The sequence below is a fragment of the Stenotrophomonas maltophilia group sp. SKK55 genome (assembly GCF_057179845.1).
In genome coordinates this window covers 308,172-362,522 of sequence record NZ_JBXUHP010000018.1, presented here as the reverse complement: position 1 = coordinate 362,522, position 54,351 = coordinate 308,172, and the positions used below count along the sequence as shown (strand labels likewise).

Genomic DNA, 54,351 nt, shown 5'->3' with positions numbered 1-54,351 from the left:
TCACGCGGCACCTGCCGCACTTCGGCCAGGAACACGGCGCTCCAGTCCAGCATCGAGCCTTCGGCGAGGAACACCACGAAGGCCAGTACGCCGATGAACAGCACCACGCCATGCGGCAGTGCCAGCAAGGGGCCTTCGTGCAGGATCCGTTGCGGACGCCAATGCGGCGCCGACAGCATCGCAACCAGCAGCAGTGCCACCACCGAAACCAGCGCGGCCAGCCACAGCGGCGTGCCGAGGATCAGCAGCCCGGTCATGCAGCCAGCGCCGACGAATCCACCGATGCTGTAGAAGGCGTGGAAGCCGGACATCATCGCGCGCCCGGCATCGCGCTCGACCGCCACCGCCTGCATGTTCATCGCACAATCCAGTGCACCGACGCCGGCACCGAACACGAACAGCGCCGCGCCCAGCGACACCGGCGAGGGTGCCAGCACCAGCAAGGGCAGGGCGCACAGCATCATCGCGCAGGTGATCACCATCACCCGGCGGCAACCCAACCGCCCCGTCAGTGCACCTGCCAGCGGCATCGCCAGCAGCGAGCCGAGCCCGAGGCACAGCAGCACGGCGCCGAGGCTGGCGTCGGTCAGCCCGGCCTTGGCCTTGGCGTAAGGCACCATCGGCGCCCACGCGGCGGTGGCGAATCCAGGAATGAAGAAGGCGGCACGGGTGGCGTGCTGCTGGGCACGCGGAGATGAAGGCGTCATGCGAGAGCGGATCCGGATAAACACTGCCATGAAAGCGTTTCCAGTCGCATCGGGCAAGGGGCATTCGGGTCACCGAAGGCCGAATACGATTGCGGGCCGTCCATCAGGCGCAGCGGGCCCGGCGATGCCTTTCCGCATCGCCGGGCCACGTCTTCAGGACAGGGCGTGTTTACAGCGGCAGGTCGAACACCAGCACTTCGGCGTCGTTGCCGTTTTCCAGGGTCAGCTGGGCTTCGTCACTGACCTGCAGCGCATCACCGGCTTCCAGGGTGATGCCGTTGACCTGCAGCTGGCCACGCGCCACCTGCACATAGGCGCCACGACCGTTGCCGAGGGCGTGATGCAGCTTCTGGCTGCCATCAAGAATGGTGGCGAAGATGCGGGCATCCTGGTGGATGCGCAGCGAACCGTCGGCGCCGTCCGGCGAAGCGATCAGGCGCAGCTGGCCGCGCTTGCTGTCCGGCGAGAAGTGGGTCTCTTCGTACGACGGCACGATGTTCTCGGTGTCCGGGAAGATCCAGATCTGCAGGAAGTGCACGGTCTCGTCGGCCGAGTGGTTGAACTCGCTGTGGGTGACGCCGCTCCCGGCGCTCATGCGCTGCACGTCGCCGTAGCGCAGCACCGAACCGGTGCCCATCGAGTCCTTGTGTTCCAGTGCACCGCCCAGCACGTAGGAGATGATTTCCATGTTGCTGTGGCCGTGGGTGCCGAAGCCCTGGCCGCCGATCACCTTGTCTTCGTTGATCACCCGCAACGGGCCGAAGCTGACGTAACGGGGGTCGTAGTAGTTGGCGAAGGAGAAGGTATGGCGCGAGGACAGCCAGCCATGCTCGGCCAGGCCACGGGTAGCGCTCTTGCGGATCTGCAGCATGAGGGAATCTCCTTGTTCGATGGTTTCGATGGGGCGGGGTGGGCCAGTGACCGCTGTGTTTCCCCGTTGGAGAGAAGTATCCGCTTGCGTCCGAGGTTTGAAAAACGGATAGTTTTGACGACCATCATCGAAAAATTCGAATGCTCAAGCTCAGCCTCGATGCCCTGCAGATCCTGGATGCCATCGACCGCCGTGGCTCCTTTGCCGCCGCCGGCAAGGCCCTGCACAAGGTGCCCTCGACGATTTCCTATACCGTGGCCAAGCTGGAGGAGGATCTGGGCGTGCAGCTGTTCGACCGGGTCGGCCCACGTGCAGAGCTGACCGAGGCCGGGCGCGCGCTGCTGGACGAAGGCCGACACCTGCTGCGCGCGGCCCGCGAGCTGGAGCTGCGGGTGCGCCGGGTGGCGTCGGGTTGGGAGACCGAACTGACCCTGGCGGTGGACTCGGTGTTCCCGACCTGGCTGCTTGGGCCGGACATCGCCGCATTCCGTGAGGCCGAGGCACCAACCCGGTTGCGGTTGATCGGCGAGGCCCTGTCCGGCACCTGGGAGGCTCTGCTCGACCGCCGTGCCGACCTGTTGGTCGGCGCGCCGGGCGAAGGGCCCAGTGGTGGCGGCTATGTGGTCGAGCCGCTGGGCACGGTGGCGTTCGTGTTCGCGGTGGCACCCGATCATCCGTTGGCCAACGTGCAGGGCGTGCTGGGCCGTGAGCAGCTGGTCGAGCATTGCGCGATCGCCGTTTCCGATTCGGCGCGCAGGCTGCTGCCGCGCACGGTGGGCCTGTTGATGGGGCAGGAGATGCTGACCGTGCCAGACATGGCCAGCAAATTGAAGCTGCAGTGCGAAGGGGTGGGCTTCGGCTTCCTGCCCGAGCCATGCGCGCGCGCTGCTGTGGCGCGTGGCCAGCTGGTGATCCGTGAGGTGGAGGAACACAAGCCGGAGGAAACGTTCTGGCTGGCCTGGCGCACCGGTGAGGATGGCGCGGCACTGCGCTGGTGGCGCGAGCGTCTACGCAGGCCGGAGCTGATGGCGCAGTGGTGGCAGGCAATGGCCAGGGGGTAGGGGGTTGGCAGGGCTGCGCCCTGCACCCGCAGAGGCAACGGCCACAGCAAAAACCAAGCAACAGCAGAAGCTGGTTTCCTGAGGGTAGGCGGGGTGGGTCCGGTTGCGGGGGCCGCTGCAAGTCCCCCTCCGGGGCCCGGCCCAGCCGCTGGCGGCTGTGCGTTCGGGCGCTTGCGAAGCAATGCTTCGCAAGCAAAGCGCCCTCACCCATGTAAGCTCGGTCGCCGCATCCATGCGGCTCACGCCCCCGCAACCGGACCCACCCCGCCTTCGACAGTTTTCCGCGATCTGTCGGAACGGCGTACTGCTCTGGTAAGTGTCGACCTTGGTCGACACGATAGATCCATGCCATGCGTGGATGAATTCACTCGATATCTGACAGATGTGTCGACCAAGGTCGACACCTACCAACAGCCGCGTGAACCTGTCGAAGGTGGGGCGGTGTCGGAGTGCGGGGTGTCAGCCGCATGGATGCGGCTGCCAAGCCTACAGGGACGTACTTGCGGCGTCCCCGCACTCCGACACCGCCCCGCCAAAGCACGGAATGCCAGCTTTTGCTGTTGCCGTTGTCGTTGCCTTGGCTTGAAGCATCTGCAGGTGCAGGGCGCAGCCCTGCCGAAAAAACACACATAAAAAAACAGCAGGCCGAGGCCTGCTGTTTTGGTGTAATGGTGCGCCCGGAGAGATTCGAACTCCCGACCGCCTGGTTCGTAGCCAGGTACTCTATCCAACTGAGCTACGGGCGCCAATTACATAAACTTGTTGTGCCGACTGTGTATGGTGCGCCCGGAGAGATTCGAACTCCCGACCGCCTGGTTCGTAGCCAGGTACTCTATCCAACTGAGCTACGGGCGCGCGGTACACAATCAACTTACTGCCTAATTTTACTGCATTTTCAGCGGCGGATGCTGAAAACCTGTCGAGTGGTGCGCCCGGAGAGATTCGAACTCCCGACCGCCTGGTTCGTAGCCAGGTACTCTATCCAACTGAGCTACGGGCGCCCTGCGACAGGAGCGGAATTATGCGGATGTCGGCGCACACCGTCAACAGTTTTGTGAAAATTTTCATCCAACTGAATGAAAAAGCTGTTCGCCACGGCATCCGGTGCCTTCAGCCAGGCGAAATGATCGGCGCGCGTGCCCAGTTCCTGCGCGGACAGCACGCGCAGCTTCGCGTCCACATTCGGCAGCTTTGCCAGCAACGCCTGCATCGATCCGGTCGGAGCCAACCAGTCGTGTTCCATCAGTACGGCCTGTGCGCTGCCGTGCACGCGCGTCATCTGAGCGTCGAGGTCTTCACCCATGCCCGCGGCAGCGTAGTGGTTGTTCAGGCCGACGCGCGCCCAGTCGGCGATCAGTCCGCGTGCTTCGGTGCCACCGAAGCCGAGACGACGGCCATGCAGCACGCCCTGGCGCTGCGCGATCCACGGCAGGAAGCGGTAGACCAGTGGCAGCAGCCAGCCGCGCGGTGGCGGGAATCCACGCCAGAACGGTGAGCCGCTGGCCGCCAACCACAAGTGATGGAAGTGCAGAGGGTTGCGGCCGGCGTGCACGCAGGCCAGCTGCCCGCCCAGGCTGTGGCCACCGATGATCCAGGGCAGGGGGCCTGCTTCCTCGTCTGCGGCCGCCATGACCGCTTGGCTGGCCGGCAGATCCTGCTCGAGTACCTCGCGATAGCCCCAGTCCTGCGCGCGCGACGGGCGTAGTGAGCTGCTGCCGTTGCCGCGCCACTCATGCAGGTAGACCGCCACGCCCTTCGCTGCCAGCGCCTGTGCCAGCGGCAGGTAGTGGCGCGCGGCCACACCCAGCGCTGGCAGCCACAACAAGCGGGCGATGGGCTGTGCGGGCATGCAGGCCATCACTTCGTAGCGATGCCCGTCGTTGCACTGCACTGGAAGGAGGGCCGGCGTCAGGTTCATGCGTGCGGTGCCGCGCCGAAGTGGTCGAGCACCAGTACCTCGCTGCGGCCGGGGGCATAGCCCTGCTGCAGGCCGCGCGCAACGTAGTCGATGCCGGCTTCGCAGGCGTTGGCCAGGCTCAGGCCGTTGCACAGCTGTGCAGCGATGGCCGAGGCCAGCGTGCAGCCAGTGCCGTGTGCATCCAGCGGCAGGCGGGCGTGGATGAATTCTTCGCTGCTCACGCCGTCGAAGTAGCGGTCGATTACGCGGTTGCCTTCCTGCAGGTGGCCACCTTTCAGCAGCACCGCACCGGCACCCAGGTCGAGCAGGGCGGAGGCCACCTGTTCGGCGTCATCGCCGTTGCCGATCTTCCGTCCGGCCAGCAGCTCCGCTTCCGGCGTGTTCGGCGTGATCAGCGTGGCCAGCGGGATCAGCCGCTCACGCATGGCCTGCAGAGCGCTGTCTTCCAGCAGGCGCGCGCCGCTGGTGGCGACCATCACTGGGTCCAGCACTACGTGTGGCGGGCGATGGCGCTCCAACGCATCTGCGACGGCATTGATCACCTCGGTGTTGGCCAGCATGCCGAGCTTCACCGCATGGATGTCGAAGTCATCGAAGCAGGCATCCAGTTGTGCACGCAGGAAATCGATCGGCGGCACGTGCACGGCGATGACGCCACGGGTGTTCTGTGCGGTCAGTGCGGCGATCGCGGAGAGTCCGTGCACGCGATGTGCTGCAAAGGCCTTCAGGTCGGCCTGGATGCCTGCGCCACCGCCGGAGTCGGAGCCGGCGATGGTGAGGGCGGATACGGGAGTGGTCGGGCTCATCAGGCGATTGTGCCGTGGTCACCGCAAAGGCGGTAGCGTCACTGCCGGTAGATGGGGTCAGATCCCTTTTCCGCAGGAAAAGGGAACTGACCCCCGCAGCGCGGCCCTCAATGCCGCCAACGCGCCCACTGCTGGTACACCACATAGCCCAGGCCGGTCAGGCCGGTGAGCAGGGCGGGAGCAAGCAGGGCGTCGTACTGCCAGCGCACGAACAGCCAGGCGCCGATCACGCCGCCGGCGAGGAAGCCACTGATGATCAGGCCGCTGAGGGTCAGTCGTCGTACCTGCAGCGGCAGCCCGCGCAGCAGGTGGCCCAGGCCGATGCCGAGATCGGTGAACATGCCGCTGAGATGGGTGGTGCGTACCACCGCGCCGCTGAAGGTCGTAGCCATTGCATTCTGCAGGCCGCAGGCCATGGCGGCCGCCAGTGCGCCCCAGATCTGGTGCTTTTCAAACAGCGGAATGGCCACCAGCAAAAGAGCCGATTCCAGCGCCAGTGCCACGCCGTAGCGCCGGCCCAGCTGCAGGGTGCTGTCCTGGATCAGCAGGCCGCTGAGCATCGCGCCCAGCGAGAACGCGATCAGCAGGCCCCACAGGTGGCCGACCGCGCGCCAGTCGCCCTGGGCCAATGCCATGCCGAGCTGGCTGGTGCTGCCGGTCATGTGGCTGACCGCCTGATGCTCGAACCCGAGGAAGCCGACCACGTTGACCATGCCGGCCACGCACGAGAGTGCGACCGCGCCGATCCAGACCCAGGTGGGCAGGCGTATTCCCATCGGCGAGGCCCCTCAGGGCCCGCCGAAGCCGCCGTTGAACTGCAGCTCGCTGAAGGTGTTGCTGGCCGGGTCGAACACGGCGCCCCAGAACTGTGCGCCGCCATCGCAGACGCGGATCGCTTCGCGGGCCGGATTGATGCCGCTGTCGTCGGGCAGGTGGAAGGCGTTGATGTAGATCAGCCGCTTGCCGGCGCTTTCGATGCCGACGTACTGGCGGTCGAAGCCCAGCACCTTCGGGACCTGCGCTTCCAGCGACGACAGCTTCGCCTCCAGCTGGTCGACCTGCTGCCGGCTGGGCGCCCAGTAGCCCGACACCCGCCCGGCCTCGCGGCCGGGGCTGGGGCGCGAGCAGGTGTCGAGCACCTGCGCGGCGATGATCGGGCGGGTGACCACCCAGGACTGGCCGGTGCGCTCGGCGGTGGGCACGCTGGCCGGGCCGCGCGTGGTCGTACAGGCACCGAGCACGGCGGCGAGGGTGATCGCAGCCGTGGGCAACAACAGGCGCGTGCAGCGGTTCACAACACCTCCGAAGCGTAATCGGCCAGGCGCGAACGCTCGCCACGGCGCAGGGTGATGTGCGCACTATGCGGCCAGTTCTTGAAGCGGTCCACCGCGTAGGTCAGGCCCGAAGTGGTCTCGGTCAGGTACGGGGTGTCGATCTGCTCGACGTTGCCCAGGCAGACGATCTTGGTGCCGGGGCCGGCCCGGGTGATCAGCGTCTTCATCTGCTTGGGGGTGAGGTTCTGCGCCTCGTCCAGGATCAGGTAGCGCGACAGGAAGGTGCGGCCGCGCATGAAGTTCATCGAGCGGATCTTGATGCGGCTGGCCAGCAGGTCGTTGGTGGCCTGGCGGCCCCATGTGCCGCCTTCCTGGTTGTGCGTGAGCACTTCCAGGTTGTCGGTCAACGCGCCCATCCACGGCGTCATCTTCTCTTCCTCGGTACCGGGCAGGAAGCCGATGTCTTCGCCGACGCTGACCGTGGCGCGGGTCATGATGATCTCGCGGTAGCGCTGCTGGTCCATTGTCTGCGCCAGGCCGGCGGCCAGTGCCAGCAGGGTCTTGCCGGTGCCGGCGGTGCCCAGCAGCGTGACAAAGTCGATCTCCGGGTCCATCAGTGCGTTGAGGGCGAAGTTCTGCTCGCGGTTGCGTGCGCTGATGCCCCACACGGCGTGGCTGCCGTGGCGGAAATCATCGACCAGCGACAGCACCACCTTGCCATCGCCGACCACGCGGCTGACGCGCAGCTCGACTTCATCCTCGCCCGGCAGGTAGACGTACTGGTTCGGATACCACTCCTCGCCGTCCTGCGCCTGGATTTCGTAATGCGAGCGGCCCTTGTCGCTCCAGCTGCGCAGGTCGTCGCCGTGGCGTTTCCAGAAGTCTTCCGGCAGCTCGGTAGCGCCGGTGTAGAGCAGGCTGAAATCGTCCAGCGCGCGATCGTTCTCGTAGTCCTCGGACACGATGCCGGCGATGGCGGCCTTGATCCGCAGATTGATGTCCTTGGAGACGAACACCACCGGCAGGTCGGGGGTTTCTTCCTTCAGGGCCAGGATCGCGCCGAGGATGGCATTGTCCGGAATGACCTTGCCAAAGCTCTTGCCCGCGTCGAAATGGCTGGTCTGGAAGCGCAGCTTGCCGGCGCTCTGCTTGCCGCGCAGCTGCAGGCCGTTGGGGCGCTGCAGCGGAATGCCGTCGGCCAGGTTGTCCAGGCCGGATTCCTGTACCAGCTCGTTGAGGAAGCGGCTCACCTGGCGGGCGTTGCGGCTCGCTTCGGAGGTGCCCTTCTTGCCGTTGTCCAGCTCCTCGATCACCTGCATGGGCAGGTAGATGTCGTGCTCCTCGAATTTGAACAGCGCGGTCGGATCGTGCATCAGCACGTTGGTATCCAGCACGTAGATGCGCTTGCCTCGGGTCATCGTCGATTCCTGGTTACGGACAGGGAAAAACCACCACGGCCTGCTGCGGGGCAGGGTGATGGCAGACACAGTAGGCAGTGGGACTCACTTGGACTGGGAGGCCTTCAGTTCGGCGAGAACGGCATCGGCATGGCCGGCAACCTTGACCTTGCGCCAGGACTGCACGATGCGGCTGTCGGGGGAAATCAGGAAGGTGCTGCGTTCGATGCCACGTACCTGCTTGCCGTACATGTTCTTCATCCTGATCACGTCGAAGGCGGTGCACAGCGCTTCGTCGCCATCGCTGACCAGCGGGAAATTGAAGCCCTGCTTGGCACAGAAGTTGTCGTGCGACTTCACCGAGTCGCGCGAGACGCCCAGCACGACGGCGCCGGCTTTCCTGAACTTCGGCAGCAGGGCGTTGAAGTCGATGCCTTCGGTGGTGCAGCCCGGGGTGCTGTCCTTGGGATAGAAGTACAGCACCAGCCATTGGCCGGCATAGTCGCCGAGGGTGGCCTGGTCGCCGCCGGACAGGGCCAGCGGCAGGGAGAGGGTGGTGCTGTCCAGGGTGTCGCCGTTGTTCATGAGGTCCTTCTGTCGAGCCTGGGTTCTTGCCATTACAGCTACATGAAACGCCACGCGCCCGTGAGAGACGCGCGAAGAATCAGAACTTCATCGGATCCATGATCGCGTCCAGGTTCAGGTGGTCGCAGAACTCGAGGAAATCGTCGCGCAGCGCGGCGATATGCATGTTGGCCGGCACGCCGATGGTGACCTGTGCGCTGAACATTTCCGCGCCGGTCTGCATGGCGCGGTAGCGCGTGCTCTGCAGGTTCTCGATGGTGATGCCCTGGCGGTCGAAGAAGTCGGCCAGCTGGAACAGGATGCCCGGCTTGTCGGCGGCGATCACTTCGACGATGTACGGCAGCAGGTTGGACTGCGCCTGCTTGGCGGCGGTGCGGTACCAGACCAGCTTCAGGCCTTCCTCGCGCTCCAGCCGGGTCAGCATCGCCTCAAGCTTGGCCACCGAGTCCCAGGAGCCGGTGGCCAGGGCGGTGACCGAGACATCGCGGCCGACCGTGGCCAGGCGTGCATCCACCAGATTGCAGCCGCTGTCGGCGATGCGGCGGGTGACGGACAGCAGGGGGGACTCCGGATGCGTCGTATAGGCGTTGATCAGGAGGTGGTTTTCGCTCGGCGCGGGGCGCGGGGTGGTGTCGGTCAAGGCGATTCCGGGTAATGCATGCGTTAGTCTGAATGCCCGCCAGAGGCGGGGATCCACCGGTGTCCAGCATACTTGCCCGTGCTTTCGCGCCGCAAGTAACATTCAAGTCGCCCCCGGCCTTTCGTGGCGGGCGTTTTCCCTTCCCAGCCAAGAGCAGCACGTCCTTGTCCCTTTCCGGCCTCATCACCGCGCTGGCGACCCCGTTCCGGGCCGACGGCGCCCTCGATCCCGACGGTTGGCAGCGCCTGCTGCACCTGCAACTGGAAGGTGGCGTCCATGGTGTTGTCGTAGCCGGCTCTACCGGCGAAGCGGCAACCCTCACCGACGCCGAGTACGACCTGCTGCTGGCCAGCGCGGTCGAGCGCATCGGCGGCCGCATTCCGGTCATGGCCGGTACCGGTCTTTCGGGCACTGCCAAGACCATCGAACAGACCCGTCGTGCCGCCGCCCTCGGCGCCAGCCACGCGCTGGTGGTCACGCCGCCGTACGTGCGCCCCACCCAGGCCGGCCTGATCGCGCACTACCGTGCGGTGGCCGACCAGGGCGGGCTGCCGGTCGTGCTGTACAACGTGCCCGGCCGTACCGGTTGCGACATGCAGCCTGAGACCGTGGCCGAGCTGGCCAGCCACCCCAACATCGTCGGCATCAAGGAGGCGGTGGGTGACACCGGCCGGGTGCAGGCGCTGCTCGCTCTGCGCAGCCCACAGTTCGCCGTGCTCAGCGGTGACGACGGTACGGCCGCGCGTTCGATCCAGGCCGGTATCGACGGCCTGATCTCAGTGGGTTCCAACGTGCTTCCCGGTGCCTACCGCCGGATGTGCGAGCTGGCCGCCGCACACGACCACGAAGCCACCGCGTCGTGGGATGCGCGCCTGCATCCCTTCCATGATTTCTGCGGCGTCGAACCGAACCCGATCCCGGTCAAGGCGCTGCTGCGCCGCATCGGCATCGGTCACGACCTGCGCCTGCCACTGCTGCCGTTGTCGGCAGCGCATCATCCGGCTGCCGACCATCTTGCCGGCGACATCGCCGCCCTCGAAGCCCTTTCCAGCCACTGACCTTCCGTCTTGGTCTGACCCAGGAGATTCACATGCGTCAATCCGTTTCCACCGTCCGCGTGCTGTCCTATGCCCTGCTTGCTGTGGCGGTCGCTGCCGGCACCACCGGCTGCTTCAAGCGCGGCGCCAAGGGCGACTACGCCCTGGCCCCGGAAATGCGTCCGCTGGAAGTGCCGCCGGACCTGAACCTGCCCAATGCCACCACCGACAACAAGGTGCCGACGTTGGCCTCGGCCACCAAGCCGGCGGCGCCGGTTGCTGCGGCTCCGGCAGCCGGCAGCACCGGTTTCACCATTGCCGGTGGCAAGGATGAAGCCTTCGCCAAGGTCGGTACCGCGCTGGAAGGCGTGGAGGGCGTGACCATCGCCAGCCGCGCGCAGTTGCTGGGTTCGTACGACGTGGCCTACGAGGGCAGCAACTTCCTGGTCCGCGTAGTGGCCGTCGATGCCGGCGCCTACATCTCCGCGGTTGACCCGCGTGGCCTGCCGGCCACCGCCGAAGCGCCGGTGAAGCTGATCGCCGCACTGAAGGCGAAGCTCGCCCAGTAAGGGCTGGTCGGGTGGCTGCGGGCCTTGGTCCGCACCCGCCTTGGGTAGCGCCGGGCCATGCCCGGCGAGCTTGAAGCGCGGCCCAGGATCCGCCGGGCATGGCCCGGCGCTACCGGAAATGGAAAAGGGCGCCCAAGGCGCCCTTTTTCGTTGTCGCAGCAGGCGCTTCTCAGCGCTCCAGCAGCTTCAGCTTGTCCGGCTTGCCATCCCATTCGCCGGCGTCGGCGGGCGGGTCCTTGCGCACGGTCAGCACCGGCCACTCCTTCGCCAGCTCGGCGTTGAGGGCAACGAAGCCTTCCTGTCCGGCAGGAACATCGTCCTCCGGGAAGATCGCATTGACCGGGCACTCCGGCTCGCAGAGGGTGCAGTCGATGCACTCATCCGGGTCGATCACCAGGAAGTTCGGGCCTTCGTGGAAGCAATCCACGGGGCACACTTCCACGCAATCGGTGTGTTTGCACTTGATGCAGTTTTCGGTGACGACAAAGGGCATGGGCTTGGGGGTGGATCGATTCCTGAACCCGCCAATTCTAGAACAGGTTGGCCCCCGGTGTCGGCGCGGGGCGGAAAACGGGCGTCTGGCAGGCGCGACCGTGGGAGTGATTGGCGGCACGGCGGGGGCTGTGCGACGCTGCGGGGCACTCGGTCGCTCACCGTGGCCGGACTCCCTTCCCAGCAGGATCGTCCATGTCCCAAACCCAGCCCAGCACCGCGCCCCATGGCGGTGAGAACACTGCATTCATCGTCCTGATCAGCTGCGTGGCCACCCTTGGTGGATTCCTGTTCGGTTTCGACAGTGGTGTCATCAATGGCACGGTCGATGGCCTCCGCCAGGCCTTCAACTCCAGTGAGGCGGCGCTCGGTTTCGAAGTCGCCTCGATGCTGCTGGGCTGCGCGATCGGCGCCTTCCTGGCCGGGTGGCTGGGTGATCGCCTGGGGCGCCGCGGTGTCCTGATCGTGTCCGCGCTGATGTTCCTTGTCTCGGCGCTCGGTGCCGGCGCGGCCCACGCGTCCTGGCTGTTCATCGCCGCCCGCGTGCTGGGCGGTTTCGCGGTGGGCGCGGCCAGCGTGATGTCACCAGCCTACATCGCCGAAGTCGCCTCGGCGCGTTACCGCGGCCGGCTGGCCACGGTGCAGCAGATGGCGATCATCTGCGGTTTGTTTGCGGCCTTCCTCAGCAATTACCTGCTGGCGCGTGCCGCCGGCGCCTCGACCGAGCCCCTGTGGCTGGGCCATGAGGCCTGGCGCTGGATGTTCTGGATGCAGGCGCTGCCCTCGGGGCTGTTCCTGCTGTTGTTGCTGGTGATCCCGGAAAGCCCCCGTTTCCTGGTGTTGAAGGGGCGCCAGGGGCAGGCGAGGGCGGTGCTGGCGCGGCTGTACGGCGAGGCCGCGGCCACCGCAAAGCAGGCCGAGATCGAGGCGAGCCTGGCCCAGGACCAGCACAAGCCGCGCTTCGGCGACCTGCGCAACAAGGCCACCGGCAAGCTGCGCCCGATCCTCTGGGTGGGTATCGGCCTGGCCATGTTCCAGCAGCTGGTCGGCATCAACGTGGTGTTCTACTACGGCGCGGTGCTGTGGCAGGCGGTGGGTTTCTCGGAAAGCGACGCGCTGCTGATCAACGTGTTGTCCGGCGCGCTGAGCATCGGTGCCTGCCTGCTGACGGTGCTGCTGATCGACCGCATCGGGCGCAGGCCGCTGCTGTGGGTCGGCTCGGTCGGCATGTCGGTGGCGCTGGTGCTGATGGTGGTGGCGTTTGCCAGCGGCAGCCTTGTCGATGGGCGCCTGCAGCTGTCCGATGGCATGGGGCGGCTGGCGCTGGTGGCAGCCAACGTCTACGTGGTGTTCTTCAATATGTCCTGGGGCCCGGTGATGTGGGTGATGCTGGGCGAGATGTTCCCCAACCAGATCCGCGGCCCGGCGCTGGCGGTGGCGGGTGCGGCGCAATGGACCTCGAACTTCGCGATCACCGTGACGTTCCCGATGCTGCTGGCCGGCATCGGCCTGGCCGGCGCCTATGGCATCTACGCCGTCGCGGCGATCCTCTCGATCGTCTTCGTGGTCCGTTACGTGCGCGAGACCAAGGGCAAGGAGCTGGAGCAGATGGAAGGCTGACGGCCGGCCCGTGTTTCAGCGCCTCCTTTCTCCGTGGGGAGGCTGCAGGCCAGCCGATCCAGGACACGCCGTAAACCCATCCATGGGGCTCGATGGCGCCATCCATGGCGCCAACGGTCCTGGATCGGCTGGCCTGCAGCCTCTCGACACATTGCGGGTGGCGGACGCAGGTCTGCGCGTCGGGATTGAATTGGCTGCGGAGGAACGAGGCTGTTCGTGCCGCCGTCGCGGGAAACTGTCAGGAGGGGGTGGGTCACCCTTGACTGGACCGTTGGCGCCAGGGGTTGGGCGCATGCGCCCGACGGGTTGGGCAGGAGCCCAACCCTGGTCTTGCCGCGTGCGCAGGACAGCGCACGCGAGCAAGGCGCCATCGAGCACCATGGATGGGCTTTTGCGTGTCCAGGCCAGGGTGGCCCGCCCCCTCCCGCGCAGGGACAGGGAGGCGCTACTGCGACCAGGCCGACCGATGCCAATGCAAACCCCGGAAAACAGAAAAGCCCGCACGAGGCGGGCTTTTTCGGTTCCTGCTGCGGCGACTGGCGCTCCCTAGGGGACTCGAACCCCTGTTTTAGCCTTGAGAGGGCCACGTCCTAACCACTAGACGAAGGGAGCGTAACTGTGTCGCTGCCGAGGCAGGAGCGCTAGTATATGCACCTCGATGCCATTGGGCAATCCCGAAACTTCAACCGGAAGCGCCAACATCATTTCCCCTGCTACATCACCGTTCAGCCTGCGCGTCATCCCGCGCGACCAGCACACGATCTCCCGCAAGGACATCAGCCCGAACGCCCTGCGCGTGCTTTATCGCCTGCGCGATGCCGGCTTCGGCGCCTACCTTGTCGGCGGCGCGGTGCGTGACCTGCTGGTCAATGGCCAACCCAAGGATTTCGACGTGGCCACCGATGCCACGCCCGAACAGGTCAAGCAGCTGTTCCGCAACTGCCGCCTGATCGGTCGTCGGTTCCGCCTCGCCCACGTAGTGTTCGGCCGCGAAATCATCGAAGTCGCCACCTTCCGTGCCAACAGCGATGACGGCAGCGGCGACCGCGAGATGGAAAACGGCATGCTCGTGCGCGACAACGTGTACGGCACCATCGAAGACGACGCCATCCGCCGCGACTTCACCTGCAACGCCCTGTACTACGCCATCGAGGACTTCTCGGTGCGTGATTACACCGGCGGCTTCGAAGACGTCCAGGCGCGCCTGATGAAACTGATCGGCGATCCCGAGCAGCGTTATCGCGAAGACCCGGTGCGCATGCTGCGTGCGGTGCGCCTGGCGGCCAAGCTCGGCTTCCAGATCGAAGAGGGGACCGCCGCGCCCATCCCGCACTTGGCCGGCCTGCTCAACGAGGCCGCGCCGGCGCGCCTGTTCGAGGAAGTGCTCAAGCTGTTCCTGTCCGGGCACGGCGTGGCCAGCTTCGAAGGCCTTGAGCGTTACGGCCTGCTGGACGTGCTGTTCCCGGAGAGCGCCAAGGCGCTGAAGTCCAACCGCACCGGCGCGCTGCGCCGCATGCTGGTCGAAGGCCTGGCCAACACCGATGCGCGCGTGGCCAACGACGAGCCGGTCTCGCCGGCGTTCCTGTTCGCGTTGCTGCTGTGGCCGGCGTTCTGCCGCGCACAGGCGACCCTGCTCAAGCAGGGGGTGGCAGCGGAAGAGGCGCAACGCCGCGCCGCCGACCGGGTCACCGTGCAGCAGCTCAGCACCATCGCGCTGCCGCGCCGCTTCTCGCTGCCGATGCAGGAGATCTGGCTGCTGCAGTCGCGCTTCAGCTCGCGCCAGCGCAAGCGCGTGTTCCGTACCCTGACCCACCCGCGCTTCCGCGCCGCGTTCGATTTCCTCAGCCTGCGCCAGGTCGCTTCGTCCGAGCATGCAGTGGATGTCGAGTTCTGGCGCGAAGCACAGGCGCAGTCCGGTCGCGAGCTGGAGTCGTCGCTGGATGCGATGCACAGTGAAGACGGCGATGACGAGAGCGGGGCACCGCGCAAGCGCCGCCGTCGCCGTCGACGTCCCGGTGCTGCTGCGGCGGGCGAGTAAGCGATGACCCTCGCCTGGATCGGCCTCGGCGCCAACCTTGGCGACGCGGCCGCGACCGTGGGCGCGGCGATTGCCGCGCTGGATGGCCTGCCGGGAACGCGCCTGCGACAGGCCTCGCGGCTCTATGCAACGCCGGCCTGGGGCAATGAAGACCAGCCGCCGTTCGTCAATGCCGTGGCTGCGGTCGAAACCACCTTGCCGGCCGATGAGTTGCTGCAGGCGATGCTGGCGCTGGAGCGGGGCTTTGGCCGCGTGCGCGATCCGGCGGTGCACTGGGGGCCGCGCGCGCTGGACCTGGACCTGCTGCTGTATGGCACGCAGGTCCTCGATCAGCCCGGTCTGCAGGTACCCCATCCCTACCTGCACGAGCGCGCCTTCGTGTTGGTGCCGCTGGCCGAAATCGCGCCTGATCTGGCCATTCCCGGTCATGGCAGCGTGCGGGATGCAGTGGTGCGGGTGGATGCCTGCGGGATTGCGCCGATAGGGTGATAATGACCGGGTTATCTCCCCCGGTTATCAGCACATGAGCACCCACGCAGACAGCAAGCCCTGGACCGTTCCCGCCCTGGCCGAGGCCAAGCGCAATGGCCAGAAGCTGGTCATGTTGACCGCCTACGACGCTGGCTTCGCCCGCACTTTCGACGCGAATGGCGTTGATCTGATCCTGATCGGCGATTCGCTGGGCATGGTCGTGCAGGGCCATGATTCGACCTTGCCGGTGACCGTGGCCGACATGGTCTACCACACCCGCGCCGTGGCCCGCGTACTGCAGCGTGCGCTGCTGGTGGCCGACCTGCCGTTCGGCGCCGACGCCACCCCGGAACGCGCGCTGGATGCATCGCTGCAGCTGCTGCAGGCAGGTGCCGAGATGGTCAAGATCGAAGGTGCCGGCTTCAAGGTCGACATCATCCGCTACCTGGTCGAGCGCGAGATTCCGGTCTGCGCGCACCTGGGCCTGACCCCGCAATCGGTGCTGCGCCTGGGCGGCTTCAAGATCCAGGGCCGCGGCGATGCTGCGCGCCAGCTGGTGGAGGATGCCAGGGCGGTGGCCGCCGCAGGCGCCAGCATCATGGTGCTCGAATGCGTGCCGACCCCCGTCGCCGCCGAAGTGACCGCTGCGGTGGATGTGCCGACCATCGGTATCGGTGCTGGCCCGCAGTGCGATGGCCAGGTGCTGGTGCTGCACGATTTCCTCGGCCTGGACAGTGGCCATCGCCGTCCCAAGTTCGTCAAGGATTTCCTTGCCGAAGGCGGCTCGGTGGCCGGTGCCACCCGCGCGTTTGCCGACGCCGTGCGCGATGGCAGCTTCCCCGACGAACAGCACGCCTACGCCCAATGATCCAGACCTTCAACGAGCTCGGCGCGCTGCGCGGGCAGATCGCCCAGTGGAAGCGCGAGGGCCTGCGCGTGGCGCTGGTGCCGACCATGGGCAACCTGCATGGGGGCCACCATTCGCTGGTGGCCCTGGCCCGCCAGTACGCCGACAAGGTGGTGGCGAGCATCTTCGTCAACCCGACCCAGTTCGGGCCGAACGAGGACTTCAGCCGCTACCCGCGCACGCCCGAGGCCGACGTGGCCGGGCTGGAGCAGGCTGGCTGCGATGCGGTGTGGCTGCCCAGCGTCGAGGCGATGTACCCGCTGGGCGTGGACAAGACCACGCGCATGCACGCGCCGGGCGTGAGTGAAGTGCTGGAAGGTGCGAGCCGTCCGGGGCACTTCGATGGCGTCTGCACGGTGGTGGCACGCCTGTTCCTGCAGGTGCAGCCGGACGTGGCCGTGTTCGGTCGCAAGGACTACCAGCAGCTGGCCGTGATCAAGCAGATGGTGGCCGAGCTGTCGTTCCCGGTCCAGATCGTCGGCGCCGAGATCGTGCGCGACGAGGACGGCCTGGCCAAGAGCTCGCGCAACCAGTACCTGAGCGCCGAACAGCGTCCGGTCGCGACCACCATCCACCGGACCCTGCTGGGCATGCGCGAAGGCTACGTGGCCGGGCAGGCACGTGAACGCATCGAGGCCGAGGCCACTGCCGCATTGCAGGCGGCCGGTTTCCAGGTTGACTACGCGGTGCTGCGCACTCCGGAGCTGGCCGAGCCGACCTTCGACGGCGGCGGCCGGGTGGCGCTGATCGCCGCGCGGCTGGGTACCACCCGGCTGATCGACAACCTGGAGTTCTGAGTTCCGGCGGTGCCGCGCGATGCATGGGGTCAGATCCCTTTCCCAGGGGAAAAGGGATCCGCCCCCGGTTTCACCGCCTATCTGAACAGGTTGCCGGCCGTAATGCCCCGCGCTGTGCGGGTGCTAGAATCCGCTCTTTCCTTTGCCGTTGCAGCGCCCCCCATGCACCTGTCCCTGCTCAAGACCAAGATCCACCGCGCCACCGTCACCCATTCCGAGCTGAACTACGAAGGCTCGATCGCCATCGACGACAACCTGCTGGCTGCCACGGGCATCCGCGAGTTCGAACAGGTGCATATCTGGGACGTGACCAACGGTGCGCGCTTCTCGACCTATGCCATCCGCGCCGAAGCCGGCAGCGGCGTTGTCTCGCTCAACGGTGGCGCCGCGCGCCACGTGCAGGTCGGTGACATCATCATCATCGCCGCGTTCGCCAGCATGACCGAGCAGGAAGCTGACAGCTTCAAGCCGAAGCTGGTGTACGTTGATGGCAACAACCAGATCACCCACACCAACGACACGATCCCGACCCAGGCCGCATGACAACGAACAACGGATTCGACTCGCTGCATTCCCACGCCCAGCGCCTGAAGGGCGCAAGCATTCCCAGCCTGCTCGCCGCCGAACCCGGCCGCGTGCAGGACCTGGCGCTGCGGGTCGGTCCGTTGTACGTCAACTTCGCCCGCCAGAAGTACGATGCCGCGGCGCTGCAGGCGTTGCTGGCGCTGGCCGCCGACCGTGATGTCGGCGGCGCCATCACCCGCCTGTTCCGCGGCGAGCAGGTCAATCTGACCGAAGGCCGCGCCGCGCTGCATACCGCGCTGCGTGGCGACGTGGTCGATGCGCCGGTGGCGGCCGAGGCCTATGCCACCGCGCGCGGCATCCGCCAGCGCATGGGCGTGCTGGTGCGCGCGCTTGAAGACAGTGGCGTGACCGATGTGGTCAGTGTCGGCATCGGGGGGTCCGACCTCGGCCCGCGCCTGGTCGCCGATGCGCTGCGCCCGGTCACCGGTGCGCGCCTGCGTGTGCATTTCGTGTCGAATGTGGACGGCGCCGCCATGCAGCGCACGCTGGCCACGCTGGATCCGGCGAAGACTGCCGGCATCCTGATCTCCAAGACCTTCGGTACCCAGGAAACCCTGCTCAACGGCCAGATCCTGCACGACTGGCTGGGCGGCAGCGAGCGCCTGTATGCGGTCAGCGCCAATCCGGAGCGCGCTGCCAAGGCCTTCGCGATCGCCGCCGATCGCGTGCTGCCGATGTGGGACTGGGTTGGTGGCCGTTATTCGCTGTGGTCGGCAGTGGGTTTCCCGATCGCGCTGGCGATCGGCTTCGAACGTTTTGAACAGCTGCTGGAAGGCGCCGCGCAGATGGATACGCATGCGCTGGATGCACCGCTGGAGCGCAACCTGCCGGTGCTGCACGGCCTCACCGACATCTGGAACCGCAACCTGCTGGGCCATGCCACGCACGCGGTGATGACCTACGACCAGCGCCTGGCGCTGCTGCCGGCTTACCTGCAGCAGCTGGTGATGGAAAGCCTGGGCAAGCGCGTGCAGCGCGACGGCCAGCCGGTCACCGTCGACACCGTGCCGGTGTGGTGGGGCGGGGCAGGGACCGACGTGCAGCACAGCTTCTTCCAGGCGCTGCACCAGGGCACCAGCATCGTTCCGGCCGATTTCATCGGCTGCGTGCACAACGATGATCCCTACACGATCAATCACCAGGCCCTGCTGGCCAACCTGCTGGCGCAGACCGAAGCGCTGGCCAATGGCCAGGGCAGCGAAGATCCGCACCGCGACTACCCGGGAGGCCGGCCGAGTACGCTGATCCTGCTCGACGCGTTGACCCCGCAGGCGCTGGGTGCACTGATCGCCATGTACGAGCACGCTGTATACGTGCAGTCGGTGATCTGGAACATCAACGCCTTCGACCAGTTCGGTGTCGAGCTGGGCAAGCAGCTGGCCAGTGGCCTGCTGCCGGCGCTGCAGGGCGAGGATGTGGCGGTTGCCGATCCGATGACCCGCGAGATCCTGGCACAGTTGAAGGGCTGATGCCCGGCACTACCGGTGCACGGCGTGGCGTCTCACCGGCTCGGATCGCGTTCCGGGCTGGGCCGCTTGGCCAGCTTGCGCTGCAGCGAGCGCCGGTGCATGCCGAGCAGGCGTGCGGCCGCTGACACGTTGCCGCCGGTCTCGTGCATTGCCTGCTGGATATGTTCCCACTGCAGGCGGCTGATCGGCGTCATCGCATCGGGCACTTCCATTTCGCCGTCGTCGGCCGGGCCGTCGTCCTCCTCGCCAAGCGCGCGCAGGATCATCGGCACCGTGGCCGGCTTCGGCAGGTAATCATCCGCGCCCAGCTTGATCGCCTCCACTGCGGTGGCGATGCTGGCATAGCCGGTCACCAGCAGGATGCGCATGTCCGCGCGCAGCGCGCGCAGCGGCTGGATCAGCGCCAGGCCGGAATCGCTGCCCAGCTTCAGGTCGATCAGCGCGAACGCCGGCGGATGCTGGCGGGCCAGTGCCAGGGCACTGGCGGCATCCTGTGCGGTCTGTGTTTCCAGGCCCTTGCGGGCCAGGCTGCGCTGCAGGGTACGCAGGTACAGCTCGTCGTCGTCGACCAGCAGACCAAGGGTTGAGGCGCTCATGGGGTTTCCTCGCGTGGGGCCAGCGGCAGGCGGAAGCCGACGCGGCTGCCGGCCCCCTGGGCCGGGCGCATCCACATCTCGCCGTCGAGGCGTTCGATGGTGGCATGGGACAGGGCCAGGCCGACGCCCATGCCCTCGCTCTTGCTGCTGCCGAACAGCTTGCCCGGCAGCACGGCGGCACGGGCGTCGAAACCATGGCCGTAGTCGCGTACTTCGCCGATCAGGTCGTCGCCCTCGATGCGCAGGTCCAGGTCCACGCGCGGCCGGCCGGCCTTCTCGCCGGCATCGGCGGCATTGTTGAGCAGGACCATCAGCAGGTGGCCTACGCCCGGGTCGAGCGGCAGCCGCAGCGGCGCATCGTCGTTGCGATGCAGGTCGATGGTCGGTCGCACCAGGCGCCATTGCTCCAGCACCTGCTGGGCGCTGGAGTGGCTGCGACCCGGTGCATCGGCCGAAGCCGGGGCGGCCAGTGCCAGCACGCGCTCGCGGCACTGAACCAGCAGCTCGCGCAGGGTCTCCATGTCCTCGCGCACTTCCGGCTCTTCGCTGCGCTCGGCGACGTCATCGGCGAGCAGGGTCATGGTCGCCAGCGGTGTGTTCAGCTCATGTGCCACCGAGGCGGCATGGGTGGCCAGGGCGACGATGCCCTCGTTGCGGGCGAAGCGCTCACGCAGCGCCGACAGTTCCAGTTCGCGCTCCCGCAGGGCCAGTGCCAGGCGGGTGGAGAAGGCCAGCACCACTGTGGCGGAAATCAGGAAGTTGGCGACCACGCCCCAGCGATTGAGGTCCTGAGCGCGGAAGTAGCCGTCCGGCAGCGCCTGCCCGAAGATGCCGCTGGCGGCGTAGCCGAGCAGGCAGGCCAGCGCGACCGCCAGTGCCCAGCGCAGGGGCAGGGCGAACGCGGCCAGCGCGATCAGGATCAGGAACAGTGAACTGAACGGGTTGGCCATGCCGCCGCTCCAGCCCACCATCCAGGTCAGGATGATCACGTCCACCAGGATATGGCCGAATGCGGTCAGCGGCGCAGTGTCGGCCGCTTCCGGGCGCAGCTGGGTGTAGACGTTGAACAGGGCCAGCACCGCCACGCCGGCCCACAACGGCAGCTGCGGCAACGGCAGGCCCAGCACCCAGGTCGCGACCAGGATGGTGGCGGCCTGGCCGCCTACGGCAAGCCAGCGCAGGCTGCACAGGGTACGGAGAAACGGGGCGTCGGGACCGGTCATTCACGCTCATCGTATGCGTTCATGCGTGTACATGCCTGCGACAATCGGCCGCAGCCGTGCCGCAGGCTGAATGCGAGTCACCCCGAATGCGGGAGTGGGCGGTAGAATGCGCCCATGCACGACGCCGTCACCCGCCCGACTCCCCCCTCCGATGCCACCGCCTGGCCCCGTCGCCAGACCCATGCCGTCCAGATCGGCGGGGTCACCGTAGGCGGAGGCAAGCCGGTAGTGGTGCAGTCGATGACCAACACCGACACCTCCGACGTGGCTTCCAGCGTCAAGCAGGTGGCCGAGTTGTGGCGCGCGGGTTCGGAAATGGTGCGGTTGACCGTCAACACCGTGGAAGCGGCTGCGGCGATCCCGCGCATCGTCGACAAGCTGGCGATGATGGGTATCGACGTGCCGCTGATCGGTGACTTCCATTACAACGGCCACCAGCTGCTGACCGCCGAGCCGGCATGTGCGGAAGCGTTGGCCAAGTACCGCATCAACCCCGGCAACGTCGGCTTCGGCAAGAAGAAGGACCTGCAGTTCGCGCAGTTGATCGAGTTTGCGATCCGCTACAACAAGCCGGTGCGCATCGGCGCCAACTGGGGCTCGCTGGACCAGGCCCTGGCGGCCAGGCTGATGGACGAGAACAGCCTGCGCGAGCAGCCCTGGGACGCCGGCCGCGTGCTGCGCGAGGCGCTGATCCGCTCGGCGCTGGATTCGGCCGAGCAGGCGGTGGAACTCGGCCTGCCGCGCCATCGCATCGTGCTGTCGGCCAAGGTCAGTGGCGTGCAGGAACTGATCGCGGTGTACCGCGACCTGGCCCAGCGCTCGGACTTCGCCCTGCACCTGGGCCTGACCGAAGCCGGTATCGGTAGCAAGGGCATCGTCGCCTCGTCGGCAGCGCTGAGCGTGCTGCTGCAGGAAGGCATCGGTGACACCATCCGCATCTCGCTGACCCCGGAGCCGGGCCAGTCGCGCACGCAGGAAGTGATCGTCGCCCAGGAACTGCTCCAGACCACCGGCCAGCGCGCCTTCACGCCGCTGGTCACGGCCTGCCCGGGCTGCGGCCGCACCACCTCCGAGTTCTTCCAGGAACTGGCCAAAGTGGTGCAGAACCACGTGCGCGAGAAGATGCCGCTGTGGAAGATCCACCACCCGGGTGCGGAGAACATGACCCTGGCGGTGATGGGCTGCATCGTCAACGGGCCGGGTGAGTCGCGCCATGCCAACATCGGCATCTCCCTGCCGGGCACGGGCGAGACGCCGGCGGCACCGGTATTCGTCGATGGCGAGAAGAAGGTGACCCTGCGTGGCGACAACATCGCCCAGGAGTTCGTCGCCCTGATCGACGATTACGTCGAACACAAATATGTCCGAAGCGCCGGATAAGCCTGCGATCCTCGCCGCACCGGAGTCCGCCTCTGGTTTCCGCCACTGGATGGCGCGCAATGCCTGGCGCCTGGTCCTGCTGTTCGGCGGCGTGCTGCTGCCGCTGGCCGGCTTCGTCGCCCTGGCGGACGAAGTGCACGAATTTGAATCGTTCCATTTCGATGCGCCGCTGCTGTGGCAGATGCATGGCCTGCATTCGCCATGGCTGGACCGCTTCTTCGTGCTCATCTCGAAACTGGGCTACGAGTGGTTCCTGATCCCTGCTGACGTGCTGATCATCGGTGCGCTGCTGGGCTACCGGCGCTGGCGCGAGGCGACCTTCGTCGCGGTCAGTTTCGTGGGATCGGCGTTGCTGAACATGGGCAGCAAGCACTTCTTCCAGCGCCAGCGCCCCAGCCTGTGGGAGTCGATTGCGCCGGAATCGACGTTCAGCTTCCCCAGCGGGCACGCCATGGGCTCGATGACCCTTGCCGCGACCCTGGTGCTGCTGGCCTGGAATACACGCTGGCGCTGGCCGGTACTGCTGCTGGCGCCCCCGTTCAGCCTGCTGGTGAGCGTCTCACGGGTCTATCTGGGCGTGCATTATCCCTCGGACATCCTGGCCGGATGGTGTGCCGCGCTGGTTTGGGTGGTAGGGTGCTATCTGGTCATGTTCAGTCGCCGGCATCCTTGGCGACGTCGGGATTCGCCGCCAGCGACGGCCAGCGAAGCATCATCACAGGGGGGTGACGTGGATGACCCTTCCGCGGCGTCTACGTAATAGATCAGTTGTTTCGTTGCAGCAGGTTCTGCAAGACAGGGGGCAAGCACAACGCGCGTTACTGTGATGCGCAAGGCAGAACGCCCGGATCGCGTCCCGAACGCGCTTGCAGGGGTATCGGCGTCCTGCCTAGCTTGACCTGCAATGGCCGCATTCGAAGAGGTACGTGAATGACGATTCGAGTCTACCTGGTGGATGACCATGCGCTGGTCCGCACCGGGATGAAGATGATCCTGTCGGGGGAGACCGACATCGAGGTGGTGGGCGAAGCCGAGACCGGTGAAGACGCACTGCGCGACGTCCGCCAGCTGCTGCCGGACGTGGTGCTGTGCGACCTGCACCTGCCCGGTGTGAGTGGCATGGAAGTGACCGAGCGCATCGTCCGCAGCCACCGCAACACCCGCGTGGTGATCGTGTCGGTGCTGGAAGACGGGCCGCTGCCGAAGCGCTTGCTGGAGGCGGGGGCCGCGGGCTACATCGGCAAGGGCTGCGATGCACAGGAGCTGCTGCGCGCGGTGCGCGATGTGGCCATGGGCCGTCGCTACCTGGGCACCAGCATCGCGCAGAACCTGGCCTTGTCGACGGTGGAGGGCAATGGTTCGCCGTTCGACAGCCTGTCGCCGCGAGAACTGGAAGTAGCATTGCTGCTGACCCAGGGCCTGCGCCAGGAAGACATCGCGCGGCGCCTGAGCCTGAGTGCCAAGACGGTGAACACGCACAAGGCGCGGTTGTTCGAGAAGATGGGGATCCACGACAACATCGCGCTGGCGCGCATGGCCAGCCAGTACGGGCTGGTGGATCCGGCGCGGCCGTTGTAAGGGTTTCGGCCTTCCGTAGAGCCGAGCCCATGCTCGGCTGCTCTCCATTCCGCTGGAGTGGAGCCGAGCGTGGGCTCGGCTCTACAGCTGCGTTCGGCTCAGTGGCCGCGAACGCGCTGGATGATCTTCGCGGCGTCAGCGGCGCTGGCGCGCACCTTGTCCCATTCGCCGTCGGCGATCCAGTTGCCCGGTACCATCCACGAACCGCCGATGCAGACCACGTTCTTCTGCTCAAGGTACTCGGCGGCGGTGTTCTCGGTGATGCCGCCGGTCGGGCACAGCTTCAGGTCCGCCACCGGGCCGGCCAGTCCCTTGATCATCGCCAGCCCACCCACGGCTGTGGCCGGGAACAGCTTGCACACGCGGAAGCCGCGGGCGTAGAGCGACAGCAGCTCGGTCGGCGTCGCCGCACCTGGCACCACCGGCAGCGGCGCAGCGGCAAGTGCATCAGCCAGCGCCGGCGGCGTCCCCGGGGTCACCAGGAAGTCCGCACCCGCATCGATCGACTGCTGCATCTGCTCCACGGTCAGCACCGTACCGGCACCCACCACCACGTCCGGCAGCTCGCGCTTGAGCATTGCCAGCGCTTCCATCGCCACCGGCGTGCGCAGCGTCAGCTCGATCGCCGGCAGACCACCTTCCAGCAGCGCCGCACTCACCGCGCGGGCCTGGTCCAGCGTATGAATCGTCACCACGGGCAGGATGCCCGCCGCATGCAACAGCTCCGCCGCCTTCACCTGATGTCGTTCGATACCCATAGCTCTGCTTCTGCCTTTGCTTTCGAATTTGATTTTCAGTGATCACTTCGCGGCGCGAGGGCGCCGGGAAACTGTCCTGAGGCGGCGGGTAGCCCCCACCAGGACCGTGAGCGCCATGGATGGCGCGACCGAGCCCCCATGGATGGGTTTACGGCGTGTCCTGGTGGGGGCTACCCGTCGCCTCAACCAGGACACTCACCGCCAACGCGCGGCCGCAACGCTCTTCAATCCTCAGGCGTCCTTGGCCTCATGCGGCGCCGCCGCCGCTGCCGCATCGTGCCCCAGCTCATACTCCGCGTCGTAGTCCCACGGCCCGCCATCGGCCGCCGCCGGCCCGCACGAAATCGAAATCGCCCCCTGGTCCGCCGGACCCACCACGCGACGGTTGATCGCAAACAGATTGCGGCCCAGGTCATGCGCGGCCGGCGCGGTGTTCGGCGCCAGCGGACGTGCTGCCCATTCCGCCGCGTCCACCAGCACTTCCAGCGTGCCGGCCTCACCGTCGAGGCGGATCATGTCGCCCTCGCGGACCTTGGCCAGCGGGCCACCGCGCGCCGCTTCCGGCGTCACATGGATGGCCGCTGGGATCTTGCCCGACGCACCGGACAGGCGGCCGTCGGTGACCAGCGCCACGCGCCGGCCCTGGTTCTGCAGCAGGCCCAGCAGCGGTGCCAGCGAATGCAGTTCGGGCATGCCGTTGGCACGCGGACCCTGGTAACGCACCACCGCCACGAAGTCCTGCGGCAGCAGGCCACCGGCGTGCAGCTTGTTCAATACCTGCGGTGCATCGACCACCACCGCCGGTGCTTCGATCGTCCGGTACTGCGGTTTCACCGCCGACAGCTTGATCAGCGACTTGCCGAGGTTGCCGCGCAGCAGGCGCAGGCCACCCTGGTGCTCGAACGGATTGTCGACCCCACGCACCACTTCGTCATCGGCACTGTGTTCCAGGCCCGGCAGGTAGACCAGCCGGCCGTCACGCAGCTGCGGCTCGCGCGCATAGTCGGCCATGCCGCCACGCGCGACGCTGACCAGGTCGCCGTGCATCAGGCCCGCCTTGATCAGCTCGCCGAACACGAAGGCCGGGCCGCCAGCGGCCGCGAAACGGTTCACGTCGGCCTCGCCGTTCGGATAGACACGGGCCAGCAGCGGAATCAGCTGCGACAGTTCGTCGAAGTCGTCCCAGGTCAGCACGATGCCGGCCGCACGCGCCACCGCGATCCAGTGGATGGTGTGGTTGGTCGAACCACCAGTGGCCATCAGCGCGATGACCGCATTGATGATCGCGCGCTCGTCGATGATCCGGCCCAGCGGGCGGAAGTCGTCGCCCAGTGCGGTGATGTCCAGCGCGCGTTCGGTTGCCTCGCGGGTCAGGGCGTCGCGCAGCGGCGTGCCCGGATTGATGAACGAGGCGCCCGGCAACTGCACACCCATGGCTTCCAGCAGCACCTGGTTGGAGTTGGCCGTGCCGTAGAAGGTGCAGGTGCCCGCACCGTGGTACGACGCGGACTCGGCTTCCAGCAGCTCTTCGCGGGTGGCCTCACCGGCGGCGTAGCGTTCGCGCACTTCGGCCTTCTGCTTGTTCGGGATGCCCGGGGTCATTGGGCCGGCCGGTACGAACACCGCCGGCAGATGGCCGAAGGCCAGCGCACCGATCAGCAGGCCCGGCACGATCTTGTCGCACACGCCGAGGTAGACGGTGGTATCGAACATGTCATGGCTGAGGCCGATGGCCGTGGCCTGGGCAATGACATCGCGCGAGAACAGCGACAACTCCATGCCACCACGGCCCTGGGTGACACCGTCGCACATTGCAGGGACGCCGCCGGCGACCTGTGCGGTGGCGCCCAGCTCGCGGGCGATGTCGCGGATCTGTTCGGGATAGGTCTCGAACGGCTGGTGCGCCGACAGCATGTCGTTGTAGGCGGTGATGATGCCCAGGTTCGGCGTCACGCCGCCGCGCAGGCGGCTCTTGTCGGTGCCGCCGCAGGCGGCGAACCCGTGGGCGAGGTTGCCGCAACTCAGGCGGCTGCGGAACGGGCCCTCACGCAGGGAGGCATCGATCGCGGCCAGATAGGCGGCGCGCGAGGCGGCGCTGCGGCGGATGACGCGCTCAGTGATGGCTTGCAGTTGAGGATGGAGGCTCATTGGCTACCGGCGTTCGTGGTGGCGAGAGGCAAGCGGCGGCACGGCGCCGCCGCCGACATCAATCAGCCCAGTGGACGCGCAGGCGCGCGCCTTCCAGGTTGATCGCATTGAGGATCGGATACTGCTGGGCATCGTTGCTGTCCAGCGCCTGGCGCAGTACCTGCAGCTTCTGCTTGCCGCGCAGCAGCAACAGGCGCTGGCGGCACTGGCGCAGGCCGTGCGGGGTCAGCGTGATGCGCAGCGGCCACTGGTTCGCGCCTGGGCAGCCAGTGGCATCCAGCGCAGCGTAGGGCAGGGTGCTTTCCAGTGCGCGTGCGAGGTCTTTCGAGCCCGGGAACAGCGAGGCGGTGTGCCCGTCGTTGCCCATGCCCAGCGCTACCAGGCTCGGCGGTTGGCTGTGCTGCGCCTGCAGGTTGGCGGTGTACACGCATTCGGGCAGTGGCTTGCCGATCCGTACCAGCGGATCGAAGTGGGCGCCCTCGGTACGCTTGAGCAGGTGCTCGCGCACCAGCCAGGCGTTGCTGTCGCGATCCTGCGGCGACAGCCAGCGCTCGTCGGCCAGGCTCACTTCAACCCGGTCCCAGTGCACGTCCAGCTCGGCCAGTGCCTGGTAGACCGGGGCCGGCGTGGTGCCGCCGGACAACAGGATGCGGGCGCGGCCCACTTCATTGATGTCGTGGTTGAGGGTGCGTGCCATCTCAGCGGCCACCGCTTCGATCCAGCCGTCGGCGTCGCCGTGCTGGATGAACTCGATGCGATCGTCGTGGAAGCTGGGGTTCATGCGGCAACTCCTGGTGCGTCACGTTCGGCGTCGGTGGCATAGGCGGCGGCGCCCAGCAATCCGGCGTGGGGATGCATCACCGCCAATGAGGGCACGCGCGCCATGATGGAGGAGAAGCGGCCCTTGTGTTCGAAGCGCTGGCGGAAACCAGAGTGCTGCAGCGAATCGAGCATCTTCGGGGTCAGGCCGCCGGTCAGGAACACGCCATCCCAGGCGCCCTGGGTGAGCACCAGGTCACCGGCGATGGCGCCGAACACGGCACAGAACACGTCCACGGTGCGCATTGCCTGCGGATCACCGTGCAGGGCGCGGGCGGTCACGTCCACCGGCTGCAGCTGGCCCGGGTCGATACCGGCCATCTCGCACACGGCGCGGTGGATGTTGACCAGGCCGGGGCCACAGATCAGGCGCTCGTTGGAGACGCGGCCGAACTGTTCGGACAGGATCTCGAGGATGCGGATCTCTTCCGGGGTTCCCGGCGGGAAGCTGACATGGCCGCCTTCGGTTTCCAGCGGGTAGCAGCGGCCGTGGCGCATGATCAGGCCGCCCACGCCGAGGCCGGTACCCGGCCCGATCACTGCGTAGTTGCGCGGCTGGCCCGGCTTGCCCGGTACCCAGGCGGCACCGCCGACCTGGACCACGTCCTCGGGCTGCAGCAGCGAGATCGCCATCGCCTGTGCGGCAAAGTCGTTGATCAGGTGCAGTTCGTCGAAACCGAGCATCGCTGCGGTGCGGCTGCGCGAGATCACCCACGGATGGTTGGTGATGCGTGCTTCATCACCATCAACGCGACCGGCCACTGCGAACACGCCGCGGCTTGCGGTGGCACCGATCTGTTCCAGATGGTGGCGCGCGGCATCACCCAGCGAAGGGAACTCCGTCACCGCGTACTCGCGGATGCTGTCCTTCTGCAGAGGTGCGTCCTGCGAGGTGTCAGCCAGGGCGAAGCGGGCATTGGTGCCACCGATGTCGGCCACCAGCACCGGCTGCGAACTGGCCCTCATGCCGACGCTCCACTGTCCGGTGCGTCCACGCCCTGCGGCAGGAACTCGCCGGCATTGCTCGGGCCCCATTGGCCGGCGGGGTAGGGTTCCAGCGGCAGCTTGGCGTCCTTCCAGGCGTCGGCCACGCTGTCGATCCAGGCCCACGCTGCACGCACTTCGTCGTCGCGTACGAACAGCGTGTGATTGCCATTGAAGGCGTCCAGGAACAGGCGCTCGTAAGCGATGCGGCGATGCAGGCCGGTTGGCACCGACAGTTCCAGTTCCAGCGGATGCAGTTCCAGCGCGCCCCATTCCGGGCCGGCCAGGCTGCTCATCAGGCCCAGTTCGATGTTTTCCTGCGGCTGCAGCTGGAACACCAGGCGGTTCGGTGCGGCCTGCGCGCGCTGCGGGCGCTCGAACAGCCAATGGGTGACCGGCTTCAGCGTGACCACCACGCGGGTGGTGCGCTCGGGCAGGCGCTTGCCGGTGACCAGATGGAACGGCACGCCGCTCCAGCGCCAGTTGTCGATATGCGCGGTGACACCGGCGAAGGTTTCCACGTCGCTGCCTTCCGGCGGCTGGTAAGCCTGCGCCGGCTGGCCGTTGATGGTGCCGGCGGTGTAGCGGCCGCGGATGCTGTCACGCGCGGCGTGCTTCGCGTCGAGCGGGCGAAGGGCGCGCAGCACCTTGACCTTCTCGTCGCGGATGCGGTCGGCCTCCAGCGACGCCGGCGGCTCCATCGCCACCATGCACAGCAGCTGCAGGATGTGGCTCTGCACCATGTCGCGCAGCGCGCCGGAGCGGGCATAGTAGGCGTCACGGCCATCCACGCCTTCGCTCTCGGCCACCAGGATGTGCACCGATTCGATGTAGTTGCGGTTCCACACCGCTTCCAGCAGCGTATTGCCGAAGCGCAGCGCGATCAGGTTCTGCACTGCCGCCTTGCCCAGGTAGTGGTCGAGGCGGAACACGCGGTCCTCGTCGATCCACTGGCCGATGGTGCTGATGATTTCCTCGGCGCTCTGGCTGTCGCTGCCGATCGGCTTCTCCAGCATCAGGCGTGCCGGCGCGGCGAGGGCGCCGCCCTTGGCCAGGCCTTCGCAGGTGGAAATGTACAGGCCCGGCGGAATGGCCAGGTAGCTGACGCACTTGCGGTGCACCAGGTCGGAGACCGCGGCGGCAACCGAGTCGACGTCGCGCAGGTCCACCGAACGGTAGTCGATGCGGTGCAGCAGGGCAGCGATGTCGTCCTGCGTGGCCATCGGCATGGCCTGCTGCAGGCGCGGCCGCAGGATGTCATGGAAGGCTTCGGTGTCATGCCCGGACAGGGCCAGTGCGCGGATGCGGAAGTCCTCCGGCAGCAGGCCGTCGCCAAGCAGGCGAAGCAGCGAAGGGAACAGGTAGCGCTGGGCCAGATCACCTGTGGCACCGAACAGGAAGAGGGTGTCGTGCATCGCTCGAGTTTCAGATCCGGGTGACATCGTTGTCAATCGCTTCATGGCTGGGTTCGGGGGACATCCGCGCAACTGCCTGTCCGAGGTTCGTCAGGGGCGATCTCCGGGGTTGCGGAAGACCGTTCCATTCGAAACCACTACCTCGGCGGAACCTTCGTTCAACCGCCGACGCAGATCGGTGCGCACCGATCATCGGATAGTGCCACGTGAAAACGTTTACATGGCAGAATGGGCAACTGTATTCGATTGCAGTGCTCGCCGTCATGCGGCAAGCGCGCAATCATCACTGCCATCGGGAGGGCCGAGGCAGTCCCAAAAGACAGCCCGGCTTCGGGCGGACCGGATAGGTGATATGGCAAAAGTGCAGTTGCAGGGTGTGCGCAAGGTCTATGACAACGGCCAGGTCGCGGTGAAGGACGCCAGCTTCGAGGTCGCCGATGGCGAGCTGATGGTGCTGGTCGGTCCGTCCGGCTGTGGCAAGTCGACCCTGTTGCGGATGGTGGCGGGCCTGGAAGAGATCAGCGGCGGCACGCTGACCATCGGTGATCGCGTGGTCAACGACGTGGCGCCGAAGGATCGCGACATCGCCATGGTGTTCCAGAGCTACGCGTTGTACCCGCACATGACCGTGGCCGAGAACCTGGCCTTCGGCCTGAAGCTGCGCGGGCATGACAAGGCGACCATCGACAAGCGCATTGCCGAGGCGGCGCAGACGCTGGGCCTGACCGAGATGATGGACAAGCTGCCCAAGGCGATGTCCGGTGGCCAGCGCCAGCGCGTGGCACTGGGCCGGGCGCTGGTGCGCGAGCCGGCGGTGTTCCTGCTCGACGAGCCGCTGTCCAACCTCGACGCCAAGCTGCGGCACAGCGTGCGTACCGAGATCGCGCAGCTGCACCGCAAGCTGGGCACCACCATGATCTACGTGACGCACGACCAGGTCGAAGCGATGACCCTGGGCCAGCGCATCGTGGTGCTGAAGGACGGCATCATCCAGCAGATCGATACGCCGATGGCGCTGTACGATCGCCCGGCCAACCTGTTCGTGGCCGGTTTCCTCGGCAGCCCGGCGATGAACGTGCTGCGTGGCACGCTGCAGGGCGATGCCGGCGGCGTGAGCGTGGTCGACGGCGAATGGCGTGCACCGCTGGGCCAGGCGATGATCGATCCGGCATGGCTGCAGAAGCCGATCGCGGTGGGCGTGCGCCCGGAGCACCTGCAGCCGGCGGCTGCCGATGATGCGCATGCATTCACCGCGCGCATCGAAGGCATCGAGCCGGTCGGCAACGAGATCTTCGTCAATCTGAGCAGTGGCCAGCATGCGCTGACCATGCGCGTGGCACCGCAGTCGCTGCCAGCAGTGGGCGAGCAGATCCGCGTGGCGATTCACCCGCAGGGCCTGCATTTCTTCAACCCGGAAACCGGCGAGCGCCTCTGACGCTGTAGAGCCGAGCCCACGCTCGGCTGCTTCGTTGCGGTGCGGACCAACGGTCCGCACCCACCATGGCGGCGGTAGCGCCGGGCCGTGCCCGGCGTGAACCTCAGCGCGCCAATCCATCCAGTAGCGGCACACGCTGCGCCACCGCACCACCCACCTGCAGGTCGGCGTCACTGGCTTCCAGCGGCAGCACCGCCAGCGCCAGGTTGCCGGCCACGCTGGCGACCGTGCCCAGCGTCGCGCCGTCCTGCAGCACGCCATCGCCGGCCTGCGCCGGTGCCGCGGTATGCAGCAGCTGCACCGCGCGCTTGGCCTTGCCGAGGAAGTGGGTGCGGGCGACGATTTCCTGGCCCGGGTAGCAGCCTTTCTTCACGCTGTAGCCATTCAGGCGGTCCAGGCCCAGCTGCTGCGGGGTCCACACTTCGCGCTGGCTTTCGTCCAAGCGCGGCAATCCGTAGCGCAGGTCGGCCTGGCGCCAGGCGAGGGCGAAGGCGGCTTCATCGATTTCGCTGCCGGATGCAACGGCATCCGTCGCCCCGATGCGCAGGGTCCGCGGCAAGGCGTCGCTGCCCAGGTCCAGCTCCCAACCGTCACCTGCGGTCTGCGCAATCGCGGCGCCACTGGCGGCCTCGGGTGCGGTGAACGCGCCGGCCACCGCCAGATCGCTGCGCACCTGCACCTTCACCTTGCGGCGGAACACGAAGCGCTGCAGTTGCGACGCAATCGCATCGGCATCGCCGTCGGCCAGCACCAGCATCACGTGATCGTCGGCCAGCCGGAGCAGCTGGAACACTGCCAGGGTGCGGCCCTTGGCACTCAGCCAGGCGCTCCACTGCCAGTGCAGCAGGGGCAGCGCGGTGACGTCGCTGCTGAACTGGGCGTGGGCGAAGGCGGCCGCATCCGGGCCCTGCAGGCTCAGCAGCTGGTGGCCGGGCAGGCGCGGATATCCGACGAAAGCAGGGGGCAGGTTGTCAGGCACGTGAACGAGGTCTAAAATTTGTGCGTTGCGAGACCGAACATGATAGGCCAAACAACCCCCACTCCCGACGACGAATCTGAAGCCCCGCTGGTCCCCGCGGCACCCGTGCCCGTGGAACAGGAAAAAGCAGAGGAATTCGGCGGCCGCGGCGGACTTGATCCGGTGCGGTATGGCGATTGGGAGAAAAACGGACGCTGCATCGATTTCTGATCAGCATTGAGCCAACGCGGCCGCGTGCCGCCCAGCCGAGACAACGAGCCCAGCGAATGGCGACCAGACAACGCCCACTTTCCCCGCACCTTCAGGTGTATCGCTGGCAGATTCAGATGGCCACCTCGATCCTGCATCGAGCCACCGGCATCTTTCTGTCTGTTGGTGCCCTCATCATCGCTGCCGGCCTGCTGGCCCTGATGATGGGGCCCGAGTCCTGGAACTGCTTCACCGGCCATGCCGGGGCCTGGTATGGCCGCGTGTTCCTGTTCGCGTGGACATGGTCGTTCGCCTATCACCTGTGCAATGGCATCCGCCATGTGGTGCAGGACTTCGCCATCGGCTTCAGCATCCCTGCCTTCATCCGCAGCAGCTGGCTGTCGGTCATCGGCAGCCTGGTGATCACCCTGCTGGTGTGGGCCTATGTGATGTTCGGAGGTGCCGCGTGAGCAAGTTCCGTACCCCGCTGAAGAACGTGCGCGGCCTGGGCTCGGCCAAGACCGGCACCGAGCACTTCGTGCACCAGCGCCTGACCGCCGCCGCGCTGGTGGTGCTGGGCATCTGGTTCCTGGTCTTCGTGCTGGGCCTGCTGGGCTCGGATTACGCGACCGCCGCCGCCGCCGTGGCCAAGCCGTGGAATGCAGTGCCGTTGATCGGCCTGCTGATCGCCATGTTCTGGCACGCGCAGCTCGGCATGCAGGTCGTGCTGGAAGACTACATCCACGAATCGCTGCTGGCCCTGGTGCTGCAGACCGCGGTGAAGTTCGTCGCCGTGCTCGGCATGATCGTCAGTGTGTTTGCGGTGGGCCGCATCGCCCTCGGCGTTGCCTGAGCCCAGGCACCTACACAGGAATCCAGATTAGATGTCCGCTTACAAGATCACCGAACACAAGTACGACATGGTCGTGGTCGGCGCCGGCGGTGCCGGCCTGCGCGCCACGTTCGGCCTGGCCGCCAAGGGCCTGCAGACCGTGTGCCTGACCAAGGTCTTCCCGACCCGTTCGCACACCGTTGCCGCCCAGGGCGGTATTTCGGCCGCACTCGGCAACATGGGCGAGGACGACTGGCGCTACCACTTCTTCGACACCATCAAGGGGTCGGACTGGCTGGGCGACCAGGACGCCATCGAGTACATGTGCCGTGAGGCCATCCCGGCCATCATCGAACTGGAACACTACGGCGTGCCGTTCTCGCGCACCGCCGAAGGCAAGATCTACCAGCGTCCGTTCGGTGGCATGACCACCAAGTACGGCGAAGGCCCGGCGGCGCAGCGTACCTGCGCGGCGGCCGACCGTACCGGCCACGCGATGCTGCATACCCTGTACCAGCAGTCGCTGAAGCACGATGCGCGCTTCATGATCGAGTACTTCGCGCTCGACCTGATCTTCGACGACGAAGGCGCCTGCCGCGGCGTGCTGGCCCTGGACATGTCCGATGGCACGCTGCACCTGTTCCGCGCCCAGGGCGTGGTGCTGGCCACCGGCGGCTACGGCCGTGCCTACTTCAGCGCCACCTCGGCGCACACCTGCACCGGCGACGGTGGCGGCCTGGCCATGCGTGCCGGCATCGCCATGCAGGACATGGAGTTCGTGCAGTTCCACCCGACCGGCATCTACGGCGCCGGCTGCCTGATCACCGAGGGTGTCCGCGGTGAAGGCGGCATCCTGCGCAACAGCAGCGGCGAGCGCTTCATGGAGCGCTATGCACCGCACTACAAGGATCTGGCCTCGCGCGACGTGGTCAGCCGTTCGATGACCATCGAGATCCGCGAAGGCCGCGGCGTCGGCGAGCACAAGGACCACATCCTGCTCGACCTGACCCACCTCGGCCCGGGCGTGATCGACGAGAAGCTGCCGGGCATCGCCGAGAGCGCCCGCATCTTCGCCGGCGTCGACGTGCACAAGCAGCCGATCCCGGTCATTCCGACCGTGCACTACAACATGGGCGGCATCCCGACCAACTACCACGGTGAAGTGGTGCAGAAGGTCGGCGACAACGACAACGCCGTGGTGCCGGGCCTGTACGCCATCGGCGAAGCGGCCTGCGTGTCCGTGCACGGCGCCAACCGCCTGGGCTCGAACTCGCTGCTCGACCTGGTGGTGTTCGGCCGTGCGGTGGCCAACCGCTGCGCCGAGACCATCAAGCCGGGTGCCGCGCACAAGCCGCTGCCGGCCGATGCCTGCGACAAGGCGCTGGGCCTGCTGGACAAGCTGCGCCACGCCAACGGCGATACCCCGACCTCGGTCATCCGCGATCGCATGCAGCGCACCATGCAGGCCGACGCGGCCGTCTTCCGCACCAGCCAGACGCTGAAGGAAGGCTGCGAGAAGATGGACAAGATCTTCGACTCGTTCCAGGACGTGAAGGTCTCCGACCGTTCGCTGGTCTGGAACTCGGACCTGATCGAGACCTACGAGCTGAACAACCTGCTGCTCAACGCGGTGGCGACGATCAACTCGGCCGAACAGCGCAAGGAAAGCCGTGGTGCGCATGCGCACGAGGACTATCCGGACCGCGACGACGTCAACTGGCAGAAGCACACCCTGGTCAGCGTCGACGAGAAGGGCAAGTGCAGCTTCGACTACCGTCCGGTGCACATGTACACGTTGACCGACGACGTGTCCGTGGTGCCGCCGAAGCCGCGCGTGTACTGATCCGACCCCGCCTACCATGCAATCCGCGCCCACGGGCGCGGGCCGCCTGAGCCAACGAGAGCAGCCATGGCCGAGTTTTCACTCCCCAAGAATTCCAAGATCACGAAGGGCAAGCACTTCCCCGTCAAGAACGGCGGCAAGAATGTGCGCACCTTCAAGATCTACCGCTGGAGTCCGGACGACGACAGCAACCCGCGCACCGATACCTATGAAGTCGATCTGGACGCCTGTGGCCCGATGGTCCTGGACGCCCTGATCAAGATCAAGAACGAGATCGACCCGACCCTGACCTTCCGCCGTTCCTGCCGCGAAGGTATCTGTGGTTCGTGCGCGATGAACATCGACGGCACCAACACCCTGGCCTGCACCCGAGCCATCTCGGACTGCGGCAAGAAGGAAGTGCCGATCTACCCGCTGCCGCACATGAACGTGGTCAAGGATCTGGTTCCGGACCTGACCCACTTCTACGCGCAGTACGCCTCGATCAAGCCGTGGATCCGCACCCAGACCCCGGCACCGCCGGACCGCGAGCGCCTGCAGTCGCCGGAAGACCGCAAGAAGCTCGACGGCCTGTACGAGTGCATCCTGTGCGCCTGCTGCTCGACCAGCTGCCCGAGCTACTGGTGGAACGGCGAGCGTTACCTGGGCCCGGCGATCCTGCTGCAGGCCTATCGCTGGATCATCGACTCGCGCGATGAGGACACCGGTGCGCGCCTGGACGATCTGGAAGATCCGTTCAAGCTGTACCGCTGCCACACCATCATGAACTGCGCCCGCACCTGCCCGAAGGGCCTGAACCCGGCGCTGGCCATCGCCGAGATCAAGAAGCTGATGATGGAACGCCGCGCCTGATCAGGCCTGGCTGTACCCGGTAGAGCCACGCCATGCGTGGCTGCACCACCTCAGTAGAGCCACGCCATGCGTGGCTTTGCTGTATCTGGAGGAGCACGATGGAAGAAGACGTTCTGCTGAAGAAGCTGCGCTGGCGCTGCCGCCGCGGCATGCGCGAACTGGACCAGCTGTTCGGCCGCTACCTGGACCGTGAATGGCGCACTGCGCCGACCGAAGAGCGCGAGGTTTTCCTGTTCCTGCTCGACTGCGAGGACGATAAGTTGTGGCGCTGGTTCATGGGCTATGAGGCCTGCCCGCATGCGCACGCGATCCCCCTCATGCAGAAGATCCTCGCCCTCAAGCCTTGAGTGGCGCCCCTCGCGGCTGCAGGCCGCCGCCCAGTTGGCGGTGCTGCTGGCCTCCCCCTGGTTGTTGCGCGCCTCGGATCTGCCTGCGCGGCTGCTGATGCCCGCGCTGCTGCTGGCCTGGGGCGTCGGCTTGGCCGAACTGGCCTGGCGCCAGCGCAGGCCGCGCGTGCAGGTGCTTCTGCCTCCGCTTCCCGAGGCATTGCAGGTGGCCGGACGGGACGTCGATACGCCACGGCTGGTGGTGCGTGGCCCATGGTTGTTGTTGCTGTGGCGTGAGGATCGGCGCCGCCGGCGCCTGCTGTTCTGGCCGGATGTGCTCGATTCAGGGCAGCGACGTGAACTGCGACTGGCCGTGGCCACACGCAGCGTTTCCCGTCGGCCCCGGTCAATGGCACCATAAGCTGAATTGACCGGCGTGCCTGCATGTTCAAACCCATTCCCGTGGCCATCGGCCTGCGCTACCTGCGCGCCAAGCGCCGCAACGGCTTCATCTCCTTCATCTCGATGGCATCGATCCTGGGCATCGCGCTCGGCGTTACGGTGCTGATCACCACCCTGGCGGTGATGAGCGGTTTCCAGAAGGAAATCCGCAGCCGCCTGCTGCAGATGACCGCCCATACCACCATCAGCCGCGACGGCGAGCCGATGCCGGACTGGATGCGGGTGGTTGATGTTGCCCGCAAGGATCCGCGCGTGGCGGGTGCCGCGCCGTACATCGAGATCCAGTCGATGATCAGCGGCCCGCGCGTGCAGGGCGCGATCATCCAGGGCATCGATCCGGCGTTGGAGCCGAACGTCTCGGTGATCGACAGGAAGGTCACCAAGGGCAGCTATGACAGCCTCAAGCCGGGCAGCTTCAACCTGCTGCTGGGCAAGGAGCTGGCGATCTGGCTGGGCGTGGACGTTGGCGACCAGGTGCTGGTGACCTTTGCCGAAGTGCAGGGCACGCCGGCCGGTGCGGTGCCACGGATGAAGCGCTTCACCGTCAGCGGCATCTTCGAGGCCGGGTACAACGAGGTCGATCGCGGCGTCGGCTTCGCCAACATGCAGGACCTGGAGCGTGTTCTGCGCAGTGACGGCGCCACCGGCGTGCGGCTGAAACTGCACGACATGGACCGTTCGCTGGAAGTGGGCGTGGACCTGGCGCAGAGCCTCGGCGGTGCCTACCGCGTGAGTGACTGGACGCAGCAGAACGCCAACCTCTACCACTCGCTGCGCATGGAGAAGGTGGTGATGGGCATCCTGCTGTCGCTGATCATCGCCATGGGGGCCTTCAACCTGGTGTCCTCGCAGGTGATGCTGGTGACCGACAAGCAGGCCGACATTGCCATCCTGCGCACCCTGGGCCTGACCCCGGGCGGGGTGATGCAGGTGTTCATGGTGCAGGGCTCGCTGATCGGCATCTTCGGCACGCTGGCCGGCCTGATCGGTGGCATCACCCTGACCCTCAACCTGGAACGGATCCTCGGCGCCATCGAGAGCGTGTTCAACGTCAAGCTGATGCCGGAGGATGTGTACTACATCACCGGCCTGCCGACCGACATGCAGACCGGCGACGTGGTGGCGATCACCGTGGTCGCACTGCTGATGAGCTTCCTGGCCACCCTGTATCCCGCCTGGCGGGCAGCACGCACCCAGCCGGCGGAGGCCCTGCGTTATGAATAAGGTCTTCAACCGCGGCGACGAAGTGATCCGCGCCGAAGCACTGGGCAAGACCTACGCCGAAGGGCGCATGCAGACCCCGGTGTTCGATGGGCTGGACCTGACCGTGACTGCTGGCGAGACGGTGGCGATCATCGGCGCCTCCGGCGCCGGCAAGAGTACGCTGCTGCACCTGCTGGGTGGCCTCGACATTCCGACTGCGGGCGAGGTCTATGTGACCGGCCAGCGCATGTCGGCGCTGTCGGATACCGCGCGCGGCCTGCTGCGCAACCAGGCGCTGGGCTTCGTCTACCAGTTCCATCACCTGCTACCGGAGTTCACCGCGCTGGAAAACGTGATGATGCCGGTGCTGCTGGCCGGCACCGCCGTGGCCGAGGCGAGCAGCCGGGCCACCACGCTGCTGGAAGCGGTCGGCCTCGGCCATCGCCTGGACCACAAGCCGGGCGAGCTGTCCGGCGGCGAACGCCAACGTGCCGCAGTGGCGCGCGCGCTGGTCAATCATCCGGCCTGCGTACTCGGCGACGAGCCGACCGGTAACCTGGATGACCGCACCGCCGGCACCGTGTTCGAGCTGATGCTGGAACTCAACCGCGCGCGTCATACCAGCCTGGTGCTGGTGACCCACGACCGCAGCTTGGCACGGCGCCTGGACCGGGTGCTGGAGCTACGCGAAGGGCGCCTGCACGCACTGGCCCACGCCGACGTCTGAGCGCTGGGACCGCTTTGGTAGAGGCCGGCCTTGGGTGGCTGCTCCTGCAGGGCAAGCGCCAACCAAGGTTGGCGTCTACCGTGGTCCGGCCAGTAGCCGCCGACCGGCGGCTGAATGGGGCGCGAGCCGTCGCGCCGGCGTTGCCAGCCCGGGCGCATGATGGCGACAGTTCCCCGAGGAGATCGCCATGAAGACCCCGATCCTGATGGCCGGACTCTGCCTGGCACTGGCCGCCTGTGCGACCACCGGCCGGCTCAGCAGTACCGAGAAACTGGATCTGTACCGTGCCCACGCCGGCGCGCCGCAGAATGACATGCAGTTCTTTGGCAGCCTCAATGGCTGGACCGAGCTGGGCGACAGTGCGCTGGCGGTCTGGACCCGTCCCAGCGAAGCCTATCTGCTGGAGTTGAATGGTCCCTGCCAGGACCTGCCATATGCGACCGCCATCGGCCTGACCAGCAGCATGGGCCGCGTGTCGTCGCGCTTCGACAAGGTGCTGGTGCGCGACCCCACCGGCGGCCCGCGCCTGCCGTGCTTCATCAACAGCATCCGCAAGCTGGACGTGAAGGCCCTGCGTGCGTCCGAGCAGGAGCTGCGACAGGCGCAGGTGCAGGAGCGCGAGGAATCCGGGAAATAAACGGGTAGCGCCGGGCCATGCCCGGCGGATGCCTGGACGCCGGGCATGGCCCGGCGCTACCGGCAGGTCAGGCTTCCGGAACGAAGCCAGCCGGCTTCTCTGCGTCCTTCTCGAACAGGAACTTGACCAGTTCGCCTTCAAGGAACGCACGATGTTCCGGCGTGCGCGGCGACAGCCGGTTCTCGTTGATCAGCATGGTCTGGTGGGCCAGCCACGCGGCCCAGGCCTGCTTGCCGATGTTGTTGAAGATGCGCTGGCCCAGCTCGCCGGGGTAGGGCACGAAGTCCAGGCCCTCGGCATCGCGTTGTTCGTACTGGCAGAAGACGGTTCGGGGCATGGCACTCACTCGTGGTTGCGGGGTTTGCTGGAATTTCGTTTCGGCGTCTTGATCGTGGCGCCGTCGAGCAGTTTGCGGATCGGTGCCGGCAGGCCCAATGCGGGTAGCTCGTCGTTGGCGACCCAGCGCAGCGTGGGTTCTTCCACGCGCAGGCCGCGCACCTTCCGTGACAATACCTGCAGGTGCAGCCTGTAGTGGCTGAAGGTGTGCTGCAGCACCGGCAGTTCCTCCGCATCTTCCAGCGAGCCGTCGACATGTGCGTCGAACCAGTCCTGCAGGTCGCTGCCGGCCTCGGCCTGCGGCAGCGTCCACAGCTGCGCCCAGATGCCGGTGTCCGGCCGCTTCTGCAGCAGCACGCGCTGCTGGGCGTCGCGCAGCAGCAGTGCAACTGCTTCGCGTTTGGGCAGGGTCCTGCTGGGCTTGGGCGTGGGCAGTTCAGCGGTGCGGCCTTCGCGCCGCGCCACGCATGCGTCCTGCAGCGGGCAGATCACGCAGGCCGGCTTGGCCCGGCTGCATACCGTCGCGCCCAGGTCCATCTGCGCCTGGGTGTAATCGGCCATGCGCCCGGCCGGCACCTGCGCGACGTGCGCCTCGGCAATCGCCCACAGTTGTTTCTCGATGGCCGGCAGGCCGGGAAAGCCGTCGATGCCGTGGTAGCGGCTGAGCACGCGCTTGACGTTGCCGTCGAGAATCGCGAACCGCTCGTTCCAGGCCTGGCTGAGGATCGCACCGGCGGTGCTGCGGCCGATGCCGGGCAGGGCATGCAATGCATCGAAGTCGCGCGGCAGGTCGCCGTCGTGCAGTTCCACGCAGCGCTTTGCCGCGGCATGCAGGTTGCGTGCACGGGCGTAGTAGCCGAGCCCGGCCCACTGCGCCATCACTGCGTCATTGCTGGCGGCAGCGAGGTCGGGCAGGGTCGGGAAGTGCTGCAGGAACCGCTGGAAGTACGGGATGACCGTAGCCACCTGGGTCTGCTGCAGCATGATTTCCGACAGCCAGACCCGATAGGGGCTGCGCGGGTGCTGCCAGGGCAGGTCATGGCGACCGTGGTCGTCGAACCAGTGCAGCAGGCGGGCGACGAAGTCGTCTTCCTGGGCAGTGTCGGCGCTGGCGTGCGGCTGGCGGGGCATGAGTGTTCCGGAAGGAGGCAGCCACCCATGGGGTGGCTCTGCTTCGCCCTGGTGGAGCCACCCATGGGTGGCTGCACCAGATTGCGGTGGCTGCGCGATCTATCAGGCGCCCAATGCTTCGGGCAGCAGGGCGTCGACGAAGGCTTCCGGGTCGAACACGCGCAGGTCTTCCGGGCGCTCGCCAATGCCGGCGAAGCGGATCGGAATGCCGAACTCGCGGGCCAGCGCGAACACCACGCCGCCCTTGGCGGTGCCGTCCAGCTTGGTCACCACCAGGCCGGTCACGTTCACTGCGGCATTGAACTGGCGCAGCTGCGACAGCGCGTTCTGGCCGGTGGTGCCGTCGATCACCATCAGCACTTCGTGCGGGGCGGTGGGGTCGATCTTGCCGAGCACGCGGCGGATCTTGCCCAGCTCGTTCATCAGCCCGGACTGGGTGTGCAGGCGGCCGGCGGTATCGGCGATCAGCACCGAGGTGCCGCGGGCCTTGCCGGCCTGCAGCGCGTCGAATGCCACCGAAGCGGCATCGGCGTTCTGCCCCTGCGCGACCACGGCCACGCCGTTGCGCTCGCCCCAGGCCTGCAGCTGGGCCACGGCGGCGGCGCGGAAGGTATCGCCGGCAGCCAGCATCAGGCTGTGGCCGTCATCCTTGAAGCGCTTGGCCAGTTTGCCGATGGTGGTGGTCTTGCCGACGCCGTTGACGCCGACGGTGAGCACCACGAAGGGCTTGGCGTTGCGGTCGATCACCAGCGGCTTGGCCACCGGCTGCAGGATCGCGATCAGCTCGGCGCGCAGCGCGGCCAGCAGCGCATTGGCGTCGGCGAACTCGCGCGACTTCATGCGCTTGCGCAGGCCCTCGACCAGATCGGTGGTGGCGCCCACGCCGACGTCGGCGGTGATCAGGGCGGTTTCCAGTTCGTCCAGCAGATCGTCGTCGAGCTTGGGGTTGCGCGAGAACAGGCCGCCGAAGCTGCGCGCGATGACGCTGTTGCGCAGGCGTTCGCGCCAGCCGGGCTTGCCGGCGGGCGCCGGCGGGGCATCCACCAGCGCCGGCAGGTCGGTGGCCGGGGCGGTTGGTTCCTCGACCGGAATGACCGGAGCCAGAGGAGCCAGCACAGCGGCCGCAGCGAGCGCTTCAGCCTGGACGTCCTCGGACGCGGTGGCCGGCTGCGCAGCTGGCACGGCAGGCACTTCGGCGACGGGGGCCTGTACGGCGACGGTGGCCGGTTCCGGTGCCTTGGCTTCGACCACCGCGGCGGTGGGTGCGTCTTCGGCCGGGGCGGCCGACGGGAACGCCGCCGCCAGCTCTTCAGCCGAGTAGTGCTGGGTCTTGGGCGCCTCCGTGGTGGGGGCATCCTGGGGCTTCTTGCGGCGGAAAAAACTGAGCATTGGCAAAAGGCGCTGAAATCAGAGGGATATGCTACCACTCGGGCCTGTCGGGCCGATGTGGACTCAAGGTCGCGGCCGGCCGGCCGCTAACCGGTCCGGAGGGTTGCGCGGAGCGGCCCGGAGACCGCCATGAACAACGTGATGGGAATCGCCCTAGGCGGCATGCGTGCGGCCCAGCAGGGCGTGCAGGTGGCAGCGCACAACGTGGCCAATCTGGCGACCCCCGATGCGCAGCGCCTGCAGTTGCAGCGCGGTGCCACTGGACAGGGCGGGGTGCAGGCCTCGGTGACTGCCGGCGGCGCCGATGTCGGTGCACCGCTGGGAGATCTGCTGGCGGCGAAAGCCGAGGTAGTGGCCTTCGCCGCCAATGCCTCGGTGATCCGCCGCCAGGACCAGATGCTGGGCTCGCTGCTGGATCGCGAAGCCTGAACCCCCTCCGCAGGCGCAAACCGCCGCCCCTGGTGGGTGCCAACCTTGGTTGGCACGCTTTTGGGGCGCCAACCAAGGTTGGCCTCTACCAAGGCACCGCCGGGCCATGCCCGGCGACCACCGCCTCGATCAGGCCGACAGCTCCAGCAGCAGTTTGTTCAGGCGCGCCACGTAGGCGCCCGGGTCCTTCAGGCTGTCACCGGCGGCCAGTGCGGCCTGGTCGAACAGCACCCGGCCGAGGTCGTCGAAGCGCGCGCCATCGGCTTCGGCGTCGAGCTTGGCGATCAGCGGATGGCCCGGGTTGATCTCCAGCACCGGCTTGCTGTCCGGCACCTTCTGCCCGCTGGCTTCCAGGATCTGGCGCATCTGCAGGCCCAGGTCCTGCTCGCCGATGGCCAGCACCGCCGGCGAATCGGTCAGGCGGTGCGACACGCGCACCTCGGCCACTTCGTCACCCAGGACCGTCTTGAGCCGCTCGACCAGGCCCTGCTTGTCCTTTGCTGCAGCTTCCTGTGCCTGCTTGTCCGCATCGGTTTCCAGTGCGCCCAGGTCGAGATCGCCACGGGCGATGTCGACGAAGCCCTTACCGTCGAAATCGGTCAGGTAGCCCATCAGCCACTCGTCGATGCGGTCGGTCAGCAGCAGCACTTCCACGCCCTTCTTGCGGAACACTTCCAGGTGCGGGCTGTTGCGTACCTGGCTGTAGCTCTCGCCGGTGAGGTAGTAGATCTTGTCCTGGCCTTCGGTCATGCGGCCGATGTAATCGGCCAGCGACACGCTCTGCGCATCGCCGTCGCCGCGGGTGGAGGCGAAGCGCAGCAGGCCGGCCACCTTCTCGCGGTTGTTGTAGTCCTCGGCCGGGCCTTCCTTCAGCACCTGGCCGAACTCCTTCCAGAACGTGGCGTACTGCTCGGGCTTGTCGGTGGCCAGCTTCTCCAGCATGTCCAGCGAACGCTTGGTCAGCGCCGATTTCATCGAATCGATGACCGGGCCGGACTGCAGGATCTCGCGCGAGACGTTCAGCGACAGGTCGTTGGAATCGACCACGCCCTTGATGAAGCGCAGGTACAGCGGCAGGAACTGCTCTGCCTGGTCCATCACGAACACGCGCTGCACGTACAGTTTCAGGCCCTTGGGCGCATCGCGGTGGTACAGGTCGAACGGCGCGCGGCCGGGCACGTACAGCAGCGAGGTGTACTCCAGCTTGCCCTCGACCTTGTTGTGGCTCCACGCCAGCGGGTCGCTATGGTCGTGCGCTACGTGCTTGTAGAACTCGGTGTACTCGGCGTCGCTGATCTCGGTGCGCGGGCGGGTCCACAGCGCGCTGGCGCGGTTGACGGTCTCCCACTCGACGGCGGCGCCTTCTTCACCTTCCTTCGGCATCTGGATCGGCAGGCCGATATGGTCCGAGTACTTCTTGAGGATGCTGCGCAGGCGCCAGCCATCGGCGAAGTCGTGCTCGCCTTCCTTCAGGTGCAGCACGATGCGGGTACCGCGCTCGGCCTTGTCGACGGTGGCCACTTCGAAATCGCCTTCGCCACGCGAGCTCCAGCGCACGCCTTCGGCTGCAGCCAGGCCGGCGCGGCGCGAGGTCACTTCCACTTCGTCGGCGACGATGAAGGCGCTGTAGAAGCCGACGCCGAACTGGCCGATCAGCTGCGAATCCTTCTTCTGGTCGCCGGACAGCTGCCGCAGGAAGTCGCCGGTGCCGGACTTGGCGATGGTGCCGAGGTGGGCGATGGCTTCGGCGCGGCTCATGCCAATGCCGTTGTCTTCGATGGTGATGGTGTGGGCGGCGGCGTCGAAGCTGACGCGCACGCGCAGCTCGCTGTCGCCTTCCAGCAGCGCCGGCTGGGTCAGGGCCTCGAAGCGCAGCTTGTCGGCGGCGTCGGCAGCGTTGGAGACCAGCTCGCGCAGGAAGATTTCCTTGTTGGAGTACAGCGAGTGGATCATCAGCTGCAGCAGCTGCTTGACTTCGGTCTGGAAGCCAAGGGTTTCGGTCTGGGTGGTCTCGGTCATCGATAGGGCTCCATGTGCAATGCCGCGCCAGCGCGTGCGGCCTCGCCAAGGGGTAGGGATGATTGTCCCGAAATCAAGGGGCTGGTCGGCAGGGCTTGCAGCCCTGCACCTGCAGAGGCCGAAGCAACAGCAACAGCAATAGCAACAGCGGGCTATCCTTGGGATGGCGGGGTGGTGTGGGTTGGCAGGACACGCCGTAAACCCGTCCATGGGGGCTCGATGGCGCCATCCATGGCGCCAACGGTCCTGCCAACCCACACCGCCCGCCTCTGACAGGTTCACTCGGCTGTTGGTAGGTGCCGACCGTTGGTCGGCACATCTGTCAGATATCGATACATCCAATGGGGTCAGATCCGTTTTCCGCAGGAAAACGGATCTGACCCCGCCTGCATGTCGAGCATCGGATCGCGTCTGGGGTGGAGCCCCCTGAGTCAGGGGGCAGCCGCGAAGCGGCGGGGGTGTGGAAGCTGGTAAGTGGGGCCCGCGTTTCGCGCAGCGAAGCGTGGGAGCGACAGCGCGCATGCGTTGGCGCGTCCCCGGGCGCCGCCCGGCCGAACTACAATCCCGCTCATGCTGAATTTCTCGAATGAACCCCGCCGGGGGCGCCGGTGAGCGGCCGCGGGGGCAATGACGGCCAGGTCCGCATCATCGGCGGTCGCTGGCGCAATACCCGCCTGCCGGTGCCGACCCTGCCGGGACTGCGGCCCAGCAGCGATCGTGTGCGCGAAACCCTGTTCAACTGGCTGATACCCAAGCTCGGCGGGGCCCGTGTGCTGGACCTGTTCGCCGGCAGCGGCGCATTGGGCCTGGAAGCGGTCTCGCGCGGTGCCGCCCACGCCACCCTGGTCGAGCGCGATGCGCAGCTGGGACGCAACCTGACCGCCGCCGTGGCCAAGCTGCAGGCCAGCGACCAGATCAGCGTCGTGCAGGCCGATGCCCTGCGCTGGCTGCAGGGTGCGCCCGCGCAGCAGGCCGATCTGGTGTTCATCGACCCGCCATTCGCCGATGGCCTGTGGCAGGACGTGCTGGCCCAGCTGCCGCGGCACCTGACCGCCGACGCCTGGCTGTACCTGGAGTCGCCGGCCGGCCACGTGCCGGTGCTGCCGCAGGGCTGGCTGCTCCACCGTGAGGGCGGCACCCGTGAGGTGCGCTTTGCCCTGTACCGCCGTGCCACTGCTACACTTTGACCTCATCTGAACATCTGCTACCGCCCATGACCGTGGCCAACCGCCGCATCGCCGTCTATCCCGGCACGTTCGACCCGATCACCAACGGTCACATCGACCTTGTGAGCCGGGCCGCGCCGCTGTTCGAAAAGGTCGTGGTCGGCGTGGCGCAGAGCCCGTCGAAGGGCCCGGCGCTGCCGCTGGAACAGCGCGTGCTGCTGGCGCGTGGCGCCCTGGCCCACCATGGCAATGTCGAAGTCATCGGCTTCGATACCCTGCTGGCCCATTTCGTACGCTCGGTCCAGGGTGGGGTGCTGCTGCGCGGCCTGCGCGCGGTGTCCGACTTCGAGTACGAATTCCAGATGGCCAGCATGAACCGCCACCTGATTCCCGAGGTCGAGACCCTGTTCCTGACCCCGGCCGAGCAGCACAGCTTCATTTCGTCCTCGCTGGTCCGCGAGATCGCGCGCCTGGGCGGCGACGTGTCCGGTTTCGTGCCGGCCGCGGTGCTCGAAGCCCTGCGCAAGGTCCGCGAAGCGAAGGCGGCACAGTCGTAAGCCCGCCGTACCTGCACCCCATCACGTACAACACCACGCACCATTCCGGGAGGAAATCCATGAACACCACCATGCGCGCGATGCTGATCGCTTCGTTGGCCCTGGCCTTCACCGCCTGCAAGAAGGAAGAGGCCGCTCCGGTCGACGAGGCCAAGCAGGCCCTGGTCGCTCCGTCCAAGGACGACGATGCCGGCTGGAAGAAGTACCTGCAGGAAGTGGCGATCCAGAACATGGGCAACATCACCAACAGCCCGTTCCTGTACTACCTCTCCCCGGAATCGGACCCGGACTTCCAGGCCAAGTATGAGCGCCAGACCGAGAGCGCGACCCAGGCCGTGGCCCGTGGCGTGCAGCCGGGCAACATGCTGGCCTTCGGTTCGTCGGCCTCGGGCAAGATGGCTGACATGATCCAGGCCGTGTTCAAGGACGTGTCGCCGGATTCGATGAAGGGCGTGCGCGTCGTCTTCATCGGCCAGTCGGCCGACAACGCCCGCGTGCAGGCTGCGATCCAGCCGACCGGTGCCGAGTACATTTTCGTCGAAGCCAAGTAATACCGAGCCATGGCGGCCATGCTCCGGCATGGCCCGGGCGGCGTCCTGCCAGGGCGCCGCTGATGACCTGACCGGCCCGCGCGCCCGCGCTGGCCGGTCCTTTGTCCCAAGGCGCGGGCGAGGAGTATCGCCATGTCGCTGAAAATCAACGAGCTCTGCGTCAACTGCGACGTCTGCGAGCCGGCCTGCCCGAACCAGGCCATTGCGATGGGTGAAACCATCTACGTGATCGACCCTGCGCGCTGCACCGAATGCGTGGGTCATTTCGACGAGCCACAGTGCGTGGTCGTCTGCCCAGTCGAGTGCATCGACCCGGATCCGGAGATCGTGGAAACGGAAGACCAGCTGCTGGCCAAGCTGCGCCAACTGCAGCACGATCACCCCGAACTCTATGCGGAGCCCCCATCCGAATGAAGACGCTGATCGTCCGCCCCCTGTTGCTGCTCGGCCTGCTGCTGAGCCCGATGGCCTGGGCCGACAGCCCGGCCCGTGCCGAGCGCCCCGACGGCGCAGCCATTGCCAGCGGCCATGCGCTGGCCACCCAGGCCGGCATCGACATCCTGGCGCAGGGCGGCAACGCCTTCGACGCTGCGGTGGCGGTGTCGTCCACGCTGGCGGTGGTCGAGCCGATCAGTTCCGGACTCGGCGGCGGCGGCTTCTTCCTGCTGCACGACGCGGCCACCGGCAAGGACGTGATGCTGGATGCACGCGAGACCGCACCGGCGGCGGCCACGCCGCAGGCCTTCCTCGACAAGCAGGGCAACCTGGACCGCGACCGCTCGGTCAACGGTGCCTGGTCGGCGGGTATTCCCGGCCTGCCTGCGGCGCTGGTCGAACTGTCGGCCCGGCACGGCAAGCTGCCGTTGTCGGCCTCGCTGCAGCCGGCGATCCGCATCGCACGCGAAGGCTTCCCGGTGTACGACCGCATGGCCAAGGGCTACGCGTCGCGCCGTGAAGTGATGGAGCGCTATCCCGGCACGCGTGAAGTCTATCTGCGCAACGGCAAGCCGATCGCCAGCGGTGACCTGTTCAAGCAGCCGGAGCTGGCGCAGACGCTGGAGCGCCTGGCCGCTGGAGGTTTCGACGGCTTCTACAAGGGCCAGACCGGAAAGCTGTTGCTGGCGGGCGTCAAGCAGGCCGGTGGCAAGTGGACCGCCGAAGAGCTGGCCGGCTATCGCGTGAAGCAGCGCGAGCCGATCGTGTTCAACTACAACGGCTGGAAGATCACCACCGCGCCGCCGCCGTCGTCCGGTGGCATCGCGCTGGCCAGCATGCTGCAGATCCTGGAAGGCTGGGACATCAGGAAGATGGATCCGGCGCACCGTACCCATCTGGTGGTGGAGTCGATGCGCCGTGCCTACCGCGACCGTACGTTCTTCCTCGGCGATCCGGACTTCGTGCAGATCCCGCAGAAGGTGCTGACCAGCAAGGACTACGCACAGGGCCTGCGCGCGACCATCCATCCGGAAAAGGCCACGCCCAGCGACCTGCTGTCGGGCAACCCGACGCCGCTGGAAGACGACGAGACCACGCACTTCTCGATCATCGACCGCGACGGCAACCGCGTCGGCGCCACCCAGACCGTCAACCTGCTGTACGGCTCGGGGCTCATTCCCAAGGGCACCGGCGTGCTGCTGAACAACGAGATGGACGATTTCGCGCTGAAGCCGGGTACGCCCAATGCCTTCGGCGTGATGGGCTACGAGGCCAATGCGCCGAAGCCGGGCAAGCGCATGCTCAGCTCGATGACGCCGACCTTCATGGAAAACAGCGACAAGGTGATCGTGCTGGGCACCCCGGGTGGCAGCCGCATCATCACCATGGTGCTGCTGGGCATCCTCGGCTACGACGCCGGCCTGGACGCGCAGCAGGTTGCCGCGCTGCCGCGCTACCACCACCAGTGGCTGCCGGACCTGATCGAAGCCGAGGACGATGCGTTCGACGCGGCGACGGTGAAGCAGCTGCAGGCGATGGGCCACAGGATCGACCTGCCGGGCAATGTCGCCGCCGGCGGTCGCGGTTCCAGCCACGTGTGGGGCAACCTGCAGACCGTGGAATGGGACCGCAAGGCGAACAAGCTGTTCGGTGGCAGCGACCCGCGCAATCCGGTGGGCAGTGCCCAGGTCGTGCCGGCCCACTGATGTGGTGGTGCCGGCCACTGGCCGGCAATCCGCAGATCACCAGGACCCCGCCAACCGGCGGGGTTTCCTGTTTCCTTTCTAGCGATTATTTAACGGTCCGGCGCCGATAATCGACGCATGAAACTCTGGTCTATTCGTGGAAACTCGCAGCGCCTGGACGGCGGCGCGATGTTCGGCAACGCGCCGCGTGCGTTGTGGGAAAAATGGGCGGCTCCGGACGAGCTCAATCGCATCGAGCTGGCCTGCCGTGCGCTGCTTGCCAGTCCGCTGGAAGGCAAGACGGTACTGTTTGAAACCGGTATCGGTGCGTTCTTCGACCCGCGCATGCGCGAGCGCTACGGCGTGCAGGAAAGCCAGCACGTGCTGATCGATTCACTGCGCGAAGCGGGTTTCGAGCACGAGGACATCGACGTGGTGGTGCTCAGCCACCTGCACTTCGATCATGCCGGTGGCCTGCTTGCCGCATGGAGCGAAGGGCGTGAGCCCGAGCTGCTGTTCCCCAACGCAACCTATGTGGTTGGTGCGCAGCATTGGCAGCGCGCCGTGCAGCCACACCCGCGCGATCGGGCCAGTTTCATTCCTGAGCTGCCCGGCCTGCTGCAGGCCAGTGGCCGCCTGGAAGTGGTGGATGGCGAGTACTCGAAGGCGCTCGGCCGCAGCGTGCGCTTCAGCTACAGCCATGGGCATACGCCGGGGCTGATGCTGGCCGAGATCGTTGGCCACGCGCATGCCGGGGAAGATCCGCACGGTGGCGTGGTGTTCTGTGCCGACCTCATCCCAGGTCGTTCATGGGTGCACGTGCCGATCACCATGGGCTATGACCGCAATGCCGAATTGCTGATCGACGAGAAACGGCAGTTCCTTGAAGACAAGCTGGCGCGCAACGTGCGGCTGTTCTTCACCCACGACCCGCAGGTGGCGCTGGCGCAGCTGGGCCGTGATGACAAGGGACGTTTCGTGACCCTGCACGAACAGGGCGAGCTGAAGGCGCGCGCCCTGGGGTAATGGCAGAGCCGAGCGTGGGCTCGGCTCTGCATCACTCGTCGTTACGACGCCTTCAGGCAGCTGCTCATGAAGGTCTTGCGCGCATCGCCTGCCAGTTTCTTCGCGCCCGCTTCAGCGTTGCACTTGCGCATGCGTTCCTGCTGCGTATTGACCGGCTTGGTTTCGGCGGCCTGGCCACTGAGGCAGGAGCTCTGCGCGGTCTTGTAGGCATCCCCCTTCAAGCCCTTGTTCTTGGCCGAGCATTCGGCCATGCGTTGCTGCTGAGGGGTGGTGGCGTTGGCAGCCAGGGGCAGGCCGGCCAGCAGGACGGCGGCCAGCAGGAATGAGGCCTTCATCGCGAGCTCCAAGGGTGGCGGGTGCGCGGAGCATTCGCCTCCGGCCGGCAAGGCCACGTGAAGAATCACGCGTCGGCCACACCCGCGTCCACGGGCGTTCACGTGCTGCGGCGAAGCGCGCCCGCGAACGGTTGTCGGGTCAGAGCCCTCTCCTGCGGAGAGGGATCCGACCCCGGTTCGCCGGATCAGCCGACGCGGGTGCCGAAGATGCGGTCACCCGCGTCGCCCAGTCCGGGCAGGATATAGCCCTTGTCGTTGAGCTGGGCATCGATGGCCGCAGTGTAGATTTCCACGTCCGGGTGCACGGCCTTCACTGCTTCGATGCCTTCGGGCGCGGCCACCAGGAAGATGCCCTTGATGCGACGGGCGCCGGCGCGCTTGAGCATGTCGATGGTGGCGATCAGCGTGCCGCCGGTGGCCAGCATCGGGTCGAGGATCAGTGCGTCGCGCTCTTCCAGCCGGCCGGTCAGGCGCTCGAAGTAGGGCACCGGCTGCAGGGTTTCTTCATCGCGCTGCAGGCCGACCACGCTGACACGGGCCGCCGGGATCAGCGACAGCACGCCGCTGAGCATGCCCAGGCCGGCACGCAGGATCGGCACCACGGTGATCTTGGCGCCGGCAATGCGCTGCACCGTCACCGGGCCGGCCCAGCCGGCCAGGGTGTGCGGCTCGGTATCCAGGTCGGCGGTGGCCTCGTAGGCCAGCAGCGTACCCAGCTCGTTGGCCAGTTCGCGGAAATCCTTGGTGCTGAGCGCAGCGTTGCGCATCAGGCCGATCTTGTGCTGCACCAGCGGGTGGCGCACTTCGACGATCTTCATGGTCGGGAAGGGGAATAGGGAGAGAGGCCGCCATTTTGCCGGATTGGCGCGGCGAAGCCCAAACCGGGCCCGGGGCCGGCGTACATGAAATGTGCAGACGCATGTCACGGCCATGCAACCTTGCGGACATACCGTGCAGACCCATTCTTAACAGGAATGGGGATTCCCAGTGCATAACAAGACTCCGTTGGCCGTTGCCATCGCCCTGACCCTGGCAATGGGGGCTGCGGCACCGCTGCAGGCCGCCGGGCAGCAGGCGGTAGCCGCCACCGGCGCCGTGGCGGCAGACGCGGTCGACCTTGACCGTATCGAGGTGCGCGCCCAGCTCGAATCGCAGATCCGCGCGGTCGACCTCAAGCGCGGCAGCGACGCCATCGAAGACGCGGTGTCCTCCGATGCCCTGGGCCAGTACCCGGACAAGAACGTGGCCGAATCACTGCAGCGCCTGCCGGGCATCAGCGTGACCCGTGACCAGGGCGAGGGCCGTTTCGTGGTCATCCGTGGCCTGGACGCCAATCTCAACAGCGTCAGCGTGGATGGCATCGCCGTGGGCACGCCGGAGGATTCCAGCCGTGCCGCGCCGCTGGACGTGATCCCGTCCGATTCCACCGAACGCCTGCGCGTGGTGAAGTCGCCGACCCCGGACATGCCCGGTGATGCCATCGGTGGTGCCGTGCTGGTGGAATCGGCCTCGGCCTTCGACCGCGACGGTCGCAGCCTGCGTGGCAAGATCGAGGGCAGTCACCAGCAGCTGTCCGGCGAGACCAGCCCGAAGGCGGCCTTCAACTACAGCGAAGTGTTCAACGACACCTTCGGCGTGGCGCTGGGCGTGAACTACCAGAAGCGCAGGTTCGAGTCGGACAACACCGAAGTGGAGTACGACGGCGAGGACGATGCCGCCCCCGGTGACGTCACCGCGATCAACCTGCAGCACCGCAAGTACGAGATCGAGCGCAAGCGCATCGGCGCCAACCTCAACCTCGACTGGCGCCCGGACGAAGACAGCAAGTACTACCTGCGCACGCTGTACAGCCAGTTCGACGATGCGGAGACCCGCCAGCGCGTGATCTTCAACTTCGACGACGCGAAGATGATCAAGACCGGCACCGACCAGTACCGCCTGGATGGCATGCCGAAGGATTCGATCGACAAGCGCATGCGCTACCGCACCAAGAAGGAAAATACCTTCGCGGCCAGCCTGGGCGGCGAGAACAAGTTGACCAACGCCGTGGTCGATTACCGGATCGGCTACACCCGTACCGAAGAGCGCGTGAATGACGAGATGGAGGCGCGCTTCAAGCTCAACGGCAAGGCGTTCAACGGCAGCCTGGACCAGAGCAGCCGACTGCCGAGCTACAGCTTCGACAACCCGCAGTGGCTGGACAACAGCAACTACGCGTTCGACCGCTTCGTGCTTTCGCCCAAGCAGGTGAACGACAAGGAGCACAGCGCGCAGGTCAACGTGGGCTTCGACGGCGACAGCAGCAGCATCAAGTTCGGTCTGCTGGGCCGCTGGCGCGACCGCGATGTGAATGTAGATGAGCGCGAACTGCGCGTCGGCCCGAAGGTGGCGCTGGCGGGCTGGACCACCTCCTCGCCCGAACATCGCCACGGCAACTTCGGCGACGGCATGGATTCGGCCGCGATGCGTGCCTTCTGGGCGGCCAATGGCAGCCAGTACAGTGCCCGTCCGCAGGACGTCGGTGGCAACGCGATGACCTCGCTGGAAGAGGACTACGTGGCCAGTGAAGACATCTTCGCCAGCTATGCGATGGGCACCTGGGATGTGGGCGCGCTGCGCATCATCGGCGGTGTTCGCGTGGAAAACACCCAGTTCAAGGCAGTCGGCAACCAGGTGGACGTGGCCGCCAACGGCCGCAGCTTCACCGTCACCCCGCGCGTGGCCAACAGCAGCTACACCAACGTGCTGCCGGGCCTGCACCTGCGCTATGACGCGGCTGATGACTGGGTGCTGCGCGCCTCGGCCAACAAGACCGTATCGCGCCCGTCCTTCGGCGACGTCTCGCCGCGCGTGGGTTACAGCCGCGGTGACGAGGAAGTACGCCTGGGCAACCCGGAACTGGATCCGTACGAGTCGAAGAACATCGACCTGTCGGTGGAGAAGTACATCGGCAGCAGCGGCATCGTTTCGCTGGGCCTGTTCCACAAGTCGATCGATGGCTACATTGTCGAAACCGTGCGCACCAATGATCCGGCCTACGGTGGATTCGATGTGACGCAGCCGATCAATGGTCGCAAGGCCACCGTGCGTGGTGCGGAGTTCAACTGGCAGCAGCAGCTGGCCTTCCTGCCGGACGGCCTGGATGGCCTGCTGGTCGGCGCCAGTGGCACCTGGCTGGATACGAAGTTCGATGCCGGCATCAAGGACCGTGCGGGCGAGGACTTCACCCTGCCACGCGCCTCCAAGCACGTCTACAGCGCGCACATCGGCTATGAGAAGTACGGCTTGAGCACGCGCCTGGCGGCCGTGTACCGCAGCGAGTACCTGGACAGCATCGGCAAGGGCCGCGCGTTCGATATCTACGTTGCGCCGAATACCCAGCTCGATTTCTCGCTTGACTACAGGTTCACCCCGCGCGTGAGCGTCTACTTCGAAGCGCAGAACCTGCTGGACAAGCCGCTGGAGCTGTACCAGGGCACCCGTTCGCGCACCCTGCAGATGGAAGAGTACGGCCGCACCTATGCGCTGGGCCTGAAGGTGGCGCTGTGATGGTGCGTGGCGTCACCGTCCTGGCCGCCGCGCTGGCAGCTACGCTGGTCGCCGGCTGCACGCCGGCCACCGGCAGCGATCCGGTTGCGGGAGCGGCCGCGCCGGCCGCCGGG

At 66.9% G+C, this 54,351-nt stretch carries 57 protein-coding genes and 4 tRNA genes (2 of these 61 running past the window's edge); 33 read left to right on the top strand and 28 right to left on the bottom strand.

Annotated features, from left to right (window positions below; all coding sequences use genetic code 11):
- Together AC2A1N_RS10685 and AC2A1N_RS10680 are read right to left on the bottom strand one after the other, a co-directional pair.
- Positions 1-707, bottom strand: the 5' portion of a protein-coding gene (locus AC2A1N_RS10685) for an MFS transporter (protein WP_151354883.1). Its footprint begins 433 nt before the window's first position; the window shows 707 of its 1,140 coding nt (coding positions 1-707); the start codon lies at positions 705-707; its stop codon lies beyond the left edge, outside the window.
- Between the two features lie 169 nt (positions 708-876).
- A complete protein-coding gene (locus tag AC2A1N_RS10680) occupies positions 877-1,578 on the bottom strand; it encodes a pirin family protein (RefSeq protein WP_242891854.1) in 702 nt (233 codons plus the stop codon).
- A 140-nt stretch (positions 1,579-1,718) separates the two neighbouring features.
- Between AC2A1N_RS10680 and AC2A1N_RS10675 the strand changes: the two genes are divergently transcribed.
- Positions 1,719-2,639 (top strand): LysR substrate-binding domain-containing protein, encoded by a 921-nt coding sequence (locus tag AC2A1N_RS10675; RefSeq protein WP_242891852.1) that lies wholly within the window; start codon positions 1,719-1,721, stop codon positions 2,637-2,639.
- Between the two features lie 669 nt (positions 2,640-3,308).
- Here the strand turns inward: AC2A1N_RS10675 and AC2A1N_RS10670 are convergent.
- From AC2A1N_RS10670 to AC2A1N_RS10625, 10 genes are all read right to left on the bottom strand, one after another.
- Positions 3,309-3,385: transfer RNA gene (locus AC2A1N_RS10670), tRNA-Arg, on the bottom strand.
- Between the two features lie 32 nt (positions 3,386-3,417).
- A tRNA-Arg gene (locus tag AC2A1N_RS10665) sits at positions 3,418-3,494 on the bottom strand.
- Between the two features lie 69 nt (positions 3,495-3,563).
- A tRNA-Arg gene (locus AC2A1N_RS10660) sits at positions 3,564-3,640 on the bottom strand.
- Positions 3,631-4,557 (bottom strand): alpha/beta hydrolase family protein, encoded by a 927-nt coding sequence (locus AC2A1N_RS10655; RefSeq protein ID WP_061480297.1) that lies wholly within the window; start codon positions 4,555-4,557, stop codon positions 3,631-3,633. Before AC2A1N_RS10655 ends, AC2A1N_RS10660 begins: the two co-directional genes overlap by 10 nt.
- Positions 4,554-5,363, bottom strand: a complete 810-nt coding sequence (gene thiD, locus AC2A1N_RS10650; RefSeq protein ID WP_180870287.1) for a bifunctional hydroxymethylpyrimidine kinase/phosphomethylpyrimidine kinase — start codon at positions 5,361-5,363, stop codon at positions 4,554-4,556. Before thiD ends, AC2A1N_RS10655 begins: the two co-directional genes overlap by 4 nt.
- A 107-nt stretch (positions 5,364-5,470) precedes the next feature.
- Positions 5,471-6,139 carry a YoaK family protein gene (locus AC2A1N_RS10645; protein ID WP_242893886.1) on the bottom strand — a complete coding sequence of 223 codons (669 nt, stop codon included), beginning with the start codon at positions 6,137-6,139 and terminating at the stop codon, positions 5,471-5,473.
- A 12-nt stretch (positions 6,140-6,151) separates the two neighbouring features.
- Positions 6,152-6,658, bottom strand: a complete 507-nt coding sequence (locus tag AC2A1N_RS10640) for a hypothetical protein (protein WP_111201579.1) — start codon at positions 6,656-6,658, stop codon at positions 6,152-6,154.
- Positions 6,655-8,055 carry a PhoH family protein gene (locus tag AC2A1N_RS10635; RefSeq protein WP_005409049.1) on the bottom strand — a complete coding sequence of 467 codons (1,401 nt, stop codon included), beginning with the start codon at positions 8,053-8,055 and terminating at the stop codon, positions 6,655-6,657. The genes AC2A1N_RS10640 and AC2A1N_RS10635 overlap by 4 nt, the downstream gene beginning before the upstream one ends.
- Before the next feature lie 84 nt (positions 8,056-8,139).
- Positions 8,140-8,619: a peroxiredoxin gene (locus AC2A1N_RS10630; RefSeq protein WP_005416113.1), complete on the bottom strand. Its 480-nt coding sequence runs from the start codon at positions 8,617-8,619 to the stop codon at positions 8,140-8,142.
- A 79-nt stretch (positions 8,620-8,698) separates the two neighbouring features.
- Positions 8,699-9,259: a glycine cleavage system transcriptional repressor gene (locus AC2A1N_RS10625; protein WP_005409051.1), complete on the bottom strand. Its 561-nt coding sequence runs from the start codon at positions 9,257-9,259 to the stop codon at positions 8,699-8,701.
- A gap of 164 nt (positions 9,260-9,423) precedes the next feature.
- Here AC2A1N_RS10625 and dapA point away from each other — a divergent pair, with 164 nt between their 5' ends.
- Together dapA and AC2A1N_RS10615 are read left to right on the top strand one after the other, a co-directional pair.
- Positions 9,424-10,317 (top strand): 4-hydroxy-tetrahydrodipicolinate synthase, encoded by an 894-nt coding sequence (dapA, locus tag AC2A1N_RS10620; RefSeq protein WP_061480294.1) that lies wholly within the window; start codon positions 9,424-9,426, stop codon positions 10,315-10,317.
- A gap of 32 nt (positions 10,318-10,349) precedes the next feature.
- Positions 10,350-10,865: a hypothetical protein gene (locus AC2A1N_RS10615; protein WP_005416115.1), complete on the top strand. Its 516-nt coding sequence runs from the start codon at positions 10,350-10,352 to the stop codon at positions 10,863-10,865.
- 169 nt (positions 10,866-11,034) lie between these two features.
- Here AC2A1N_RS10615 and fdxA read toward each other — a convergent pair whose 3' ends face one another.
- Positions 11,035-11,358 (bottom strand): ferredoxin FdxA, encoded by a 324-nt coding sequence (gene fdxA / locus AC2A1N_RS10610; protein ID WP_005409054.1) that lies wholly within the window; start codon positions 11,356-11,358, stop codon positions 11,035-11,037.
- Positions 11,359-11,552: 194 nt separating this feature from the next.
- Here fdxA and AC2A1N_RS10605 point away from each other — a divergent pair, with 194 nt between their 5' ends.
- A complete protein-coding gene (locus AC2A1N_RS10605; RefSeq protein ID WP_242893889.1) occupies positions 11,553-12,977 on the top strand; it encodes a sugar porter family MFS transporter in 1,425 nt (474 codons plus the stop codon).
- 537 nt (positions 12,978-13,514) lie between these two features.
- Here AC2A1N_RS10605 and AC2A1N_RS10600 read toward each other — a convergent pair.
- A tRNA-Glu gene (locus tag AC2A1N_RS10600) sits at positions 13,515-13,589 on the bottom strand.
- Between the two features lie 52 nt (positions 13,590-13,641).
- Here AC2A1N_RS10600 and pcnB point away from each other — a divergent pair.
- The 6 genes from pcnB to pgi all read left to right on the top strand — a co-directional run bounded on the left by pcnB (position 13,642) and on the right by pgi (position 19,244).
- A complete protein-coding gene (pcnB, locus tag AC2A1N_RS10595) occupies positions 13,642-15,015 on the top strand; it encodes a polynucleotide adenylyltransferase PcnB (RefSeq protein ID WP_429001064.1) in 1,374 nt (457 codons plus the stop codon).
- A 3-nt stretch (positions 15,016-15,018) separates the two neighbouring features.
- Complete coding sequence (gene folK / locus AC2A1N_RS10590) at positions 15,019-15,504, top strand: 2-amino-4-hydroxy-6-hydroxymethyldihydropteridine diphosphokinase (protein WP_061480291.1); 486 nt, start codon at positions 15,019-15,021, stop codon at positions 15,502-15,504.
- Positions 15,505-15,538: 34 nt separating this feature from the next.
- A complete protein-coding gene (gene panB, locus AC2A1N_RS10585) occupies positions 15,539-16,354 on the top strand; it encodes a 3-methyl-2-oxobutanoate hydroxymethyltransferase (protein ID WP_014646749.1) in 816 nt (271 codons plus the stop codon).
- Entirely contained in the window at positions 16,351-17,190 is an 840-nt protein-coding gene (panC, locus tag AC2A1N_RS10580; RefSeq protein ID WP_061480289.1) for a pantoate--beta-alanine ligase, read from the top strand. Before panB ends, panC begins: the two co-directional genes overlap by 4 nt.
- 162 nt (positions 17,191-17,352) lie before the next feature.
- On the top strand, positions 17,353-17,733 hold the full coding sequence (panD, locus tag AC2A1N_RS10575) for an aspartate 1-decarboxylase (RefSeq protein ID WP_006432456.1): 381 nt from the start codon (positions 17,353-17,355) through the stop codon (positions 17,731-17,733).
- The gene (pgi, locus tag AC2A1N_RS10570) at positions 17,730-19,244 is read left to right on the top strand and encodes a glucose-6-phosphate isomerase (protein ID WP_242893896.1); all 1,515 of its coding nucleotides are present in this window, start codon (positions 17,730-17,732) and stop codon (positions 19,242-19,244) included. Before panD ends, pgi begins: the two co-directional genes overlap by 4 nt.
- A 32-nt stretch (positions 19,245-19,276) precedes the next feature.
- Here the strand turns inward: pgi and AC2A1N_RS10565 are convergent, their stop codons facing one another.
- A complete protein-coding gene (locus tag AC2A1N_RS10565) occupies positions 19,277-19,840 on the bottom strand; it encodes a response regulator transcription factor (protein ID WP_005409063.1) in 564 nt (187 codons plus the stop codon).
- Positions 19,837-21,063 (bottom strand): ATP-binding protein, encoded by a 1,227-nt coding sequence (locus tag AC2A1N_RS10560; protein WP_049414674.1) that lies wholly within the window; start codon positions 21,061-21,063, stop codon positions 19,837-19,839. Before AC2A1N_RS10560 ends, AC2A1N_RS10565 begins: the two co-directional genes overlap by 4 nt.
- Positions 21,064-21,177: 114 nt before the next feature.
- On the opposite strand from AC2A1N_RS10560, the gene ispG reads away from it, so the two are divergent.
- From ispG to AC2A1N_RS10545, 3 genes are all read left to right on the top strand, one after another.
- Positions 21,178-22,443: a flavodoxin-dependent (E)-4-hydroxy-3-methylbut-2-enyl-diphosphate synthase gene (gene ispG / locus AC2A1N_RS10555; protein ID WP_484372220.1), complete on the top strand. Its 1,266-nt coding sequence runs from the start codon at positions 21,178-21,180 to the stop codon at positions 22,441-22,443.
- Entirely contained in the window at positions 22,424-23,203 is a 780-nt protein-coding gene (locus AC2A1N_RS10550) for a phosphatase PAP2 family protein (protein WP_061480287.1), read from the top strand. Before ispG ends, AC2A1N_RS10550 begins: the two co-directional genes overlap by 20 nt.
- 170 nt (positions 23,204-23,373) lie before the next feature.
- A complete protein-coding gene (locus AC2A1N_RS10545; protein WP_005416124.1) occupies positions 23,374-24,021 on the top strand; it encodes a response regulator in 648 nt (215 codons plus the stop codon).
- A gap of 98 nt (positions 24,022-24,119) precedes the next feature.
- On the opposite strand, the gene eda is transcribed toward AC2A1N_RS10545, so the two are convergent.
- The 5 genes from eda to zwf form a co-directional block, all read right to left on the bottom strand.
- A complete protein-coding gene (gene eda / locus AC2A1N_RS10540) occupies positions 24,120-24,779 on the bottom strand; it encodes a bifunctional 4-hydroxy-2-oxoglutarate aldolase/2-dehydro-3-deoxy-phosphogluconate aldolase (RefSeq protein ID WP_242893900.1) in 660 nt (219 codons plus the stop codon).
- A 231-nt stretch (positions 24,780-25,010) separates the two neighbouring features.
- Entirely contained in the window at positions 25,011-26,927 is a 1,917-nt protein-coding gene (gene edd, locus AC2A1N_RS10535) for a phosphogluconate dehydratase (protein ID WP_154350547.1), read from the bottom strand.
- 58 nt (positions 26,928-26,985) lie between these two features.
- A complete protein-coding gene (gene pgl / locus AC2A1N_RS10530; protein ID WP_049413491.1) occupies positions 26,986-27,708 on the bottom strand; it encodes a 6-phosphogluconolactonase in 723 nt (240 codons plus the stop codon).
- Entirely contained in the window at positions 27,705-28,712 is a 1,008-nt protein-coding gene (glk, locus tag AC2A1N_RS10525) for a glucokinase (protein ID WP_061480283.1), read from the bottom strand. Before glk ends, pgl begins: the two co-directional genes overlap by 4 nt.
- Positions 28,709-30,145: a glucose-6-phosphate dehydrogenase gene (gene zwf, locus AC2A1N_RS10520; protein WP_484372216.1), complete on the bottom strand. Its 1,437-nt coding sequence runs from the start codon at positions 30,143-30,145 to the stop codon at positions 28,709-28,711. Before zwf ends, glk begins: the two co-directional genes overlap by 4 nt.
- A gap of 352 nt (positions 30,146-30,497) precedes the next feature.
- Between zwf and AC2A1N_RS10515 the strand changes: the two genes are divergently transcribed.
- A complete protein-coding gene (locus AC2A1N_RS10515; RefSeq protein WP_061480281.1) occupies positions 30,498-31,580 on the top strand; it encodes an ABC transporter ATP-binding protein in 1,083 nt (360 codons plus the stop codon).
- Positions 31,581-31,683: 103 nt separating this feature from the next.
- Here AC2A1N_RS10515 and ygfZ read toward each other — a convergent pair whose 3' ends face one another.
- Entirely contained in the window at positions 31,684-32,559 is an 876-nt protein-coding gene (gene ygfZ / locus AC2A1N_RS10510) for a CAF17-like 4Fe-4S cluster assembly/insertion protein YgfZ (protein ID WP_154350549.1), read from the bottom strand.
- 39 nt (positions 32,560-32,598) lie between these two features.
- Between ygfZ and AC2A1N_RS10505 the strand changes: the two genes are divergently transcribed.
- The 10 genes from AC2A1N_RS10505 (at position 32,599) to AC2A1N_RS10460 (ending at position 39,630) form a co-directional block, all read left to right on the top strand.
- Positions 32,599-32,769, top strand: a complete 171-nt coding sequence (locus tag AC2A1N_RS10505) for a DUF1674 domain-containing protein (protein WP_005409075.1) — start codon at positions 32,599-32,601, stop codon at positions 32,767-32,769.
- Positions 32,770-32,825: 56 nt separating this feature from the next.
- A complete protein-coding gene (gene sdhC, locus AC2A1N_RS10500) occupies positions 32,826-33,218 on the top strand; it encodes a succinate dehydrogenase, cytochrome b556 subunit (protein WP_005416132.1) in 393 nt (130 codons plus the stop codon).
- A complete protein-coding gene (gene sdhD, locus AC2A1N_RS10495) occupies positions 33,215-33,601 on the top strand; it encodes a succinate dehydrogenase, hydrophobic membrane anchor protein (RefSeq protein ID WP_005409077.1) in 387 nt (128 codons plus the stop codon). The genes sdhC and sdhD overlap by 4 nt, the downstream gene beginning before the upstream one ends.
- 31 nt (positions 33,602-33,632) lie before the next feature.
- Positions 33,633-35,423 carry a succinate dehydrogenase flavoprotein subunit gene (sdhA, locus tag AC2A1N_RS10490; RefSeq protein WP_014036803.1) on the top strand — a complete coding sequence of 597 codons (1,791 nt, stop codon included), beginning with the start codon at positions 33,633-33,635 and terminating at the stop codon, positions 35,421-35,423.
- Positions 35,424-35,489: 66 nt separating this feature from the next.
- Complete coding sequence (locus AC2A1N_RS10485; RefSeq protein WP_005409079.1) at positions 35,490-36,275, top strand: succinate dehydrogenase iron-sulfur subunit; 786 nt, start codon at positions 35,490-35,492, stop codon at positions 36,273-36,275.
- A 98-nt stretch (positions 36,276-36,373) separates the two neighbouring features.
- Positions 36,374-36,622, top strand: a complete 249-nt coding sequence (locus AC2A1N_RS10480) for an FAD assembly factor SdhE (RefSeq protein ID WP_242893910.1) — start codon at positions 36,374-36,376, stop codon at positions 36,620-36,622.
- Positions 36,573-37,022, top strand: a complete 450-nt coding sequence (locus AC2A1N_RS10475; RefSeq protein ID WP_061480279.1) for a hypothetical protein — start codon at positions 36,573-36,575, stop codon at positions 37,020-37,022. The genes AC2A1N_RS10480 and AC2A1N_RS10475 overlap by 50 nt, the downstream gene beginning before the upstream one ends.
- Before the next feature lie 23 nt (positions 37,023-37,045).
- Entirely contained in the window at positions 37,046-38,287 is a 1,242-nt protein-coding gene (locus AC2A1N_RS10470) for a lipoprotein-releasing ABC transporter permease subunit (RefSeq protein WP_061480278.1), read from the top strand.
- Positions 38,280-38,993 carry a lipoprotein-releasing ABC transporter ATP-binding protein LolD gene (gene lolD / locus AC2A1N_RS10465; protein ID WP_014036806.1) on the top strand — a complete coding sequence of 238 codons (714 nt, stop codon included), beginning with the start codon at positions 38,280-38,282 and terminating at the stop codon, positions 38,991-38,993. The genes AC2A1N_RS10470 and lolD overlap by 8 nt, the downstream gene beginning before the upstream one ends.
- A 187-nt stretch (positions 38,994-39,180) precedes the next feature.
- A complete protein-coding gene (locus AC2A1N_RS10460) occupies positions 39,181-39,630 on the top strand; it encodes a DUF6491 family protein (RefSeq protein WP_053500546.1) in 450 nt (149 codons plus the stop codon).
- A 67-nt stretch (positions 39,631-39,697) separates the two neighbouring features.
- Here AC2A1N_RS10460 and AC2A1N_RS10455 read toward each other — a convergent pair whose 3' ends face one another.
- The 3 genes from AC2A1N_RS10455 to ftsY form a co-directional block, all read right to left on the bottom strand.
- The gene (locus AC2A1N_RS10455) at positions 39,698-39,967 is read right to left on the bottom strand and encodes an oxidative damage protection protein (RefSeq protein ID WP_019661206.1); all 270 of its coding nucleotides are present in this window, start codon (positions 39,965-39,967) and stop codon (positions 39,698-39,700) included.
- Positions 39,968-39,972: 5 nt separating this feature from the next.
- The gene (gene mutY / locus AC2A1N_RS10450; RefSeq protein WP_242893457.1) at positions 39,973-41,097 is read right to left on the bottom strand and encodes an A/G-specific adenine glycosylase; all 1,125 of its coding nucleotides are present in this window, start codon (positions 41,095-41,097) and stop codon (positions 39,973-39,975) included.
- A 102-nt stretch (positions 41,098-41,199) separates the two neighbouring features.
- Positions 41,200-42,486, bottom strand: coding sequence for a signal recognition particle-docking protein FtsY (ftsY, locus tag AC2A1N_RS10445; protein ID WP_061477966.1), 1,287 nt, complete (start codon positions 42,484-42,486; stop codon positions 41,200-41,202).
- A gap of 129 nt (positions 42,487-42,615) precedes the next feature.
- Between ftsY and AC2A1N_RS10440 the strand changes: the two genes are divergently transcribed.
- The gene (locus AC2A1N_RS10440) at positions 42,616-42,915 is read left to right on the top strand and encodes a hypothetical protein (protein ID WP_154350551.1); all 300 of its coding nucleotides are present in this window, start codon (positions 42,616-42,618) and stop codon (positions 42,913-42,915) included.
- 129 nt (positions 42,916-43,044) lie between these two features.
- On the opposite strand, the gene htpG is transcribed toward AC2A1N_RS10440, so the two are convergent.
- Positions 43,045-44,934 (bottom strand): molecular chaperone HtpG, encoded by a 1,890-nt coding sequence (gene htpG / locus AC2A1N_RS10435; protein WP_134969011.1) that lies wholly within the window; start codon positions 44,932-44,934, stop codon positions 43,045-43,047.
- A 608-nt stretch (positions 44,935-45,542) separates the two neighbouring features.
- On the opposite strand from htpG, the gene rsmD reads away from it, so the two are divergent.
- The 6 genes from rsmD (at position 45,543) to AC2A1N_RS10405 (ending at position 50,354) form a co-directional block, all read left to right on the top strand.
- Positions 45,543-46,121: a 16S rRNA (guanine(966)-N(2))-methyltransferase RsmD gene (gene rsmD / locus AC2A1N_RS10430; protein ID WP_061477963.1), complete on the top strand. Its 579-nt coding sequence runs from the start codon at positions 45,543-45,545 to the stop codon at positions 46,119-46,121.
- Between the two features lie 26 nt (positions 46,122-46,147).
- Positions 46,148-46,657: a pantetheine-phosphate adenylyltransferase gene (gene coaD, locus AC2A1N_RS10425; RefSeq protein WP_061477962.1), complete on the top strand. Its 510-nt coding sequence runs from the start codon at positions 46,148-46,150 to the stop codon at positions 46,655-46,657.
- Positions 46,658-46,716: 59 nt separating this feature from the next.
- Positions 46,717-47,208 carry a hypothetical protein gene (locus AC2A1N_RS10420; protein ID WP_004153167.1) on the top strand — a complete coding sequence of 164 codons (492 nt, stop codon included), beginning with the start codon at positions 46,717-46,719 and terminating at the stop codon, positions 47,206-47,208.
- 132 nt (positions 47,209-47,340) lie between these two features.
- A complete protein-coding gene (locus tag AC2A1N_RS10415) occupies positions 47,341-47,622 on the top strand; it encodes a YfhL family 4Fe-4S dicluster ferredoxin (protein ID WP_004153175.1) in 282 nt (93 codons plus the stop codon).
- Positions 47,619-49,349, top strand: a complete 1,731-nt coding sequence (gene ggt, locus AC2A1N_RS10410; protein WP_134969010.1) for a gamma-glutamyltransferase — start codon at positions 47,619-47,621, stop codon at positions 49,347-49,349. The genes AC2A1N_RS10415 and ggt overlap by 4 nt, the downstream gene beginning before the upstream one ends.
- Positions 49,350-49,466: 117 nt before the next feature.
- A complete protein-coding gene (locus tag AC2A1N_RS10405) occupies positions 49,467-50,354 on the top strand; it encodes an MBL fold metallo-hydrolase (RefSeq protein ID WP_061477960.1) in 888 nt (295 codons plus the stop codon).
- 41 nt (positions 50,355-50,395) lie between these two features.
- On the opposite strand, the gene AC2A1N_RS10400 is transcribed toward AC2A1N_RS10405, so the two are convergent.
- On the bottom strand, positions 50,396-50,689 hold the full coding sequence (locus tag AC2A1N_RS10400) for a PsiF family protein (protein ID WP_061477959.1): 294 nt from the start codon (positions 50,687-50,689) through the stop codon (positions 50,396-50,398).
- Positions 50,690-50,874: 185 nt separating this feature from the next.
- A complete protein-coding gene (upp, locus tag AC2A1N_RS10395; RefSeq protein ID WP_005416149.1) occupies positions 50,875-51,507 on the bottom strand; it encodes a uracil phosphoribosyltransferase in 633 nt (210 codons plus the stop codon).
- A 169-nt stretch (positions 51,508-51,676) separates the two neighbouring features.
- On the opposite strand from upp, the gene AC2A1N_RS10390 reads away from it, so the two are divergent.
- Together AC2A1N_RS10390 and AC2A1N_RS10385 are read left to right on the top strand one after the other, a co-directional pair.
- Positions 51,677-54,238, top strand: a complete 2,562-nt coding sequence (locus tag AC2A1N_RS10390) for a TonB-dependent receptor (RefSeq protein WP_242893448.1) — start codon at positions 51,677-51,679, stop codon at positions 54,236-54,238.
- A protein-coding gene (locus AC2A1N_RS10385; RefSeq protein WP_180870327.1) for an NHL repeat-containing protein crosses the window boundary here: on the top strand, positions 54,238-54,351 show its 5' end (the start). The gene runs 1,002 nt beyond the window's last position; the window shows 114 of its 1,116 coding nt (coding positions 1-114); its start codon is at positions 54,238-54,240; the stop codon falls past the right edge of the window. The genes AC2A1N_RS10390 and AC2A1N_RS10385 overlap by 1 nt, the downstream gene beginning before the upstream one ends.

Excerpts from the sequence above, each read along its gene's own strand:
- AC2A1N_RS10680 (WP_242891854.1), bottom strand. The coding sequence starts at position 1,578 with ATGCTGCAGATCCGCAAGAGCGCTACCCGTGGCCTGGCCGAGCATGGC.
- AC2A1N_RS10675 (WP_242891852.1), top strand. The coding sequence starts at position 1,719 with ATGCTCAAGCTCAGCCTCGATGCCCTGCAGATCCTGGATGCCATCGAC.
- AC2A1N_RS10655 (WP_061480297.1), bottom strand. The coding sequence starts at position 4,557 with ATGAACCTGACGCCGGCCCTCCTTCCAGTGCAGTGCAACGACGGGCAT.
- thiD (WP_180870287.1), bottom strand. The coding sequence starts at position 5,363 with ATGAGCCCGACCACTCCCGTATCCGCCCTCACCATCGCCGGCTCCGAC.
- AC2A1N_RS10645 (WP_242893886.1), bottom strand. The coding sequence starts at position 6,139 with ATGGGAATACGCCTGCCCACCTGGGTCTGGATCGGCGCGGTCGCACTC.
- AC2A1N_RS10635 (WP_005409049.1), bottom strand. The coding sequence starts at position 8,055 with ATGACCCGAGGCAAGCGCATCTACGTGCTGGATACCAACGTGCTGATG.
- AC2A1N_RS10630 (WP_005416113.1), bottom strand. The coding sequence starts at position 8,619 with ATGAACAACGGCGACACCCTGGACAGCACCACCCTCTCCCTGCCGCTG.
- AC2A1N_RS10615 (WP_005416115.1), top strand. The coding sequence starts at position 10,350 with ATGCGTCAATCCGTTTCCACCGTCCGCGTGCTGTCCTATGCCCTGCTT.
- fdxA (WP_005409054.1), bottom strand. The coding sequence starts at position 11,358 with ATGCCCTTTGTCGTCACCGAAAACTGCATCAAGTGCAAACACACCGAT.
- AC2A1N_RS10605 (WP_242893889.1), top strand. The coding sequence starts at position 11,553 with ATGTCCCAAACCCAGCCCAGCACCGCGCCCCATGGCGGTGAGAACACT.
- folK (WP_061480291.1), top strand. The coding sequence starts at position 15,019 with ATGACCCTCGCCTGGATCGGCCTCGGCGCCAACCTTGGCGACGCGGCC.
- panB (WP_014646749.1), top strand. The coding sequence starts at position 15,539 with ATGAGCACCCACGCAGACAGCAAGCCCTGGACCGTTCCCGCCCTGGCC.
- panC (WP_061480289.1), top strand. The coding sequence starts at position 16,351 with ATGATCCAGACCTTCAACGAGCTCGGCGCGCTGCGCGGGCAGATCGCC.
- panD (WP_006432456.1), top strand. The coding sequence starts at position 17,353 with ATGCACCTGTCCCTGCTCAAGACCAAGATCCACCGCGCCACCGTCACC.
- pgi (WP_242893896.1), top strand. The coding sequence starts at position 17,730 with ATGACAACGAACAACGGATTCGACTCGCTGCATTCCCACGCCCAGCGC.
- AC2A1N_RS10565 (WP_005409063.1), bottom strand. The coding sequence starts at position 19,840 with ATGAGCGCCTCAACCCTTGGTCTGCTGGTCGACGACGACGAGCTGTAC.
- AC2A1N_RS10560 (WP_049414674.1), bottom strand. The coding sequence starts at position 21,063 with ATGACCGGTCCCGACGCCCCGTTTCTCCGTACCCTGTGCAGCCTGCGC.
- ispG (WP_484372220.1), top strand. The coding sequence starts at position 21,178 with ATGCACGACGCCGTCACCCGCCCGACTCCCCCCTCCGATGCCACCGCC.
- AC2A1N_RS10550 (WP_061480287.1), top strand. The coding sequence starts at position 22,424 with ATGTCCGAAGCGCCGGATAAGCCTGCGATCCTCGCCGCACCGGAGTCC.
- AC2A1N_RS10545 (WP_005416124.1), top strand. The coding sequence starts at position 23,374 with ATGACGATTCGAGTCTACCTGGTGGATGACCATGCGCTGGTCCGCACC.
- eda (WP_242893900.1), bottom strand. The coding sequence starts at position 24,779 with ATGGGTATCGAACGACATCAGGTGAAGGCGGCGGAGCTGTTGCATGCG.
- edd (WP_154350547.1), bottom strand. The coding sequence starts at position 26,927 with ATGAGCCTCCATCCTCAACTGCAAGCCATCACTGAGCGCGTCATCCGC.
- pgl (WP_049413491.1), bottom strand. The coding sequence starts at position 27,708 with ATGAACCCCAGCTTCCACGACGATCGCATCGAGTTCATCCAGCACGGC.
- glk (WP_061480283.1), bottom strand. The coding sequence starts at position 28,712 with ATGAGGGCCAGTTCGCAGCCGGTGCTGGTGGCCGACATCGGTGGCACC.
- zwf (WP_484372216.1), bottom strand. The coding sequence starts at position 30,145 with ATGCACGACACCCTCTTCCTGTTCGGTGCCACAGGTGATCTGGCCCAG.
- AC2A1N_RS10515 (WP_061480281.1), top strand. The coding sequence starts at position 30,498 with ATGGCAAAAGTGCAGTTGCAGGGTGTGCGCAAGGTCTATGACAACGGC.
- AC2A1N_RS10505 (WP_005409075.1), top strand. The coding sequence starts at position 32,599 with ATGATAGGCCAAACAACCCCCACTCCCGACGACGAATCTGAAGCCCCG.
- sdhC (WP_005416132.1), top strand. The coding sequence starts at position 32,826 with ATGGCGACCAGACAACGCCCACTTTCCCCGCACCTTCAGGTGTATCGC.
- sdhA (WP_014036803.1), top strand. The coding sequence starts at position 33,633 with ATGTCCGCTTACAAGATCACCGAACACAAGTACGACATGGTCGTGGTC.
- AC2A1N_RS10485 (WP_005409079.1), top strand. The coding sequence starts at position 35,490 with ATGGCCGAGTTTTCACTCCCCAAGAATTCCAAGATCACGAAGGGCAAG.
- AC2A1N_RS10480 (WP_242893910.1), top strand. The coding sequence starts at position 36,374 with ATGGAAGAAGACGTTCTGCTGAAGAAGCTGCGCTGGCGCTGCCGCCGC.
- AC2A1N_RS10475 (WP_061480279.1), top strand. The coding sequence starts at position 36,573 with ATGCGCACGCGATCCCCCTCATGCAGAAGATCCTCGCCCTCAAGCCTT.
- AC2A1N_RS10470 (WP_061480278.1), top strand. The coding sequence starts at position 37,046 with ATGTTCAAACCCATTCCCGTGGCCATCGGCCTGCGCTACCTGCGCGCC.
- lolD (WP_014036806.1), top strand. The coding sequence starts at position 38,280 with ATGAATAAGGTCTTCAACCGCGGCGACGAAGTGATCCGCGCCGAAGCA.
- AC2A1N_RS10460 (WP_053500546.1), top strand. The coding sequence starts at position 39,181 with ATGAAGACCCCGATCCTGATGGCCGGACTCTGCCTGGCACTGGCCGCC.
- AC2A1N_RS10455 (WP_019661206.1), bottom strand. The coding sequence starts at position 39,967 with ATGCCCCGAACCGTCTTCTGCCAGTACGAACAACGCGATGCCGAGGGC.
- mutY (WP_242893457.1), bottom strand. The coding sequence starts at position 41,097 with ATGCCCCGCCAGCCGCACGCCAGCGCCGACACTGCCCAGGAAGACGAC.
- ftsY (WP_061477966.1), bottom strand. The coding sequence starts at position 42,486 with ATGCTCAGTTTTTTCCGCCGCAAGAAGCCCCAGGATGCCCCCACCACG.
- AC2A1N_RS10440 (WP_154350551.1), top strand. The coding sequence starts at position 42,616 with ATGAACAACGTGATGGGAATCGCCCTAGGCGGCATGCGTGCGGCCCAG.
- htpG (WP_134969011.1), bottom strand. The coding sequence starts at position 44,934 with ATGACCGAGACCACCCAGACCGAAACCCTTGGCTTCCAGACCGAAGTC.
- coaD (WP_061477962.1), top strand. The coding sequence starts at position 46,148 with ATGACCGTGGCCAACCGCCGCATCGCCGTCTATCCCGGCACGTTCGAC.
- AC2A1N_RS10420 (WP_004153167.1), top strand. The coding sequence starts at position 46,717 with ATGAACACCACCATGCGCGCGATGCTGATCGCTTCGTTGGCCCTGGCC.
- AC2A1N_RS10415 (WP_004153175.1), top strand. The coding sequence starts at position 47,341 with ATGTCGCTGAAAATCAACGAGCTCTGCGTCAACTGCGACGTCTGCGAG.
- ggt (WP_134969010.1), top strand. The coding sequence starts at position 47,619 with ATGAAGACGCTGATCGTCCGCCCCCTGTTGCTGCTCGGCCTGCTGCTG.
- AC2A1N_RS10405 (WP_061477960.1), top strand. The coding sequence starts at position 49,467 with ATGAAACTCTGGTCTATTCGTGGAAACTCGCAGCGCCTGGACGGCGGC.
- AC2A1N_RS10400 (WP_061477959.1), bottom strand. The coding sequence starts at position 50,689 with ATGAAGGCCTCATTCCTGCTGGCCGCCGTCCTGCTGGCCGGCCTGCCC.
- upp (WP_005416149.1), bottom strand. The coding sequence starts at position 51,507 with ATGAAGATCGTCGAAGTGCGCCACCCGCTGGTGCAGCACAAGATCGGC.